37 protein-coding genes, 1 tRNA gene and 5 pseudogenes (2 of these 43 running past the window's edge) are annotated in these 57,671 nt (G+C 66.4%); 27 read left to right on the forward strand and 16 right to left on the reverse strand.

Features of this window, described 5'->3' with window-relative positions; genetic code table 11:
• Together F1D05_RS02715 and F1D05_RS02720 are read left to right on the forward strand one after the other, a co-directional pair.
• Nucleotides 1–374, forward strand: partial view of an MFS transporter gene (locus F1D05_RS02715; protein ID WP_185445853.1) — the final stretch only. 874 nt of this gene lie to the left of the window's left edge; the window shows 374 of its 1,248 coding nt (coding positions 875–1,248); its start codon lies beyond the left edge, outside the window; the stop codon is at nucleotides 372–374.
• Nucleotides 367–570 carry an MbtH family protein gene (locus F1D05_RS02720; protein WP_185445854.1) on the forward strand — a complete coding sequence of 68 codons (204 nt, stop codon included), beginning with the start codon at nucleotides 367–369 and terminating at the stop codon, nucleotides 568–570. The genes F1D05_RS02715 and F1D05_RS02720 overlap by 8 nt, the downstream gene beginning before the upstream one ends.
• 590 nt (nucleotides 571–1,160) lie before the next feature.
• Here F1D05_RS02720 and F1D05_RS42760 read toward each other — a convergent pair.
• Entirely contained in the window at nucleotides 1,161–1,427 is a 267-nt protein-coding gene (locus F1D05_RS42760) for a hypothetical protein (protein WP_185445855.1), read from the reverse strand.
• A 223-nt stretch (nucleotides 1,428–1,650) separates the two neighbouring features.
• Here F1D05_RS42760 and F1D05_RS02730 point away from each other — a divergent pair, with 223 nt between their 5' ends.
• Nucleotides 1,651–2,841, forward strand: a complete 1,191-nt coding sequence (locus tag F1D05_RS02730; RefSeq protein ID WP_185445856.1) for a hypothetical protein — start codon at nucleotides 1,651–1,653, stop codon at nucleotides 2,839–2,841.
• A 119-nt stretch (nucleotides 2,842–2,960) separates the two neighbouring features.
• Nucleotides 2,961–4,074: pseudogene (locus F1D05_RS02735) on the forward strand (IS1380 family transposase); the annotation flags it as partial.
• A gap of 81 nt (nucleotides 4,075–4,155) precedes the next feature.
• Here the strand turns inward: F1D05_RS02735 and istB are convergent.
• Together istB and istA are read right to left on the reverse strand one after the other, a co-directional pair.
• Nucleotides 4,156–4,983, reverse strand: a complete 828-nt coding sequence (gene istB, locus F1D05_RS02740) for an IS21-like element helper ATPase IstB (RefSeq protein ID WP_185442126.1) — start codon at nucleotides 4,981–4,983, stop codon at nucleotides 4,156–4,158.
• Nucleotides 4,980–6,537: pseudogene (gene istA, locus F1D05_RS02745) on the reverse strand (IS21 family transposase). Before istA ends, istB begins: the two are co-directional and overlap by 4 nt.
• Before the next feature lie 127 nt (nucleotides 6,538–6,664).
• Here istA and F1D05_RS02750 point away from each other — a divergent pair.
• Both F1D05_RS02750 and F1D05_RS02755 read left to right on the forward strand, forming a co-directional pair.
• Nucleotides 6,665–6,928, forward strand: a pseudogene (locus tag F1D05_RS02750) (transposase); the annotation flags it as partial.
• Nucleotides 6,929–7,525: 597 nt separating this feature from the next.
• On the forward strand, nucleotides 7,526–8,380 hold the full coding sequence (locus F1D05_RS02755) for a helix-turn-helix transcriptional regulator (RefSeq protein WP_185445857.1): 855 nt from the start codon (nucleotides 7,526–7,528) through the stop codon (nucleotides 8,378–8,380).
• A 591-nt stretch (nucleotides 8,381–8,971) separates the two neighbouring features.
• On the opposite strand, the gene F1D05_RS42765 is transcribed toward F1D05_RS02755, so the two are convergent.
• The 4 genes from F1D05_RS42765 to F1D05_RS02775 form a co-directional block, all read right to left on the reverse strand.
• Nucleotides 8,972–9,331 (reverse strand): Imm1 family immunity protein, encoded by a 360-nt coding sequence (locus F1D05_RS42765; RefSeq protein ID WP_428994992.1) that lies wholly within the window; start codon nucleotides 9,329–9,331, stop codon nucleotides 8,972–8,974.
• Nucleotides 9,332–10,485: 1,154 nt separating this feature from the next.
• A complete protein-coding gene (locus F1D05_RS02765) occupies nucleotides 10,486–10,917 on the reverse strand; it encodes a VOC family protein (RefSeq protein WP_185445859.1) in 432 nt (143 codons plus the stop codon).
• A gap of 56 nt (nucleotides 10,918–10,973) precedes the next feature.
• Nucleotides 10,974–12,041 (reverse strand): ornithine cyclodeaminase family protein, encoded by a 1,068-nt coding sequence (locus F1D05_RS02770; protein ID WP_185445860.1) that lies wholly within the window; start codon nucleotides 12,039–12,041, stop codon nucleotides 10,974–10,976.
• A 35-nt stretch (nucleotides 12,042–12,076) separates the two neighbouring features.
• Nucleotides 12,077–13,657, reverse strand: coding sequence for a (2,3-dihydroxybenzoyl)adenylate synthase (locus F1D05_RS02775; RefSeq protein WP_185445861.1), 1,581 nt, complete (start codon nucleotides 13,655–13,657; stop codon nucleotides 12,077–12,079).
• 241 nt (nucleotides 13,658–13,898) lie between these two features.
• On the opposite strand from F1D05_RS02775, the gene F1D05_RS02780 reads away from it, so the two are divergent.
• From F1D05_RS02780 to F1D05_RS02805, 5 genes are all read left to right on the forward strand, one after another.
• On the forward strand, nucleotides 13,899–15,650 hold the full coding sequence (locus F1D05_RS02780; protein ID WP_185445862.1) for a non-ribosomal peptide synthetase: 1,752 nt from the start codon (nucleotides 13,899–13,901) through the stop codon (nucleotides 15,648–15,650).
• 1,476 nt (nucleotides 15,651–17,126) lie between these two features.
• Nucleotides 17,127–17,840: a thioesterase II family protein gene (locus F1D05_RS02790; RefSeq protein ID WP_185445863.1), complete on the forward strand. Its 714-nt coding sequence runs from the start codon at nucleotides 17,127–17,129 to the stop codon at nucleotides 17,838–17,840.
• A complete protein-coding gene (locus tag F1D05_RS02795) occupies nucleotides 17,837–18,583 on the forward strand; it encodes an SDR family NAD(P)-dependent oxidoreductase (protein ID WP_185445864.1) in 747 nt (248 codons plus the stop codon). The genes F1D05_RS02790 and F1D05_RS02795 overlap by 4 nt, the downstream gene beginning before the upstream one ends.
• A gap of 73 nt (nucleotides 18,584–18,656) precedes the next feature.
• Entirely contained in the window at nucleotides 18,657–19,886 is a 1,230-nt protein-coding gene (locus F1D05_RS02800) for a pyridoxal phosphate-dependent aminotransferase (RefSeq protein WP_185445865.1), read from the forward strand.
• Nucleotides 19,887–19,890: 4 nt separating this feature from the next.
• Nucleotides 19,891–20,610, forward strand: coding sequence for a tryptophan 2,3-dioxygenase family protein (locus F1D05_RS02805; RefSeq protein ID WP_185445866.1), 720 nt, complete (start codon nucleotides 19,891–19,893; stop codon nucleotides 20,608–20,610).
• 119 nt (nucleotides 20,611–20,729) lie between these two features.
• On the opposite strand, the gene F1D05_RS02810 is transcribed toward F1D05_RS02805, so the two are convergent.
• Nucleotides 20,730–21,179 (reverse strand): helix-turn-helix domain-containing protein, encoded by a 450-nt coding sequence (locus tag F1D05_RS02810; protein ID WP_206686058.1) that lies wholly within the window; start codon nucleotides 21,177–21,179, stop codon nucleotides 20,730–20,732.
• A 402-nt stretch (nucleotides 21,180–21,581) separates the two neighbouring features.
• Nucleotides 21,582–22,852, reverse strand: a protein-coding gene (locus tag F1D05_RS02815; RefSeq protein ID WP_185448958.1) for an IS3 family transposase whose coding sequence is annotated in 2 segments (ribosomal slippage) — nucleotides 21,582–22,507 and nucleotides 22,507–22,852 — 1,272 coding nt in all. Because the reading frame shifts where the segments join, the coding sequence is not laid out codon by codon here.
• Nucleotides 22,853–23,210: 358 nt separating this feature from the next.
• Here F1D05_RS02815 and F1D05_RS41765 point away from each other — a divergent pair.
• The 9 genes and pseudogenes from F1D05_RS41765 to F1D05_RS02850 all read left to right on the forward strand — a co-directional run bounded on the left by F1D05_RS41765 (nucleotide 23,211) and on the right by F1D05_RS02850 (nucleotide 47,014).
• Complete coding sequence (locus tag F1D05_RS41765; RefSeq protein WP_185445867.1) at nucleotides 23,211–34,145, forward strand: non-ribosomal peptide synthetase; 10,935 nt, start codon at nucleotides 23,211–23,213, stop codon at nucleotides 34,143–34,145.
• A complete protein-coding gene (locus F1D05_RS02825) occupies nucleotides 34,146–43,466 on the forward strand; it encodes a non-ribosomal peptide synthetase (protein ID WP_185445868.1) in 9,321 nt (3,106 codons plus the stop codon).
• On the forward strand, nucleotides 43,463–43,684 hold the full coding sequence (locus F1D05_RS02830; RefSeq protein ID WP_185445869.1) for an MbtH family protein: 222 nt from the start codon (nucleotides 43,463–43,465) through the stop codon (nucleotides 43,682–43,684). The genes F1D05_RS02825 and F1D05_RS02830 overlap by 4 nt, the downstream gene beginning before the upstream one ends.
• 126 nt (nucleotides 43,685–43,810) lie before the next feature.
• Nucleotides 43,811–44,167, forward strand: coding sequence for a putative immunity protein (locus F1D05_RS02835; protein ID WP_206686059.1), 357 nt, complete (start codon nucleotides 43,811–43,813; stop codon nucleotides 44,165–44,167).
• Nucleotides 44,082–44,258, forward strand: a complete 177-nt coding sequence (locus F1D05_RS42770) for a hypothetical protein (protein ID WP_428994993.1) — start codon at nucleotides 44,082–44,084, stop codon at nucleotides 44,256–44,258. Before F1D05_RS02835 ends, F1D05_RS42770 begins: the two co-directional genes overlap by 86 nt.
• Nucleotides 44,251–44,382: pseudogene (locus F1D05_RS42775) on the forward strand (putative immunity protein); the annotation flags it as partial. The gene F1D05_RS42770 and the pseudogene F1D05_RS42775, both read left to right, overlap by 8 nt.
• A 33-nt stretch (nucleotides 44,383–44,415) precedes the next feature.
• Complete coding sequence (locus tag F1D05_RS02840) at nucleotides 44,416–45,384, forward strand: ABC transporter ATP-binding protein (protein ID WP_185445870.1); 969 nt, start codon at nucleotides 44,416–44,418, stop codon at nucleotides 45,382–45,384.
• Nucleotides 45,381–46,232, forward strand: coding sequence for an ABC transporter permease (locus F1D05_RS02845; RefSeq protein WP_185445871.1), 852 nt, complete (start codon nucleotides 45,381–45,383; stop codon nucleotides 46,230–46,232). The genes F1D05_RS02840 and F1D05_RS02845 overlap by 4 nt, the downstream gene beginning before the upstream one ends.
• A gap of 95 nt (nucleotides 46,233–46,327) precedes the next feature.
• A complete protein-coding gene (locus F1D05_RS02850) occupies nucleotides 46,328–47,014 on the forward strand; it encodes a GmrSD restriction endonuclease domain-containing protein (protein ID WP_185445872.1) in 687 nt (228 codons plus the stop codon).
• 158 nt (nucleotides 47,015–47,172) lie between these two features.
• Here F1D05_RS02850 and F1D05_RS02855 read toward each other — a convergent pair.
• Nucleotides 47,173–47,258: transfer RNA gene (locus tag F1D05_RS02855), tRNA-Leu, on the reverse strand.
• A gap of 126 nt (nucleotides 47,259–47,384) precedes the next feature.
• Between F1D05_RS02855 and F1D05_RS02860 the strand changes: the two genes are divergently transcribed.
• A complete protein-coding gene (locus tag F1D05_RS02860) occupies nucleotides 47,385–47,873 on the forward strand; it encodes a VOC family protein (protein ID WP_185445873.1) in 489 nt (162 codons plus the stop codon).
• A 26-nt stretch (nucleotides 47,874–47,899) separates the two neighbouring features.
• The gene (locus F1D05_RS02865) at nucleotides 47,900–49,228 is read left to right on the forward strand and encodes a M20/M25/M40 family metallo-hydrolase (protein WP_185445874.1); all 1,329 of its coding nucleotides are present in this window, start codon (nucleotides 47,900–47,902) and stop codon (nucleotides 49,226–49,228) included.
• A gap of 101 nt (nucleotides 49,229–49,329) precedes the next feature.
• Here the strand turns inward: F1D05_RS02865 and F1D05_RS02870 are convergent, their stop codons facing one another.
• Together F1D05_RS02870 and F1D05_RS02875 are read right to left on the reverse strand one after the other, a co-directional pair.
• Nucleotides 49,330–50,097, reverse strand: coding sequence for an SDR family NAD(P)-dependent oxidoreductase (locus F1D05_RS02870; protein WP_246486382.1), 768 nt, complete (start codon nucleotides 50,095–50,097; stop codon nucleotides 49,330–49,332).
• 87 nt (nucleotides 50,098–50,184) lie between these two features.
• The gene (locus tag F1D05_RS02875; protein WP_185445875.1) at nucleotides 50,185–51,072 is read right to left on the reverse strand and encodes a LysR family transcriptional regulator; all 888 of its coding nucleotides are present in this window, start codon (nucleotides 51,070–51,072) and stop codon (nucleotides 50,185–50,187) included.
• Nucleotides 51,073–51,144: 72 nt separating this feature from the next.
• On the opposite strand from F1D05_RS02875, the pseudogene F1D05_RS42465 reads away from it, so the two are divergent.
• A pseudogene (locus F1D05_RS42465) lies at nucleotides 51,145–51,957 on the forward strand (MFS transporter); the annotation flags it as partial.
• Here F1D05_RS42465 and F1D05_RS02880 read toward each other — a convergent pair.
• Nucleotides 51,876–52,310, reverse strand: coding sequence for a hypothetical protein (locus tag F1D05_RS02880; protein ID WP_185445876.1), 435 nt, complete (start codon nucleotides 52,308–52,310; stop codon nucleotides 51,876–51,878). The pseudogene F1D05_RS42465 and the gene F1D05_RS02880 overlap by 82 nt on opposite strands.
• 200 nt (nucleotides 52,311–52,510) lie before the next feature.
• Between F1D05_RS02880 and F1D05_RS02885 the strand changes: the two genes are divergently transcribed.
• The gene (locus F1D05_RS02885) at nucleotides 52,511–53,251 is read left to right on the forward strand and encodes an N-acetyltransferase (RefSeq protein WP_185445877.1); all 741 of its coding nucleotides are present in this window, start codon (nucleotides 52,511–52,513) and stop codon (nucleotides 53,249–53,251) included.
• A 553-nt stretch (nucleotides 53,252–53,804) separates the two neighbouring features.
• Entirely contained in the window at nucleotides 53,805–53,906 is a 102-nt protein-coding gene (locus F1D05_RS42780; RefSeq protein ID WP_428995050.1) for a hypothetical protein, read from the forward strand.
• On the opposite strand, the gene F1D05_RS02895 is transcribed toward F1D05_RS42780, so the two are convergent.
• Nucleotides 53,903–54,088 carry a DUF5703 family protein gene (locus F1D05_RS02895; RefSeq protein WP_185445878.1) on the reverse strand — a complete coding sequence of 62 codons (186 nt, stop codon included), beginning with the start codon at nucleotides 54,086–54,088 and terminating at the stop codon, nucleotides 53,903–53,905. The genes F1D05_RS42780 and F1D05_RS02895 overlap by 4 nt on opposite strands.
• Before the next feature lie 28 nt (nucleotides 54,089–54,116).
• Entirely contained in the window at nucleotides 54,117–55,058 is a 942-nt protein-coding gene (locus F1D05_RS02900; RefSeq protein WP_185445879.1) for an aldo/keto reductase, read from the reverse strand.
• Nucleotides 55,059–55,109: 51 nt separating this feature from the next.
• Between F1D05_RS02900 and F1D05_RS02905 the strand changes: the two genes are divergently transcribed.
• Entirely contained in the window at nucleotides 55,110–56,168 is a 1,059-nt protein-coding gene (locus F1D05_RS02905; protein ID WP_185445880.1) for an LLM class F420-dependent oxidoreductase, read from the forward strand.
• 6 nt (nucleotides 56,169–56,174) lie between these two features.
• Nucleotides 56,175–57,002, forward strand: coding sequence for an undecaprenyl-diphosphate phosphatase (locus tag F1D05_RS02910; RefSeq protein WP_185445881.1), 828 nt, complete (start codon nucleotides 56,175–56,177; stop codon nucleotides 57,000–57,002).
• An 83-nt stretch (nucleotides 57,003–57,085) separates the two neighbouring features.
• Here F1D05_RS02910 and corA read toward each other — a convergent pair whose 3' ends face one another.
• On the reverse strand, nucleotides 57,086–57,671 hold the 3' portion of the coding sequence (corA, locus tag F1D05_RS02915; protein ID WP_185445882.1) for a magnesium/cobalt transporter CorA. The gene runs 389 nt beyond the window's last position; only the last 586 of its 975 coding nucleotides appear in the window; its start codon lies off the right edge, out of view; the stop codon is at nucleotides 57,086–57,088.

A 57,671-nucleotide genomic window follows, 5' to 3' on the forward strand; every position in this document is an offset into this window, starting at 1 on the left:
CTGTGCTCGCCCCGCTCGCGGTCGTGATCGACAGCGGCTACCTCATGGGCGCCCTGTTCGCCGCCATGGCGTTTCTGCCACCCAGTGCGAACACTGCGATCGCCACCCAGCAGTTGCTGCTGACCCCCGAACGTATGCGCGGGAGGCTGAGCGGGGTGATGGCCGTCGCCACCGGGACGGCGAGCGCCGTCGGACCACCACTCGGCGGGCTGCTTGCCGAGCTCTTGCCCGGGAGCCGAGCCGTGCTGCTCTGCACGGCGGGCATGGCGGCCGTCGCGCTGCTGGCCACCATCGCCCCGCCGTTGCGTACCTTCCCACGACTCACTGATGCGGTAGCAGATTCACCCCGACAGAAAGGAACGCCCGATGGATGACGAAGACACCCGGTACCAGGTTCTGGTCAACGACGAGGAACAGTACTCGCTCTGGCCGGTGACCCTCGATGTGCCGCCCGGCTGGCGCCCGGTCGGCAAGGAAGGCGATCGGCAGGAATGCATGTCCTACGTGGACGAGGTCTGGACAGATATGCGACCGCGGAGCCTCCGCGAGCAGATGGACGCCCCGAACTGATCGCGATGCGGATGACGGGGACGATTGCCCGTCATCCGCATCTCCTGCACAACCATAAGAACGTCGGCACCGAGACACCGCGGTCGCCACGGTGCGGCAGCCGGGACCGGGTAGCGCGCGGCGCTCGCAGACGCGAATCCTCAGTACCATGACCGGCCAGTTGCAGACAGCCTGTCTGACTGGTTGGCCTCCTTGAGCAGGGCTTGGCGTCGCCCAGGTTCGCTCTGCCGCGACGGCTTCGCGTGCTACGGATCTTACCCGTCGCGGACCGCGGTTGACCGAGGAACGCACTCGCACGATCCAGCGCCTGGTAAAGAGTGAAGACGTCCACGGCGCTCTCATCTGCTCCGTATCTGCTCCGTTGGCCACTGACCAGCAGCGAGTGTCACCCGCAATCGCGCCGCGACGAGCCGGCGCCTCCTACCAGCGCGGGCTACATCGCGGTGGCCGATCCGGAGGGAAACGAGTTCTGCTTGGACTGAACACCACGAGGACCGAACCGATCGCCTTCGTCCGGGCAGCCACCGACGGGGAACTTCACCCCGGTGAGGTCTTCGGAGACGGCCCACAGCCGCTGCTGGACGGCGCTACTACGACTGGGCGTTGGTCGCCATCACCGCAGGTGATCCGACGGCCATCAGCACCTGGTGATCCGCGCTGGGACTCCTGGCACCGCTGGGCCGCCCCTGGCCCTGCTCGCCCACGCCTTCCTCGCCATCACCGCCGCCCGCGAACGCTGCGACCAGGCCCCGACCGACGACGGGACCAGCCCCGAGGGCCCGATCCCGCTCACCTGCAATGAGATCCAGCGCCTGTTCACTGCGCCGACCGTCCGGTCGGCCCGCGACACTGCCCACCGACTGCGCTGGTCCACCTGGCGGCGACGCCACCAAGCCCGCGCCCGCCGCAGTCACGACCGCCGTCAGGCAGCCCTTCCACTTATGAAGATCACGATCCCAGGCGGGAGTGCCCGTTCGTTTCTCCCCCACGCGAGGGAGGCGGATGGTCCGCGCGGTGGATGCGACCGGTGCGGCGGCAGGGGGAACCTTGAGTGTCAATAATGCGGAACCGGAGGTCACGGTGGCTGTTCCTACGAAATTGCAGACACATACCGGCTCCAGCCCGCCGTTGCGGGACGCGGGGTGGGCGGCGTGGTCGCGGCGCTGGCCCACGTGGGCGCCGCACGCCGCCGCGGTGTGGGGCGTGTTGTTCGCCGCAGTCCAGGTCACGTGGGCTGCATCAGGCGCCACCGTGCCCTGGTCGCCGGATGTCGCGTATGCGCCGACGATCCAGCTCCTGCTGGCGGCCATCGCAGTCCTGGCTGCCGGAGCCTGCCTGGCCACTACCCGGACGCTTGCCAGGCGTGGCCGAGTGATGGTGGCAGCGGCGCTGATCCTGGCGGTCCCGGTTTTTGTGATGGGGATGGCCAGTCTGCCGGCGCACTTCGTGGTGCTGGCGTCGTTCTCCGGGGTGGACAGCATCACCGGCCTGGCGCATGACCTGTTGAGCGCGGTGGGCTCCGCTCTTCTCATCCTCGTCGGAATGTCGTACCGCCGACGGATGCAAGGCAGGTGCCCTCGGTGCGGACAGGACCACGTGGGTGGTTTTGACGGTCCGCTTGCCCACCCTGGACCCTCCGTCGCGTCGAAGCGAACCCGAGTCGCGGTGTACCTGCTCATGTGCGGGCTTCTGCCGTGGGCTGGGGTCAAGACCATCTGGACGCTGGGTGGCGATGCGATCGGCGTCACGGCGCAAGGGTGGCGGGAGACGAATGCAAGCGAGTCGGGGCTGGCAAAGGCCCTCGCATCGGTGGGAATCGATGTCACCGTGCTGGCCGCGATGGCTGCGATTTTCCTGTTGCTGGGACTGCTGTACCCGTGGGGGCAAGTGTTCCCCCGATGGACCCTGATCCTCTCCGGGCGGCGAGTCCCACGTCTACTGCCCTTGCTGCCAGCGTGGTTGAGCTCCGTCGGCCTGTCGGTATACGGAGTCGTCCTGCTGATCTACGCCCCGCTCAGCGCCACCGGAGTACTGCCGAAGCTGAAACCGTCGGGGGGAGCGTTCACCACCAGTTCCGGGATCACCTGGATGGTCGCCTTCGGCGGTCTAGCCTTCGCCGGCCTGGGCTTCGGCCTCATCGCGGCCGCCCGTTCCTACTCCGCCCGGACCCGCCCCATCTGTGCCAGTACCGCCACCCGCGTACCGGCGCCGTCCGCGCAGGATCAAGCTCCGCCCCCCGCCAGCGATCACGATCTACGGCTGGAGTACTAACCTTCACGTTTCACGGAAATTGGGGCGACGCGTGAGATAAAAAGGCGAGAGTGCCTTGCCTGTAAGAGAAAATTGGGTTTGCGAAGACTCAATGATCTCGAACAGGAAGACACTCTCGAGTGAAGCGTAGCAACGGCAAGGCGCGGTTCAAGGTGTCGGCGGATGGTAAGGGGATCGTGTCGCACGCCGGGACCGCGTTACTGCGGGAACTGGCCACCTCGACTGGGCTGGCGCAGGGGTGGACCGAGGCGTTGATCGACACCTACCGGTTGCCGCCGCTGCACGCACCAGGACAGGTGCTGGTCGACGTCGCCGTGTCGATCGCCGATGGCGGCGACGCGCTGCGGCATCTGCGGACGCTGCGGGACCAGCCGCGCCTGTTCGGGCTGGTCGCCTCCGACCCGACCGCGTGGCGGGTCATCAACAAGGTCGACACCGCCCGGCTGGACACATTGCGGGCCGCCCGGGCCAAGGCACGCGAGCGGGCCTGGGCGGCCGGCGCGGGCCCGGACCTGACCAAAGACCTGTGGCTGCACTTCGACGCGACCCTGCTCACCGCGCACTCGGACAAGGAAAACGCCGCACCCACCTGGAAGAAGGGCTTCGGGTTCCACCCGTTGCTGTGCTATCTCGACCGCCCAGACATCTCCGGCGGCGAAGCACTGGCCGGGCTGCTGCGGCCAGGCAACGCCGGCTCCAACACCGCCGCCGACCACGTCGCAGTGCTGGACCTGGCGATCACCGCACTGCCAGCCCACGCCCAGCCCGGCGCAGCCGACGGACCCAAGGTGATGGCCAGCGCCGATTCCGCCGGCGCAACCCACGTGTTCGCTGCCGCGCTCCGGGCTCGTGGGATCGGGTTCTCGCTGGGCTTTGCCATCGACCACAACCTGCAGCAAGCGATCCTGGCCACCCCGAAACACGCCTGGACCGAGGCCTACAACGCCGACGGACAACCCCGCCCCGGCGCCTGGGTCGCCGAACTGACAGAGCTGCTCAACCTCACCAACTGGCCAAAAGGGTCCCGGGTCATCGTCCGCAAAGAACGACCCCACCCCGGCGCCCAACTGACCTTCTCCGACATTGACGGTCACCGGTTCACCGCGTTCCTCACCGACACCCCCACCGGCCAGCAACTCCCCGACCTCGAAGTGGAGCATCGCGGCCACGCCCGCGTCGAAGACCGCATCCGCACCGGCAAAGACACCGGTATGCGCAACCTGCCCTTCCACGTGAGTATGACAACCCCATCTGGCCCCGCTGTGATGCTTTGATTTGGCCCCACCCTGCTTGTTTTGGTGGTGTTGTCTTGGGTTAGTTGGTGGCGGTTCGGCTGCGGGTTTGCCGGGTGGTGTTGAGTCTGTAGGACTTGGTGCCGGTCTGGATGATGTGTGCGTTGAAGGTGAGTCTGTCCACGACTGCGGCGGCGAGGCGGGGGTCGGTGAAGGTGGCGCCCCATTCGGAGAATGGGGCGTTGGATGCGCAGGCGATGGATGCTCGTTCTTCGCGGGCGGTGATGATCTGGAAGAGCAGTTCCGCGCCGCGTGGGTCGAGGCGGACGTAGCCGATCTCGTCGAGGCAGAGCAGGTCGAGTCGGGCGTAGCGGCCCACGACGCGGGACAGCTGTTTGTCGTCTGAGGCTTCGACGAGCTCGTTGACCAAGGCGGCGGTGGTCACGTAGCGGACCCGGCGTCCTTGCTCGGCTGCTGCGGTGCCGAGTGCGATGAGCAGGTGTGTTTTCCCGGTGCCGGAGTCGCCGAGCAGGACCAGTGGTTGTCCGGCGTCGATCCAGCCGCCGCCGGCCAGGTGTGCCAGCGTCGGTGCCGGTAGGTCGGGCAGCACGGTGTGGTCGAACTCGGTGAGGCGTTTGGTGCGGGGGAACTTGGCCTCGTTGACTCGCCGGATCCGGCGGCGGGCGTCGCGTTCGTCGCATTCCGCGGTGAGGATTTCGGCCAGGAATGCCTTGTGGGTAAGGCGTTGCTTGGCTGAGGCCTCGGCCATCGCGATGGCTTCGGCGCGGATGGTGGGCAGTGCGAGTAGTCGGCAAGCGGCGTGGATCGCGGCCTCGGCGGCGGGGTCAGACAGGGCGGTCACCGTGGTCGTCGGGGTGGCGGCTGGCGCGGTTTTCGTGGCGGGGCTCATGCGGTTTCTTTCTGGAGTAGTTGGTCGTAGTCGGCCAGTGATGGCGTCGGCCGTTGGGTCGTCGCAGCGTGGGACGCGGTGGGTGGAACCGGGACCGGCGGGGAGGTCGCGCCGGCTGAGGTCATCGCGCTGCGTGCGGTGACCGCGACCAGGTCGGGATCGAAGTTTCCGAGCACCAGCGCGCCTTCGATGCCCGCACTCACCACGGTCGCGGTCATGGTGCGGTGGAGCAACAGCACCCCGATCAGGGCGCGGGTGCCGGGCCCGTCGCCGTGTTGCTTGCGGGCGGCGTCCCAGAACCGTTGATGAACCGCCGTGAACGCCCCGGATGCTCGCGCGGTGACCAAGGCGGTGGACCCGGACATGGCGCCGGGTTTGCGGGTGAGGACTTCCAGATAGTGGTCCAGAACGAGATCCTCGCTGCCCTTGTGCAGCGACCGGGTATGTTCAGCGATCACCTTGCCTGCGTCGAGCACGATCACCGCGGTGGCGCCGAGACGAACCTCGAGCCGGCGACCAGCGAACCGGGGCCGGGACCGAGTAGTACGACTGGCGGACACAGACCCGTGCTTTGGCGTCGACCCGGCATGACAGCGGGGCCGAGACATCGAAGGTTTCACTCGGCAGCGGGTTCAGCAAGACCAGTTCACGGGCCGCGGCCGCTCCCACGGTCTCGGCGCGGGCACCGATGCGGCGCGCGTCGTCGCGGGCATCGGCGGCGGCCAGGGCCTGGTTCAGCGCGGCCAACGATGCCACGTGCGGGACAGGAGTGAGGTGCCGTCGGCGGAACCGGCCGATCTCGCCCTCGACACCGCCCTTCTCATGAGCACCCTCTAAGCCTGGCGCGCAGAAGAACGAGTCATAGCCGTAGTGGGAGCGCATCGCGATGAACCGTGGATGCTCGAACCGTTCCCGGCCCAGCGCGACCCGGATCACCGCGGGCCTGAGGTTGTCGTAACGGATCATCCCGGTCGGTACCCCACCCAGCGCCTCGAACGCACGCACATGCCCATCCAGGAACGATTCCTGGGTCTGATTGGCATAGGCAACATGGACCGCTTTGCCCGAATGCGACAGCCGCAGGCAAAACATGAACACCTTCATCACCACCCCAGCGATCACCGCAGTGAACTCCCCGAAGTCGACCTCGGCCTCCTCGGCCGGTCCATGAGTCTGGGGCACCATCACCTGCGCCCGGTCCCCACCGATCTCGGTCTTCAGCTGGGCGACCAACCCCCGCACGCTGGACTCGGCCACCACGACACCCTCTTCCTCCATCAGCCGCTGCCAGACCCGGCGAGCGGTATGCCGCTGCTTCTTCGGGGCGTCCAGGTCCGCGGTCAGCCAGCCACCGATCGTGGCCAGATGCGGGCCCAGCACCGGCGCCACACGCTCTGGAGATTTCCGCGTCGGAGGCACCGCATCACCCAACGCCAGACGCACCGTGCGCCGATGGACCTGGTGGCGCTGCGCCAGTGCCCGGATCGACAAACCTTCATCTCGACGCTCGCGTCGGATACGTTCGAACTGCTCCACTCTCGATCTCTCCTTCAACCCCTCCACCTCTCGTGATCGCCTTGGCAGACGACACGAACGTAGAGGACTGGATGGTCGAGGGTGGAGCCAAATCAAGCCATCACTACCGCCCCAAGTGGGGCCAAATCAGACTGGCACACTCATCCACGCCTACACAGCCAACGCCTGCTGGCTCGAACTCGCACTCACCGCCGCAGACCTCCTCACCTGGACCCAAGCACTCTGCTTCACCGCCAACCTGGCCCGCACCGAACCAGCCACCTACCGCTACCAGATCCTCCACACCGCAGGAATCCTGGTCCGCACCGCCCGCGGCCGGCACCTACGACTCGACACCGACTGGCCCTTCGCAACCCACCTCACCACCGCATTCCAGCGCCTCCGCAACGCCCCCTGGCCAGCCACCTAGCCACAACCCCCGACCCAACAACCAAGGACCCGGAATCCCGCCCACCCGACGCGACAGCCGGGCCACACCCACGCCACCAACCCTCAAACCGCCTAAAACAAGGCACCAGAAGACACGCCGAAACCCCATGAAACATCTGGGCTAGACAGACCACATCGTCGCTGGTCAGGAGCACCTTTCAGTTCACCAACACAGCCCTCATCCCCGAGAGCCGTGAAAGCGCCGGGCTAACTAGACCAGACCGGGGAACACTCCAATCGTGCACAGCCTGTGTCGTTCGTTGACTGATCAGGGGATGATGCAGCGATGGGTTAGCTGTCCTGCGATAGTAGGCGAGATGTGTCAGCTGAAAGGTACCCGCCGAGCGGAGCCTCGGCAGGTCAGATACTAAGAGCCAGTCGGCCAGCGACGAGTGGAGATGAAGCCGGATGAAATGGTGGAGGTGCTCCGCGCCGTCGATGCCTGCGGGAGGGAATCATGCCGGGTTTTCAGGGGTTTTCACCTCAGGTAGCTGAGATAATCCGGAATGCTGATCGGACGATACGATATGTAGTCCCTGGAGAGCGGCGCCGTCTCTACAATCAATGGCGCGTCACGATGGGAACGATCGCCCCGGTGGATAGTTTTTATGTTGCCTTCTTTCGAGATGATCGGTATCTCGTAGTCCCGTATATATTTGATGAGCCGCAAGAGTATGAACCGCCCAGCTTCCAGATGTACGGATCGGAAGGAATGGCGGCGTGGATAAGGCGCTACGCGAAGCCATATGTATACGGCATGGATAATGGAAGTCTGCTGAACAAGGGGCATTCATTTGGTGACGAGGAGCGTCTTTCTGGTGACGCAATCGTGATTCCTCTCCTAAGAACATCATCCGACGGACAAGTGGTCATCGGGATCGCTTCGATGCAGACCTATCGATCAAATGTATACACCGAAGATACTGCCCATGCCTTCCAGATCCTGGCGCGAAGCGTTTTAGTAGCGTTAGCGCGCGAACTTGAAGATGAGGGCCATCAAAGGATGTTGCTAACTGCTGGCGAAATGGCGTCCGATTCCTCGGTCTCGGTGGCAGATATCATCGAGGACTTCGGGCATAAGCTGGAAAGCTTGCGCCTTAAGATCGACATGCTGATCAAGAGTGAACTGTTGAACCCCGAGCGCTTGCGGCAAGATCTCACCGATCTGCGTGAGCTATGCGAGCGAAACCAGTCCGAGGTTGCTGAATTACTCATGGTGCCGTCGCTGGATGCTCGGGCGCTATTGGGAAAGCTGACGCCGCGCGAGACGGAGATTGCGGAGCTCATTTGCATTGATCTTACCAATGAGGAGATTGCCAGCAGATTGAGTATCTCGGAGCCGACGGTTAAGACTCACGTCACTCGCATCCTGAAGAAATTTGGCGTGCGCCAACGTTCTGCGGTCGCAGCCAAACTTCGTCCGTTCGGATAGTAGGGTATTGCCGTCTGTCGGCCTCACCATGCGAAGGCAAGCGTCGGCCGGTACCGCTCGCATATACGACTTTGTCTTACCTCCATAGTCAAGCATGTTCCGACTTCGTCTACTGGTCGGCCGGGCGACTGCTTGCCCATAATGGCAAATACGGCCAGATAGCGGGACCAATAAGTCCATGCGCGGCCGGCATGTTCGAGCATCGGAGGGTATTATGAGAAGGTTGAAAGTCGTACTCGGAAGCATGCTTTTGGCATTGGTGCCAGTCACCGTTCTCGCTACTCCAGCACACGCGGCGGTGCGCCTCGGAGGGGTGTCGGTTGCTGGCGCTTGCGCCAACCAATGGCCCGGGAGCCAAGTCGTCCTACTTAGCCAAAACGTCTTCGGCTGGAAGTGCAGGTTCTGGAGCTCGCTCGGACCTGTCTACTACGGCGTCAACCTCAATCAACAGTGCGCTGCGCAGTACGGTGGAGGCGCTTACGCCTCATACAGCGATTACAACAATCCCTACTCGTGGAGCTGCTACAGGTAGGTGTCGCGCGCGTGCCCCGCCTTTGCTACTCGAAGGCGGGGCCCATTGCCTCCGTGTTGCTAATCAGCGGCCGCTGGCCAAGCCTTCCACTCCAGCACGGTCGGACGATCGCCTCCACCGCTCAGGAAGTCCGTGACCGCACTACCTGCCTGCACTATCGACACCTCAGAGTCCTGTGGCCATCCTTCGTCGTGACCCCTGTAGCTGGTCCGCGGATCCGGGACATGGACGCGGAACTGCCGGTCAGAGACTCGGCCGGACCAGGAGCGGCCCGGTCCAATCCGAGCTCCGGTTCTTTGTAAGCCGTTCAGTAAGTCACTTAATTGCTTCAACTGCCTGCCTGGCGCGGTGTCTTTGGCGAGAACCGGCCTATCGGGCCGGACCCCACGCCCGCCAGCTGGACACGCCACCTTCACCACAACATTGCCTCAGGCCACGGCACTCACCCCTACGCCAAACCCTGGTGAGAAAACCTCACTGGTAGCATTGCTTGCTGACCTCGCTAATCTGGGGTCGATTAACGGCCGCCCACTTGACGCCTCGAGATGCGAGCGGTGTCGAAGCGGTCGCAAACTCTTTCCTGACAGCGCTGCAGATTGCCAGTAGGCGGATAGGCCGAGAGCATACTCGACCTGAAAGGTGCCCGGTTTCGTAGGGAAGATCTGCTGGCCGGATCGTCGGACGGCTGACGGTCGCCTCAGGCCGAGGCTGCGGGGTTGACGCCCGAGCTGACGGCGCTGGTCGTGCTGTGGCTCGGCGGCACCCGCGCGGGGCAAGCCGGGTCGCGTACGCCGACGAGCTGCTGTTGCCACCAGCTCGGACCTACGAGTTAGGCCGCGCCTGGCTGCGAAAGTGAGCCAGGTTGCCCTGGGTCGTAACGGTATCGGAGTGGTCGGCCCCGAGGAATCGCAACTGGTCGGCGAATAGTTCTTCGGTAGCGGTGACCGCACCGACGATGTCGCCAGCCTTGCTGCGCCAATTGGGCCAAATTGTTGCAGGTGATCCGAACATTTGGGTGGTCCGGGCCGAAGACCTGAAGGGAGTCGACGGGCAATTCCTCTAGGCAGTTGCGGCTCCCACTGCATCTCCGGCTTCGCCTCGCCAGCGCGCCAGGTTGCTACGAGCATTGAGGGTATGCGGATGGACGAGACCCTGCATGCGTATTCACTCGGTGAGCAGTTCTTTAAAGGCAGTGGGGCCCCTTACCATCCGCCGACACCTTGAACCGACCTGCCGCCTTGCTACTCTTCACCTGAAAAAGCCTTCTTGTACGGGGACAACTGGACTCTCCACAAGCCCGATTTCCCTTACAGACAAGGCGCTTTCGCCTTTTTACCTCACGTGTCGCACCAATTTCCGTGAAACGCCGAGGCTAGGACGCCGGTAACCTGCGGTTGGGTGGCGGCGAACCTTACGCAGGTTTCGAAGACGGGGCACTCGGTGCGGCATTGTCGGACCCAGGTGGCCGATCTCCTCGAGCGGGGTGTCTTGGTCCGCGTCCCAATCGGCCGGTGTCGTCGGCACGGCGTGAGCGTGACCATTGCTTCGTACAGGTCATCTGCGGTGCGGTTGATCAGGTGCTGGTCGCGCCCCATTCATGGGCGGGGACGTCGTGGAGGTGTTCGGTGAATTCCCAGAGGTGGTTCTCGTGGTCGAGGGACAGGTACTGGCGCAGGCCCCAGGGTTTGTTGCACGGCTCGTGGAGGATTTGAGCGCCTTCGGCGAGCGAGTGTGCGTGGTGCTTGTCGACGTCCTCGACCCAGACGATCAATTGGGCGGAAGCAGGTGTGCCGGTAGTCGGGACGGTGAGGCGTTCACCTGCCTTGGCGAGCATGACCACGCCGCCGCCAGTGTCCAGGTCGGCGTGATGGACGATGCCGTCGACGGTTTGGCGGAGTAGCTCTTGGAAACCGAACACCCTGGTGAGCCAGTCGATCGCGGTCGGTACGTCGGTGTAGGCCAATTCGACGACGACCCGAGGGAATCCAGCGGCGGGGTTGTACACCAGCACCTCCCGTTGTTGGCGATGGCCGGCCTTGAGGAAGACCGGCCATCGTGGTCTCAGAAAGTGAGCTGGGGAGCGGCGGGGACGTGGCCACGCAGCGAGTACGGATCCAGTACGTCGTCCGGCCGGCATTCGATCGACATCTTGGTGCCGAGCCCGAGCTCTTCCGCGGCCGCCATGATGACGTCGAGGGCGAGGTGGTCCTCGAAAGCGACGCCGGTGGAGTCGAAGACCGTCAGGGTCTGGCGATGGTGAGCCCACTCTTCGGGATGCGCGCACAGATAGGCCAGTGACGGCCCGATCTCGTCCTCGGCGAGCTGCTGGCATTCGCCTTCGTTGCGGGCCTGTTCGCGGTGGTCGACGCAGACGAGTGCTCGCCGCAGCAGGCTGACCGGGAGTTCGGTTTTGCCGATCTCGTCGGCGCCGAGTGAGTTGATGTGCAGGTGCGGACGGTGCTCGCCGTCCGGAAAGACGGGCCCTGCGCCCACAGGGACCGACGTGGCTGTGCAGAGTACGTCGGATTCCGCCAGGACGCGCTCCGGGGAGGCGAATTCCAGGTCGAGTCCGAGGAAGGCGGCGCGGCTGAGAAAGCTCTTTGCGTGCTGCTCTTCGATGTCGAACACCAACACCTGCTTGATGTCCATCACCTGGCTCAGTCCGTGGAGTTGGGTGACGGCTTGAGCGCCGGCGCCGATGAGTCCGACGACCTGTGAGTCCGGATGGGCAAGGCGTCTCGTTGCGACAGCGCTGGCTGCACCGGTGCGAAGCGCGGTGAGCAGGACGCCGTCGGCGAGGGCGACCAGTCGGCCGGTGTTGTCGTCGATCCGGGAGACCGTACCGAGGATGGTCGGCAGGTGGTGGTCGGCGACATTGCGCGGGCTGTAGGAGACCGTCTTGACAGTCACTCCGAGTCCGGGGTCGCGGTGTGGCATGGTCTCGATGACGCCTGGGATGTCACCGGTTCTGGTGAAGCCTGTGCGCATGGGCGACTCGGCCCGGCGGCCGTGGCCGAGCTCGGTGAAGCCGGCCTCGAGGGTCGAGATCATGCGCTGCATCAGCGCGTCCCGTCCGACGACGTTGAGCAGCCGCACCATGTCGTCCTGGCAGAGCAGCCAGGTGTCCATCAAGATCACTCCTCTGGTTGGTGTCGAAGGTCTGGTCAGGGCGTCCGGTTGGCGGCCAGGGCGCGCAACGCGACCTTGTCCGCCTTGCCCACCGGCGTACGTGGCAGCTCGGCGACCGATTCGATCTTGTCCGGGATCTTGTAGGTGGCCAGACCTCGTTGCCGCAGGAACGCCTTCAGGGCCGGGGTTTTGAGGTCCGCGTCCCGCAGTACGACAAAGGCGTAGGTGCGCTCCCCGAGGACCGCGTCCTCGACGCCGATGACAGCCGCGTCCCGTACGCCGGGATGCGCGACGAGCTGCTCCTCGACATCCTCGGCAGGGACCTTGTCGCCGGCCCGGTTGATGACGTCCTTCAGCCGGCCGACAACCACGATGTTGCCGTCCGGCCCGCGTCGCACCAGGTCTCCGGTCCGGAAGAATCCGTCCGGGGTGAAGGAACCGCTGTTCTGCTCCGCGGCCCGGTAGTAGCCGCGAATCGTGTACGGACCGCGGGCCAGAAGCTCACCGTCGACGTTGTCCGCCACCTCCAGCCCCGCCTCGTCGACAACCCGGATCTCGTCGTCGGCGGCGAGCGGGCGTCCTTCGGTGTTGAGGATCACGTCATCCGGATCATCCAGCCGGGTGTAGGTGAGCAGACCTTCCCCGACCCCGAACCACTGACTGAGTCCGCAGCCCAGGTACTTGCGCGCTTCCTCGGCCTGACCAGGAGTGAGCTTGGAGCTGCCGATCTGAAGATGAACACCCGACAGGTCTACCGGCGTACGAAGTGCGTGATCGATCCACATCCGCACGGTGGCAGGGACCAGCGTCGTGAAGGTCACCCGTTCTTCGCGGATGAGCTCAAACAGCTCCGCAGGCCGGGGAGTGGAAGCGAGCACCACCTTGCCGCCGACGAGCAGCGTTCCGAACAGCCCTGGGCAGCCGAGGGCGGAGTTGTGAGCGACCGGATTCACCGCCAAATAGGTCGAAGAAGCATCGACCTCGAGAGCCTTGGTCGTCGCCAGCATGTTGTATGCGTAGTCGTCGTGAGTCCGGGGGATCAGCTTCGGCAGGCCTGTTGTCCCGCCGGACAGGAGGAACAACGCCGGCTCGGAAGGATCCAACACCGGGTATGCCGTCTCGCCGGCGTCCAGGCTCAGCTCATCGGCGATCAGCAACTGCTTGACGGCGGGGACCTCCTGCTGGACCTCCTGCGCGAGCTGCTTGTAGTCGAAGCCCTTGAACTCGCTCATGACGACTAAGGCGATCGCACCGGAGTGCGAGCACAGATGCACGAGCTCGTGCTTGCGGTGTCCGGGCAACGCCATGACGGGGATCGCGCCCAGCCGGAACAGCGCGAACACCACGGTCGCGAACTCCGGCACGTTCGGCAGTTGGACGACGACGCGGTCGAGTGGACCGATCCCGAGGCCCGCGAAGTGCCGCGCCAGCCTGTCTGATCGGTCGGCCACCTCGGCGTACGTCAGGCGTTGCTCGCCGCAGACGATCGCCACCCGGTCGGCATGCTCGGCGCATGTCTCGAGCAGGAGATCTCCGAGAGGCCGCCCCTGCCAATAGGCCTGGCGGCGGTACCTCTGTGCGAGTTCGTCGGGCCAAGGGACGCAGCCTTCGAGCATGTCGAGCTCCCGGTCAAGCTAGGCATCATTGATGACGGACGACGCTGGGTCTTCACGGTCGGACATGTGGCGCCAGACGCCAACCCTGCTGACAGAGACGCGACAGGAGTCCCTTGTGTGGTTGGGGAATCGCCGTTGCCCTGTCCGGTTTCTGTCAGTGTGGTGGTTCCGACTGAGGTTCTTTCCCTAGGATCCGCAACGGGTCACGCATCTATACGCCGCTGAGCTAAGGAGTTGGGCTTTGTCCACGGTTCCGGAGTTGTTCGAGTCGACGGTTGCCCGATTCCCCGATGCGCCGGCGGTGATCTTCGATGACACCGCTTCGACGTACGCCGAGCTGAACGTGCGCGCGAACCAACTGGCCAGACGCTTCATCGCGCTGGGCGTCGGCCCTGACTCGTTGGTGGCGGTAGCGGTACCGCGGTCGGCCGATCTGATCACGGTCCTACTGGCCGTGCTCAAGGCAGGCGGCGCATACCTGCCGCTCGACCCGACGTACCCCGCCGACCGGCTCGCCTACATGCTCACTGACGCGGAGCCCGCGCTCCTCGTACGGTCGGACGAGGTGGCCAACCCGAGTGCGGAGCTCGCAGAGTACGTGGTCGATGATCCCGACTTGCGTGCGCAATGCGAGCGAGAGGCAGCCAGCGACCTCGCGGACGGCGATCGACTGTCGCCGTTGTACGCATCCCATCTGATGTACGTGATCTACACCTCTGGCTCAACCGGTACGCCGAAGGGCGTCGCGGTGACCCACGTGGGCACAGCCGACATGATCGCGACGCATGCTGAGCGGATCGGCGTCGGTCCGGGCGATCGGGTCCTGCAGTGGGCATCGATCAGTTTCGACGCCGCGTTCTGGGACATCACTTTGGCGCTGCTGTCCGGCGCAGCCCTCGTGATGGCCTCGTCCGATGACGTTCTGCCGGGCGATCCGCTGCGTGAAACCCTGCTCAGATACGAGATCACGCATGCGACCCTGCCGCCGGTGGCGCTCAGCGTCACTGATGCGGAGAGTTTGCTGCCGGGCGGAACGGTGATGTCGACGGGGGATGCTTGTACACCGACGTTGGTGCGCAAGTGGGCACCCGGTCGCCGGATGTTCAATGGCTACGGTCCTACCGAGGTGACGGTCGGCTCGACACTGAGCGGACCGATCGACGACGGCGACGAGATCACGATCGGCACGGCTTGGACTGGGGACAGCGTCTACGTCCTCGACGACCAGGTGCAAATGGTCGCCGACGGCCAAGAAGGCGAGCTCTACCTCGCTGGTCCTGGACTCGCCCGTGGCTATCTCAACCGACCCGGAATCACCGCGACGCGTTTCGTGCCCGACCCGAACGGCGAGCCCGGCAGCCGGATGTACAGGTCGGGGGACCGGGGCTCTTGCCGAGCGGACGGCGAACTGCTGTTCGCGGGCCGCGCCGACGCCCAGGTCAAGGTGCGCGGCTTCCGGGTCGAGCTCGGTGAGGTCGAGGCCGCATTGGCCGGCCACCCAGCTGTTGACCTCGCGGTCGCCGCGGTTGAAGGCGATCTGGCCGACGCCCGCGTGGTCGCCTACGTGACGACGTCCGCGGGGATGGAGGTGACAGCAGGCGAACTGCGCTTGCACGTCGGCCAGTCGCTGCCGGAGCACATGGTCCCGTCGACCGTCACTGTGCTTGATCAGCTCCCGACCACGTCGAACGGGAAGATCGATCGCGCCGCCCTGCGGACCGAGTCGGCTCGCAGCGAGCCGGTGAAGCAGGAAGCCGGTTGGCAGGACGGCATGGCGTACGACGAGATCCTCTGTGCGATCGTCGCCGAGATCCTGGATCTGCCGGTGGTGACACCGGACCAGAACTTCTTCGACATCGGCGGGCACTCTGTCCTGGCCACGAAGCTGGCCGCGCGGATCAGGCAGGACCTCGGCATCAAGGTGCCGATGCGGTCGTTGTTCGAGGCAACCACCATCTCCGAGCTGGCCCGCGCAGTGGAGAAGGCGGCCTGAGTCAGCTGAAGGTGGTCGGTAGGCTGCTGTGACCGTAGAGGAAGTTGGAGTAGATCCGTGCGGGCGGTCCGTCGAGTTCGATCGACCGCACGGAGGACGCCAGGGCGGACAGCAAAGCCCGCAACTCGGCCCGGCCAAGGAAGGCTCCGACACAGAAGTGCGGCCCGTGGCCCAACGTGACGTGCTTGTTGGGCTTCCGCGCGAGATCGAAGCTGCGAGGATCGGTGAAGACGGCCTCGTCGTCGTTGGCCGAGGTGTTCCACAACGTGACGATGTCGCCGGCCCCGGACCGCCTGATCGCCGATCTCCAGATCGGTGAGCGCCGTACGGGCGAAGTGCATGGCAGGCGTGACCCAGCGCAGTACCTCTTCGACGGCGTCCTCTAGGGCGACGTTCCCGGCCCGTAGGTTCGCCCACTGCTGAGGGTTCTCGGCCAGTGCCTTGACTGCGCCGACCGCCGAGACGCGGGAGGACTCGTCACCGCCCAGGATGAGGCTGTAGCAGTTCAGGGCGACCTCCTCGTAGGTGAGCAGGCGCCCGTCGACCTCGGAGGTGGCGATCATGGTCACGACGTCGTCGCCGGGCGTCTCGCGGCGATGTTTGGCCAGATCCGTGAAATACAGCACGATGTTGTTGCGGGCGACCAGGGCGTCCAACTCGTCGACCTCGGCGCTGTCGGAGGACAGAGCCAGCTTGTTCCACTTGAGCAGCTCCGCGCGGTCGCCGTCCGGGATGGACAGCAGGTCGCAGATCGTGCTCATCGGGATGTGCTCGGCGACCTCGGTCGCGAAGTCGAACGATCCCAGCTCGGCCACCCTGCGGATCAGCCGGCTCGTCCGTTGCTCGACCCGTTCGGCCACCGCTCCGAGGACCCGGGGCGAGAACGCTCGGAGCATCAGATTGCGCAGCTGCTGGTGCCGGGGGCGGTCGGTGACGGCGAGCATTTTCCCGCTGGCGGAGTCGTCGCCTCGCAGTAGGACGTCCAGCACTGTTCCGCGGGCCGAGCTCAGCTGTTTCGCGTTGGCGTACGACGACTGGACGTCCGCGTGTCGGGAGACGACCCAGAAGCCGGGCAGTTCGCCGGGGGACTCATGCCAGTAGACGGGGCGCTCGGCCCGGACCTCCTGCCAGTAGTCACGTGGCTCATGGTCGACGAAGGTCGCGTGATCCGTCAGTTCGAGTAGATCGACGGGGCTCATCTCTGCCTCCTGGAAACAGACCGGACACGGGTTCGGGCAGGTGCCGGTACAGACGGCACGGGACAGCGTTACAAGGTGCTGCGGCCGGTTCGAGGTGTCTTGCGTACTTCTTTCACGATGTGACTGAGAGCGGAAAGATTCTGGCCCCGGCCCTGGGTGGCAATGCGACGCTCGAAGTCCGATTTGAGCTTGTCGGCTTGAGCGTGAGGTGGAGGTCATGGCCCGTAGTACTGGTCGAGCTTGGCTCCGGCGGTCGCCCGCAATCCCCAGTCCTGCAATGCGACTCGTCTGTTTGCCGCATGCCGGTGGGTCGGCGGCGAGCTATGCCGGCTTGTCTGCCGAGCTGCCGCAGCAGGTCGAGCTGGTCGTTGCTCAGTACCCCGGTCGCGGTGACCGGTACGCCGAGCCGGCGGTGGAGGACATCAGCCGGATGGCGGCCCAGATCAGCGCGGAGCTGCTGGCACTGGAACCGGCCCCGGTGGTCCTGTTCGGGCACAGTCTCGGCGCACTGGTCGGCTACGAGACCGCGTTGGCGTTGCATCGCAGCGGAGTACCGCCTCTACAACTCGTGATCTCCGCATCGCCGCCCCCGCGGCTGGCCGGTGGAGGCGACACTCATCTTCGCGACGACGATGAGCTGTGGTCGATCGTGTGTGGGTTCGGGGGAGTCGAGCCCGAAATCGCTGCGGACACCGACCTGCGCAGCGTGCTGCTGCCGACACTGCGCTCGGACGTCAGGACCAACGAGCTGTACCAACCACCGGTCGCGCCGCCGTCACTCGACTGCCCGGTCCTTTGCTACCACGGCATCGGGGATCCGCTGGTGGACGAGCAGCAGCTCGCCGAGTGGGGTGATGTCACCACCGGCCCATTTTCCGTACGCCGTCGCGCGGGTGGCCACTTCCACGTCTTCCAGGACGTTGGCGGCCTGATCGACGAGGTGCTCGCCGAGATCAGCGTTGACGCCCACCGACGGAGGTCGTTGCCGTGAGCATCGCGGAACGTTCGATCATCGTGACCGGTGCCGGATCTGGTATCGGCCGGGCGATCGCCCGGCACCTGGCCCGCAACGGCGCCTTGGTCACTATTGCCGGCCGCCGCGAGGCTGCGCTGAAGGAGACCGCCGACGGGATCGACGAACCGGTCCAGATCATCTCGGCCGATGTCGGCGCGCCGGGTGGGGCCGAGGAGATCATTGCTTGTGCAGTCGATCGGTTCGGCCGGCTCGACGGGGTGGTCAACAACGCCGGATTGGCCCGCTTCGGGGCGATCGACGAGATCGATCCGGACGAACTGGACGCGATGTGGGCGGTGAACGTGCGCGGTCCGGCCGCGATGATCCGCTGCGCGTTGCCGCAGCTACGCGAGAACGCCGGTTCGGTCGTCAACGTGTCGTCCGTAGCGGGTGTGCTCTCGATGCCGGGACGCTCGTTCTACGGGGCCAGTAAGGCGGCGCTGAACAGCCTCACCCGGTCACTGGCGCGCGAACTGGCACCCGGGGTGCGCATCAACGCCGTCCTGCCGGGCCCGGTGGACACGCCAATGTGGGAGGAGCTCGGCCTGACTGAGGAGCAGACCGGCACGCTCCGCGAAAACCTGCTGGCCGGTACGCCGATGGCCAGGTTCGGTGAAGGCGATGAGGTCGCCCGCTGGGTGTCGAACCTGCTCGATCCCGACTTCTCCGGCTGGATCACTGGAGCGCTGATTCCAGTGGACGGGGGCCGCACCAGCTAGCCGCAGACAACCGCCGCACTGACCTGATACGAGAGGCGACCGCGCCTATGACTACGAGTTGGGGACCGAAGCGATGAGCCATCCACCTGTTGCGACCGCGATTCCGTCGTCGTCGCTCCACGAGATCTTCCGCGCTGCCGACGCCAGGGAACTGGCCACCGGTTCACCGGTGATCAGACTCCATGTCGGTGAGCCCTATTTCACCCCACCGGCGGAGGTCGCCGAGGCGATTGCCGACGCGCAGCGGGCCGGCCGGACGTCGTACACCGACGTCGAGGGGCTGGCGGAGTTGCGGCGCGGACTGGCTACGAAGCTGGACCTGGAGAACGGCCTCGACACACCCATCTCGAGGATCTTCGTCACCCCGGGTTCCTGTCAGGGATTGTCAGCGCTGCTGCTGTCCATGGCCGAACCGGGTACCGAGATTCTGCTGCCTGAGCTGCACTGGCCGATTCATGTGCAGCAGGCCCTGCTCGCCGGTCTGCGTCCTATCTTCTACGCCTTGGACGAATCGCACTTCCCGGACCCCGACTCCATCGCTGCCGTATCGGGGCCGAACACGCGCATCCTGCTGGTGAACTCACCGTCCAATCCGACCGGTGCTGTGATGGATGCGGACCGGCTGCGAGCTCTACTCGCGCTCGGCCGTGAACGCGGCTGGCAGCTGATCAGTGACGAGGCGTACGAGCACTTTGTGTACGAGGGCAACCATGTGTCGATGGCCAGCATGGAGCGCGACCTTCCCGACGACCAGCGCATAGTGCACAGCGTCTTCACCTTCTCCAAGAGCCTGGCGATGACGGGGTACCGGCTCGGCTACGTGGTGACGGCGACCGATGCGGCCGCCGCCGCCCTGCGGGTGGTCCAGGAGGCGGGCATCATCGCCCCGCCGACCCCGGTTCAGTACGGCGGAATCGCGGCGCTCCAGATGCCCGCGGCGGCGGAGGTCAACCGGAAGCTGGTGCAGCAGAACCGGGACGAGGTGCTGCCCGCGCTCCGCGACGCCGGACTGTTGCGTGAGCTACCGGCCGGTGGGTGGTACGCGATGCTCGACATCAGCTGCACGGGTCTGTCGGCGGAAGACTTCACCGCCCAGCTGCTCGAGGAGCGCGGTGTTGCTGTGGTACCGGGATCGGGCTTCGGGCTGCGCCCGCAGCTTGACGACCGGGGAGCACTCGTGGCGATGGAGACCGACGCGAAGGCCGGCGACCTGGTCCGGATCGCCTTCTGCGTCGATCCCGAGGTACTGAAGTCCGGCGTGGCCGAACTACTGGCCTTCGTCCAGGACCGGAACGTCCGGTAGCGCCATGGCCAGCCTCACCTACGCCGACTATCTGCAGCTCGACAAGCTGCTGTCCATGCAGGAGCCCCGAACCTCCAACACGGCGGATCGCGAGGTCGTGCTCGCCGAGCACTTCTTTATCGTCGCCCACCAGGCATCCGAGATCTGGCTGAAGCAGATCATCGTCGACCTGCTCGCGGCGACCGACGCGCTGCGTCCGGACTACGGAAACCCCGACGCCAACCTGAGCGTGGAGTACCTGGACCGGGTCAGCAGTCTGATGGGTCTGCTCCACGATCAGCTGGTGGCGCTGGAAAAGATGCCCCTGCGGCACTTCGCGGAGTTCCGGCCACATTTGGGCACCGCGAGTGGCGCTCAGTCGCAGCAGTTCCATCAACTGGATGATCTGCTCGGCAACGACGAGCGGCCGGATGGCTTGTTCGCCGCGTTCGAAGGCTACGTCGCGGCCCAGGGAATGTCCGTCGGCACCGTCTGCCGGCTCGGCGCGAGCACTGGCGTACTGCACCGGGTCGCGGAGGCGTTGATCGACATCGGGAACGGCTTCTGGCGGTGGAAGATCGCCCACCTCGGGATGATCTCGGCGATGCTCGGCGAACAGCCCGGCACCGCGGGCAGTTCCGGAGCGGGCTACATCGCCAGCCGGATCCACCTTCCGTTCCCTGAACTTCGCCGGCTCCGCGGGGAAGTTCACCAAGCCCTCGTCCCCAGCGGCACGCCAACTTGAGTTGGGCACCTCACCGCGGTGGCCGGGAGATGAACGAGGGACCATGGCTGGCAGGTAGCCATGGTCCCCGGTGAACATCCGGTGTGCGCCGCAGGATGCCGGAGCACACCTGGCGGTGCCTATGCCTCAGGTGCTTCGAGGACGTAGCCCTGCCCCCAGGCCGTCCTGATCGCGAGGTTCACGTCGCCGAGCCGGCGCCGCAGCCTCATGATGTGCAGGTCGAGCGAGTTGCGGGTCGGGGCCGAGGTGCAGTCGTTGAGACGCTGCGACAGTTCGTTTCTCGACACGACTTCGCCGAACCGCTCGACGAACAGTTCCATCAGTTTGATCTGCGCTGACGAGATGGTGACCAGCTGGTCGTCGAAGTACAAGGTGCCCACGGAGTCCAGCCGGGGGACACGCGAGCCGTACACCCTGGTGAACAGGGCCTCGACGCGGGCGTCGAGATCCGACCGGGAGATGGGCGGGCGTACCCAGTCCTCCCGGGGGTCACTGCAGACGGGCGGTTCAACCCCTGCTTCGACGACCAGCAGGCACGGAATTCCCTCGTTCTTGCAATGGGAACGCACCTCCTCTTCGATCGGCCATCTAACAAATTTCACCGCGGTTCTCGAGTGGTTGGGCAAAAGATCCCCCAAGGTTCAAATATACGGAGATGGTTCGGGCGGTCCGTACTTGAAGTAGTTGCAAAAAAGATCACTTCAAATGATCTACTCAGAGAGATGTGCAAGTGTTTGAATCAGGGATGCCGAGTGTTGCCTCGCAATGCAGTGGCATCATTGTGCCCTGGCGCATTTGGGCCCCACGCCCTTGGTTGCGTATACAAAGAACGACCTGCTGTAGCAGCCTGGTCAACCTGATCAGATCGTTGAAAGCTTCGCAGACCTCCTTCCCCAGTGAATTTCGGATGGTGCCGTCCACCATACGGCGCCAGCGGGCCTTACCCCCGGTTCGTGGACACGGGTGGTGGATTATGCCGCTGATGGGAGCGTAGCGGGGTAGAGGGTTTCGTAGGTGTTCGGGGAGTGGTAGCGGCACCAGGAGTGTCGCCTGCGGGTGTTGTAGCGGGTGACCCATCGGAACACTTCGCGGCGGCAGGTGGCCTCGTCGGGCCAGGAGTTGTGGTCTTGGAGGACCTCTCTTTTGAGGGTCGCGTTGAACGACTCGGCGAGTGCGTTGTCGGCGCTCGTGCCGACCGCACCCATGGACTGGGTCACGCCGAGGGCGTTGCAGAGGTTGGCGTAGTCCTTCGACGTGTAGACCGATCCGTGGTCGCTGTGGAACACGGATCCGGCCAGGCTGCCTCGGGTGAGTTCGGCGGCTTTGAGGGCGTCTTCGACCAGTTCAGTGCGCATGTGGTCGGCGACAGCCCAGCCGGCCAGCCGGCGGGAGTAGCAGTCGATGACCGTTGCCAGGTACAGGTTGTTGCCGTCGGCAAGTGGTAGGTAGGTGATGTCGCCGACGTAGCGCTGGTTCGGGGCGTCGGCGGTGAAGTCCCGCTTCAGCAGGTCGGGCACCTTCTGATCGGCTGGCTCGGGGATTGTGGTGCGGACCTTGCGGCGGCGCCGGTAGCCGGCGATGCCGTGCTCGCGCATCACCCGGGCGACCCGCTTGTGGTTCACCCGCTCACCGGCGTCTGCGCCGTCGTTGAGTTCGGCGGTGATCCGCGGAGCACCCTGGGTCTTGTCGTCGTCGTGGACGGCCCGGATCCGTACCGCCAACGCTGCGTCGGCCTCGGCCCGCTCGGCGCGGGCAGGGGCGGCCTTCAGCCACGCGTAGTACGACGAACGCTCGATGTCGACGAGCATGCACAGCCGCTTCACGCCCCAGCCGAGGCAGGAGGTGGTGGAGTGGTCGGCGACGAACTGGAAGCGGTTCACCAGTTCGTCTCCCCGGCGAAATACTTGGCCGCCTGGCGCAGGATCTCCCGTTCGGTGGTGAGCTTGGCCTGCTCCGCCCGCAACTGCGCGTTCTCGGCCTCGAGCCGGGCGATCCTCGCCTCCGGCGACTCCGGTCCAGCACCGGTCGGCGTCTCACGCCGACGGGGCCTGGACGAACTGCTGATGGTGCTGCCGTCGGCGGTCGTCTTCTTGTCCGTCCCGTACAGGTCGACCCAGCGTGCCAGGGTCGCCCGCTCGACCCCGAGATCGGCTGCGATCCCGCGCAGCGTCGCTCCCGGAGTGGACTCGTACAAGTCAACGGCCTGCCGACGGAACTCCTCGGAGTAGTTCTTGCGGGCCATGGTCCTGATCATCTCGCTTCCCCAGCACATGGCTGGATTCAGCGTGTCCAAGAACCAGGGTCAGGGCCCAGCCATTCCGGGCCATCGTCCCGACGGCCCGTTGTCGATCATGCCGTATTGCACCAAATCGAGTCCTGTCGACGCGCGTGGCGATCGATAGCTGCATATCCCGGCATGTTTATTCCAGTGCGAAGAAAATGCCGCGCCGGCACTTTATATTTGATCAGATAAGGCCACTCGGGCTAGTGGTTCGTGATTCTGGCGCAGGTCTGTCAGGCCGGTTGACCCATCTCGGTGCCGTTACGAGACTCGGGAACGCCACATGCTCTTTCAGGCGACCTGAGTAGGAGTTGTCCGTATGCGTTCTTGGGGTGTGACGCCAGCGCAGGAAGCGATGTACCTGGCGCAGGAACTGGCCCCCGACCAGCCGAACAACGTGGCCATCATCTGGGATGTGGCGGGCGATCTCGATCCGGATCTTCTGGCAGTGGCGCTGCGGCGTGCGGTGGCCGAGGTGGGCCCGCTGACAGTGAGCTTCGTGCGCGACGACACGCAGGTCCGGCAGGTGGCCAGGGACCCGGGCGAGTGGTCGCCCTTCTTCCTCGATGTCAGTGACGTCAGCGATCCGTCGGCCGACGCCCACGACTTCGTCCGTGCTCAGGTCAGCCGGAAGTTCGATCTGGCCCGGGATCTTCTGCTGCGGCTGGGCGCGGTCCGTCTCAGCTCGACGCGGTCCCTGGTGGTGCTGGTCTTCCACCACATCGTCACCGACGCGTTCGGCGTCATCAACCTCCTGTCGCAACGGGTCGCGGAGCTCTACACGGCGCTGAACACCGGCCAACCGGCTCCAGCCCTGCCAGTTGCCGAGGTCGCCGTCGCGGTCGACAAGGACAGTGACTACCGGGCGTCCTCCCGGTTCACCAAGGACGAGGAGTTCTGGGTCGCTTACCTGGCGGCCGAATCGGCGCCGGCCCGGTTGCCCGCCGGCGTACTGCCACCGAAAGTTACCGACAGCATCCAGATCGCGGACGAGGTGCGTGGCTGGGACGACCTGTCCGAGCCGCTCGGCATGATCAGCGCGACGCGTGCCGTCCCGGCCGCGGTCGCCGAGCAGTGGGCCGCGGCAGCCGACTCGTCGGGAAGTTCGGTGGCGAACCTGCTCGTTGCCGCCTCGGTGGCCTTCTTCGGCAGTCTGTCCGACAGTTCGCGGCCGTTGTTCTCGTTCACCGTCAACAACCGACTGGCCGCGACGCGGCGAGCCCCCGGGTTGCTGTCGAACATCCTTCCGCTGCGGGTCGAGATCCCGCGCCGGGGGACGCTGGCCCAACTGGCCGAAGCGATCGTCGGGGAACGTCGGTCACTGCTTCGGCACGCAACCCACCAGCTGTCGCTCATTCAGCGAGCGACCGGTCAGGCGGGTGCCGCCAGGAGTCCGTTCGGGCCGATTGTGAACGTGATCCCTCAGATCGAAGGGCTCCAGCTCGGCGACTGCCGGGCGCGCTTCGTGGGCGGTGCGTTCGGCGCCCTGGACGAGGTGATGGTCTCCACCTACGACGACGGACAGCCCGGTAGCGACCTTTACGTCCGCTTCGACGCACCTGCCGCGTTCTACTCCGGCGGAGATGTGGCTGCCCTGGCCGACAGGTTCGCCGCCTTCCTCGAAATCGCGATGGCAGATCCGCGGGCCGAGGTCGCGGATCTCACCGATGTCGATGCCACCGAGCGCGCGGAGGTTCTCGCCACCTCGCGCGGGCAACAGGTCAGCAGGTCCGGCAGCACGCTGACGGAGCTGCTCGACCAGCAGGCGGCGGCCACGCCGGACGCTGTGGCCGTTCGGTTCGAGGACACGTCGTTGACCTATCGCGAACTGGCCGAGCGAGGTGGCCGGCTCGCGCGGTTGCTCGCCGCTGAGGGCGCCGGTCCGGAGGAGTTCGTTGCGGTCGCGATCCCGCGTTCGCTCGAACTGGTCGTCGCGCTGGTCGCGATCCTGAAGGCTGGTGGCGCCTACCTGCCGGTCGATCCGGACTACCCCGATACCCGCATCGAGATGATGCTGAATGACGCGGACCCGGCTCTGCTGCTCACGACTCAGGCACTGGCCGACAGGCTTCCGCAAACGGACACCACCCCGTTGGTGATCGATGGCGTTGACCTCGACGACGGGCCGGTGTTGGACGTACCGGTAGCGGGTTCGAACCCCGCATACGTGATCTACACGTCCGGCTCGACGGGACGCCCGAAAGGCGTCGTGGTGTCGCACGCCGCGATCGTGAACCGCCTGCTGTGGATGCAGGACCAGTACGGGCTCGACGCCGCCGACCGGGTGCTGCAGAAGACGTCGTCGTCGTTCGACGTCTCGGTCTGGGAATTCTTCTGGCCCTTGATCACCGGAGCGACCCTGGTCGTCGCCCGGCCGGACGGGCAGCGCGACCCGTTCTATCTGGCCGAACTGATCGACCGGGAGCAGGTGACCACCCTGCACTTCGTACCCTCGATGCTGGCCGAGTTCCTGCGGGTGGAGCACACAGCGTCCGTCAGCAGCCTGCGCCGGGTGGTCTGCAGTGGTGAAGCACTACCGCCGGACTTGGCCGAGCGGTTCCATCAGGTCGTAGGCGGGGTCCCGCTGTACAACCTTTACGGGCCGACCGAAGCCGCCGTGGACGTGACGTCCTGGGAGTGCGTGCCCGGGGCAACAGTCGTGCCGATCGGCCAACCGATCTGGAACACCGAGCTCTATGTACTCGACAGCTCGCTGCGGCTGGTGCCGCCCGGCGTGACCGGTGACCTCTACATCGCCGGCGAGGGGCTTGCCCGTGGCTACAACGGCCGGGCGGTGTTGACAGCGGAGCGTTTCGTCCCCTGCCCGTTCGGGGCGGCGGGCACGCGGATGTACCGCACCGGCGACCTTGCTCGCTGGAACGCGGACGGCGAGCTGGAGTTCGGTGGCCGGGCGGATCAGCAAGTGAAAGTCCGTGGCTTCCGGGTAGAGCCGGTCGAGATCGAGGCTTCGCTGACCCAGCATGGCGGGGTGGCCCAGGCGACCGTCATCGCACGCGAGACCCGTGACGTTGCCGATGGCGCTCAGTTGGTCGCTTACGTGATCCCGGTCGCTGCCGGCGGGATCGGCAACGCAGACGGGGACCTCGACTTCCGGGCCGGGCTGACCGCGGGCGAGCTGCGAACCTTCCTCGCTGCCCGCCTTCCCGGCCATCTCGTCCCCGCGGCGTTCGTGTTCCTCGACCGGCTCCCGTTGACCGGCAGCGGCAAGCTCGACCGGTCGGCGTTACCGGCACCGGAGTTCGCGGGGGAGCCGTTCCGGGCACCCCGTACGTCGGACGAGCGGGCGCTGGCGGAGGTCTTCGCCGAGGTGCTCGGGCTGGCCAGAGTCGGTCTTGACAGCGACTTCTTCACCATCGGTGGCGACAGCATCAGGGCCATCCAGGTGGTCTCTGGGGCTCGTGCCTGTGGCTTGGTGGTGAGTCCGCGCGACGTCTTCGAGCGCCGTACGGTGGCCGCGCTCGCCGAAGGCGTCGGTCAGCAAGCCGAGCACCAGGTGCTCGATGAGCTCGATGGTGGCGGGGTCGGCTGGATGCCGCTGCCTCCGATGGCCAGGTTGGTGGCCGAGCGTGGCCCGGGTCTCGACGGATTGACTCAGTGGCTCTTGCTGCAGGTGCCAACCGAGGTGACCGGCGAAGAACTCGTCGTTGCTTTGGGCTCTCTTCTCGACTGCCACGACATCCTGCGCGCGTGGCCGGCCGACGGCGGTCTCGTCGTTCGCCCGGCTGGAACCATCGATGCGGAAAAGTTGCTGACCCGGGTGCGGTGGGACGGTGACTGGGATTCGGGCTCATGGACTGCGCGGCTGGAAGCCGAAGCCGCGGCCGCAGTGCGGCGGATCGATGCGGCCGCCGGGATCATGCTGCAGGCCGTCTGGTTCGAGGCCGCCGATGGAGGGCCGGCCAGACTTCTGCTGGCCGCCCATCACTTGATCGTCGACGGTGTCTCTTGGCGAGTGCTGCTGCCAGATCTGGCAGCAGCTTGGCGAGCGGCCCGCGCGGGGACCGAGCTGGCCCTTCCGGCCGTGACCACGTCGGTGCGGCGTTGGCTGCATGCCCTCGACGAGGAAGCGATGCGTCCCGCGAGGACTGCCGAACTCGCGCTGTGGAAGGACGTACTCGAGGGGCCGACGATGCCTGTCGGCAGCCGTCCACTGGATCCGGACGTCGACCTCACCGAGACGGCGAAGACAATCCGGGTTCAGGTCCCCGTCGAACTCACCTCGACCTTGCTCAACTCGGTCACAACGGCCTTCCGCTGTGGCGTCGACGACGTCCTGCTCGCCGGGCTGGTCCTCGCGCTGCGCAAGCGCCAGGGCGCAGGCCGCGGTGCCGACGCCGCGGTGATCCGGTTGGAGGGTCACGGTCGCGAAGAGGAGGTTGCGCCCGGAGCCGATCTGTCCCGGACGGTCGGCTGGTTCACGACGCTGCATCCCGTGCGACTGGATGTCTCGAAGATCGACATCGCCGACGCGGTGAGCGGCGGTAAGGCCGCGGCCACCGCGCTGATGGCAGTCAAGGAACAGCTCCGCGCTGTACCGGACAAGGGCATCGGCTACAGCCTGCTGCGGTTCGCCAATCCCGAAACGGCCGCGGTTCTCAGGCAATATCCGGCGGACGAGATCGGCTTCAACTATCTGGGACGGTTCGCCTTCGCCGACTCGCTCGATGGTGGCTGGCCGCTGGCTCCCGAACGCCCGGAGTTGGTCGCCACCCCATCACCGGACATGCCACTGCTGTCGGCGCTGGAGCTGAACGCGGTCGTCACCACCGGCGCGGAAGGGGAACAGCTCACCGCGCTCTTCACCTTCGCCGCCGGTGTCATCGCCGAGGACGAGGTCGACCAGTTGGCCGAGCTGTGGGTCGCAGCCTTGCAAGGGCTGGCCAAAAACGTGCAGAACGGCGGCAGGGGGATCACCCCGTCCGACGTGTCCCTCGTGGCCGTCACCCAACGGGAGCTGAACACCTGGCAGGACCGGTACGGCGACATCGCCGATGTCTGGCCTTTGACTCCGCTGCAGTCGGGCTTGTTGTTCCACTCGATGCTCGCCGGTACGGCGTTCGACGCGTACCAGACCCAGTTCGTGTTCCGCCTGGCCGGCCGGGTTGAACCAGCTGCTCTGCAGGCAGCGGCACAGGCCATGCTCGACAGGCACCCGAACCTCCGCACGGCCTTCGTGCCGATCTTCACCGGCGACAAGGTGCAGGTGCCGGTCGACGGTCTGCAGGTGCCGTGGCGATCCGTTGACCTCCGCGGAGCGACCGACCGTGACGACCAGTTCGAGCGGATCCTCGCCGAGGAGCGAGACACCCACTTCGATCCGGCCGTGCCGCCGTTGCTGCGGTTCACCCTGGTCATACTGGAGCCGGACCGAGCCGAGTTGGTGCTGACCGCACATCACGTCCTCTTCGACGGCTGGTCGCTACCGCTCATCATGCAGGAACTCATCCGCCTGTACGGCGTCGACGCCGCAGCGGTGCCAGCCGGGCGAAGCTACCGGGACTTCCTCCACTGGCTGTCCCGCTATGACCGCGAAGCCGGGGCGCGTGCCTGGGCCAAGGAGCTTGAAGGGCTGCAGGAGCCGACTCTGCTGTCGGCGGCGATCACCGCGCCGGAGCTGGTTGCTCCGATCGGCGGGGTCGGCCAGCTCGATGTCTCGCTGTCTGCCGAGAACGCCGTTCTGCTCTCGCAGCGCGCGGCCGAGGTCGGCGTCACCCTGAACACGGTGGTTCAAGTCGGCTGGGCACTGGTGATGGCCGAACTCACCGGCCGAGATGACGTCCTGTTCGGTACGACGGTCGCCGGCCGACCCGCCGACCTCGACGGTGTCGACGCGATGATTGGCCTCTTCATCAACACCGTGCCCGTGCGGGTCCGGTGCACTCCGGGTGATTCCCTGGCGGAGTTGCTCAACCGGGTGCAAAACGCGCAGGCGGCGCTGCTGGACCACAACCAGTACGGGCTGGGGGACATCCAGCGGTCGACCGGGTTGAGCACTCTCTTCGACACGTTGGTCGTCTTCGAATCCTTCCCCGTCGACCGCGCCGGCCTCACCGAGGCGACCGCGTCCTCGGGGATCGTGGTGACGGGCATCCGCCCGCACGCGTCGACGCACTACGCCCTCACCTTGCTGGCCGCTGCCGACCCGCAGTTGCGGCTGACTTTCCAGTACCAACGCGATGTACTGGACGAGGTCGGCGCAGGCCGGATCGCGGCACGACTGAGCCGCGTTCTGCAGCAGTTGGCCGCCGATCCCCGGACGGCTGTGCGTGAGATCGACGTGCTGGCCGAGGACGAGCGCGACCATCTGATCCGGGTGGTCAACGACACTGCCGTCGATCTGCCGGATGTGACCGTTCCAGACCTCCTGGTGCAGCAGGCATTGAGGACTCCAGACGCGATTGCCGTCGAAGCGGTCGGTCGGTCGCTTACCTATCGGGAGCTGCACCGGCAGGCGAACCTGCTCGCGCACGAGTTGATCAATCGAGGCGTCGGGCCTGACTCGGTCGTCGCCGTGGCACTCCCGCGCACGGTCGAGCTTCTGGTGGGACTGCTCGGCGTCGTCAAGGCGGGTGCCGCGTACCTTCCGGTCGACCCGAACTACCCCAGCCAGCGAGTCGCCACCGCGCTCGCCTCGACCCGGCCGATGCTCCTCGTCACGGACGCCGAGACCGACGCGCTCATCCCGGACACCGACGTACCGTGGCTGTATCTGGAAGATGTGCTCAGCGCTGCCGGGGGACGCGACAGCGACCCCACCGATCTCGATCGCATCCGGCCGTTGCGTTCGGACAACCTCGCGTACGTGCTGACCACCTCCGGCACGACCGGCACGCCCAAGAGCGTCGCCCAAACCCAGCGAGTGCTCGTCAACTCCGTACTCCGGATGTGCGACTACCTGGCCGAACCACTCGGGTCCAAGTTGTTGTCGGGCACCTCAGTCGGGTTCGACATCTCGGTCTGGGAGCTGTTCGCCACGCTTTGCTCGGGTGGTTGTGTCGAGCTGGTCCGAGACGTGCTGGTGGTCGGTGAACGTGACCGCTGGAGGGGCGGCGTGATCAGCACCGTCCCCTCCGCCTTTGCCGAACTCGTCGATCAGGTCGGGGCACGGCTCGAGGTCGGCACCGTTGTCCTCGGAGGTGAGGTGCTGACGACCGCGTTGATCGAGCGGGCGCGGGCAGTTCTGCCAGACCTCCGGATCATCAACACCTACGGCCCGAGCGAGACGTTCTACACGACGGCCTTCACGCTGGAGCCGGGCCAGGAATGGACCCAGGGCGCCAGTCTGCCGATCGGCGGACCGCTCGGCAACATGCAGCTCTACCTACTCGGACCTGGCCTCAAGCCAGTGCCGCCCGGGACCCTTGGCGAGCTGTACTCCGCGGGTTCCGGCGTGGCTCGCGGGTACTACGGGCTGCCCGGGCTGACCGCAGAACGGTTCGTACCGAATCCGTTCGGCGAGCCCGGGGCGCGGATGTACCGCACCGGCGACAAGGCACGGTGGACCCCCGAGGGTGAGCTGGAGTTCGTCGGACGGGTCGACCACCAGATCAAGATCCGTGGCTTCCGGATCGAGCCGGCCGAGATCGAGTACGCGCTCGCCGCCCACGCCGCGGTGCGTCAAGCCGTGGTGATCGCACGAGAGGATCAGCCGGGCGATGTGCGCTTGGTCGCCTATGTGACTCCGGAGTCCAAGGACGCCGCCCCGGTGGTCGAGGAGTTGCGGGCGTTGGTCGGGTCGCGGCTACCGGCGTACATGGTGCCGGCGGCGGTTGTCGTGCTGGCGGCGTTGCCGCTGACACCGAACGGGAAGCTGGATCGCTCGGCGCTGCCGGAGCCGGAGTTCGAGGGCGGGGTCTATCGGGCTCCGAGCACGCCGCAGGAGGAAGTGTTGTGTGGGTTGTTCGCCGATGTGCTCGGAGTCGAGCGAGTCGGAGTGGACGATGACTTCTTCGCGCTGGGTGGGCATTCCTTGTTGGCGACGCGATTGGTCGCGCGAGCCCGGACCGTGTTGGGGGTGGAGATCCCGATCAGGGCGGTGTTCGCCCAACCGATGGTCGCTGGTCTGGCCGCGGAACTGAGCAGCTCAACTGGTGCCCGGCTGGATCTCCGGCCGGCGGTTCGGCCGGATCCGCTGCCGCTGTCCTTTGCGCAGCAGCGGCTCTGGTTCATCGACCGGTTCGAGGGGCCGTCGTCGACCTACAACATTCCGCAGTTGCTGCGGTTCAGCGGGGAGCTCGACACGGCCGCGCTGCGTGCGGCGCTGGGTGACGTGGTGACCCGGCACGAGGCTCTTCGAACCGTCTTCGGTGAGATCGACGGTCTTCCCTATCAGTTGGTGATCGACCCACAGGATGTTCAGCTGTCCTGGGAGGACCGAGGGCGGATCGAGCCCGATGCCGAAGCGGCTGCCGTTTCGTCGGCGGCGAGCTACCGGTTTGACCTGTCGTTGGACCTCCCGCTGCGGGCGTGCGTGTTCCAGAGTGGTGTGGATCAGCACGTCCTGGTGCTGGTGATCCACCACGTCGCAGCTGATGGTGGATCGATGGCGCCGCTGGCCCGGGATCTGTCGGTGGCGTATCGCGCTCGTGTCGGTGGCGTCGTACCGGCGTGGGCGGACTTGCGAGTGCAGTACGCCGACTACGCCTTGTGGCAAAGAGAATTGTTGGGGGAGGAGTCTGACCCAGGCAGCCTGTTGTCGATGCAGGCCGGCTATTGGCGCGGTGAGCTGGAGGGTATCCCTCAGCCGTTGCCGTTGCCCACCGACAGGTCGCGGCCGGCGGTCACGAATTATCGGGGCGGGATCGTCGACTTCACGCTGTCCGGCGAGGTCCTGGCCGGTGTGGAGGAGTTGGCCCGCGCCCGCGGGGTGACGGTCTCGATGGTCTTCCAGGCGGCGCTGGCAGTTCTGCTGCATCGCCTTGGTAGTGGCGATGACGTGACGATCGGCTCTCCGATCGCCGGGCGGACCGACGACGGGCTGAGCGACCTGATCGGGTTCTTCGTGAACACCTGGGTACTGCGGGTCCAACTTGTCCCGGAGCGTGGATTCGAGGCGGTGCTCGACGGCGTACGGGAGAAGGCGCTGGCGGCGTACGACAACCAGGATCTGCCGTTCGAGCGACTGGTTGAGCTACTCCGGCCAGAGCGGTCGACGGCGCACCATCCCTTGTTCCAGGTGATGTTCGCGTGGCAGAACAATGTTCGGCCTGAGCTGGACCTGCCGGGTGCCGACGTCTCGGTGGAGCCGGTGACGACCGGGACCTCGAAGTTCGATCTGTTCTTCAACCTGTCACCGGACGACTCCGGCCGGGCGGTGGTCGGTGGCATCGAGTACGCGGCCGACCTGTTCGACCGCGCGAGTGTGGAGCAGATCGCGGAGCGGTTCGTCCGGGTCGTCGAACAGGTTGTGACAGATCCCGCGATCCGGGTCGGGACGGTCGACGTCCTGAGCTCGGGGGAGCGCGACCGGCTGATCAGGGGGTGGAACGACACGGCGGTGGACGTCGGGCCGGCGACGGTGCCGGCGCTGTTCGCACGGCAGGCGCAGAACGCGCCCGAGGCGATCGCGCTGAGCTACGGCGAGGAGTCCGCGTCTTACGGGGAACTGAACCGGCGAGCCAATCGGTTGACGCATTGGCTCATCGAGCAGGGTGTGAAGCCCGAAGCGCGAGTCGCTGTGCTGCTGCCGCGATCGATCGACCTGGTTGTCGCGCTGCTCGCCGTCTTGAAGGCCGGCGGTTCCTATGTACCGGTCGACCCGGACTATCCTGCGGCGCGAGTGGAGTTCGTGGTGTCGGACTGCGAACCCGTCCTCGTTCTCGACGCGCAACGGCTGGCCGAGGCAGAGCTGGCGGGTTGCAGCGACGAGGATCCGCAGGTCGCGGTCTCCCTGTCGAACACGGCCTATGCGATCTACACCTCCGGCTCGACCGGTACGCCGAAGGGCGTGGTGATCGAGCACGGCGCGCTGGTGAACTTCTTGGTGTCCATGCAGGACCGGTTCCAGCTCACCTCGAATGACCGGCTCCTCGCGGTCACGACAGTCGCGTTCGACATCGCCGGGCTGGAACTGTTCCTGCCACTGCTCGCGGGAGCCGGGGTCGTTCTGGCCGACAAGGAACAGGTCGCGCAGCCGTCGGTCGTCTTCGATCTGATCGAGAGGTCCGGCGTGACGATCATGCAGGCGACCCCGTCACTGTGGCAGATGCTCGTCACCCACGACCCGGCTCGTCTCGCCGGCCTGCGGGTACTCACCGGCGGCGAGGCGTTACCGGCGCCGCTCGCCGAGGCGGTGGGCAAACACGCGGCCCAGGTGACGAACCTCTATGGGCCGACGGAGACGACGATCTGGTCGACCGTCGCGGACGTGGTGCCCGGCGTGTCTCCGACGATCGGCCATCCGATCGGGAACACCCAGGTCTTCGTTCTGGACGACTCTCTGCAGCCCGTGCCCGCCGGCGTCCCGGGCGATCTGTGGATTGCCGGTGACGGAGTGGCTCGTGGGTACTACGGCCGACCGGGGCTGACGGCTGAGCGGTTTGTGGCGAACCCGTTCGGCGTACCCGGGGCGCGGATGTACCGCACCGGCGACAAGGTCCGGTGGAGCACCGCCGGGGAGCTGGAGTTCGTAGGCCGGGCCGATCACCAGATCAAGATCCGCGGCTTCCGCGTCGAACCGGCAGAGATCGAGCACGCACTGGCCGGCCACCCTGCGGTCGGTCAGGCCGTGGTGATCGCTCGTGAGGACCAGCCGGGCGATGTGCGGTTGGTGGCCTACGTGACGCCAGCCGATGAAGGCTCAGCGCCAGTGGTCGAGGAGTTGCGGGCGGTCGTAGGCGGCCGGTTGCCGGCATACATGGTTCCTTCGGCGATCGTCGTCCTGGCGGCGCTGCCGTTGACGCCTAACGGCAAGCTGGATCGCGTGGCGTTGCCGCGACCGGAATTCGGCGGCGGTGCCTATCGGGCTCCGTGCTCGCCGCAGGAAGAGCTGTTGTGCGGGTTGTTCGCCGAGGTACTGGGAGTCGAGCGCGTAGGCGTGGACGACGACTTCTTCGCCCTCGGTGGGCATTCGCTGCTGGCCACCCGATTCGTCGCCCGGGCACGCATCGTGCTGGGTGTCGAGATCCCGATCAGAACAGTGTTCGCCGCGCCCACGGTCGCCGGGCTGGCGCTGCGCTGCAAGGACCTGTCGGCCTCCGTCCGGAAGCCACTGCGCCGGATGACTGAAAGGTAGATGACGACCATGATTCCCTTGTCCTACGCGCAGCAGCGGCTGTGGTTCATCGACCGTCTCGAAGGCGCGTCCGCGACGTACAACCTGCCCGCCGCTTTGCGGATCAGAGGCCGGCTGGACATCGACGCGATGGTGGCCGCCGTGCACGACGTGATCGGTCGGCACGAGAGTCTGCGCACCCTGATCGTCGAGGATGCCGACGGCAACGCCTACCAGCAGATCCTGGCAGTCGACGCGGTCCGGCTGGATGTCCCGGTGATCGACGTCGATCCGGACGGCGTAGCCGGACTGGTGGCTTCAGTGGCGGGCTACCGATTCGATCTGTCCGCTGATGTCCCGATCAGGGCGTGCGTCTTCCGTTGTGGGTCCGAGGAATTCGTTCTGGCGCTGGTGATTCACCATGTTGCTGGTGACGGTGGGTCGATGGCTCCGCTGGCCCGGGATCTGTCAGCTGCCTACCGAGCCCGCGCGGCAGGCGTAGTACCGGAGTGGGAGGAGTTGCCCGTCCAGTATTCCGACTACGCGCTCTGGCAAAGGGACCTGCTGGGTGACGAGACCGACCCGGCGAGCTTGTTATCGGTCCAGGCTGAGTACTGGCGTGGCGAGTTGGAGGGCGTTCCGCAGCCGCTCGCGTTGCCGTCGGATCGGATTCGGCCGGTGGTGGCGAGCTACCGGGGTGGCACCGTGAAGTTCGGCCTGCCTGGTGAGATTCTGGGTGCGGTCGAGGAGTTGGCGCGGGCTCGCGGAGTGACTGTGTCGATGGTGTTCCAGGCTGCCCTGTCGGTCTTGCTGCACCGGATGGGTGGTGGCGACGACCTGACGATCGGTTCGCCGATCGCGGGACGGACCGATGAGGGGCTCAACGACCTGGTCGGGTTCTTCGTGAACACCTGGGCGCTGCGGGTGCGGCTGGCGCCGGACCGAGAGTTCGGCGCGGTGCTGGACGGCGTACGGGAGAAGGCGCTGGCGGCGTACGACAACCAGGATGTGCCGTTCGAGCGGTTGGTGGAGCTGTTGCGGCCGGAGCGGTCGACGGCTCATCACCCGTTGTTCCAGGTCATGTTCGCCTGGCAGAACAACGTCCGGCCGGAGCTGGACCTGCCGGGGCTCGAGGTCTCGGTGGAGCCGGTGTCGACGGGCACGGCGAAGTTCGACTTGTTCTTCAACCTGTCGCCGGACGAGTCCGGTCGTGCGGTGGTCGGGGGGATCGAGTACGCGACCGACCTGTTCGACCGATCGACCGTGGAGGAAATCGCTGCGCGTTTCGTCCGAGTGGTCGAGCAGGTGGTGGCGGACCCGTCGGTGCGGATCGGAGCGGTCGACGTACTGAGCCCGGGGGAGCGGGATCGGCTGGTCAGCGGCTGGAACGGCACCTCGTTGACAGTGGAGCCCGCGACGGTGCCGGTGTTGTTCGAGCGCCGCGTGCAGTCTGCGCCTGACGCGGTAGCGCTGGTGTACGGCGAAGAATCGATCTCATACGGCGATCTGAACCGCCGTGCGAACCAATTGGCGCACTGGCTGATCAAGCAAGGCGTCCAGCCTGAGTCGCGGGTCGCGGTCGTCTTGCCGCGGTCGGTGGAACTGGTAGTGGCGTTACTGGCGGTTCTGAAAGCCGGCGGTTCGTACGTCCCGATCGACCCCGACTACCCCGAGGCCCGAGTCCGGCATGTGGTAACGGACTCCGAGCCCGTCCTGGTCCTCGATGAGCAGCGGCGGGCCGAGCTGGATCTGACCGGCTGTCCTGACGACGATCCGCGGATCCCAGTGACGCTGGCGAACACGGCGTACGCGATTTACACCTCCGGCTCCACCGGTACGCCGAAGGGCGTGGTGATCGAGCACGGCGCCCTGGTGAACTTCCTGGCCTCGATGCAGGAACGGTTCGAGTTGTCACCGGAAGATCGGCAGCTCGCCGTCACGACCATCTCGTTCGACATCGCCGGGCTGGAAGTGTTCCTGCCGCTGCTTGCGGGCGCCGCTGTCGTGTTGGCCGACAAGGAGCAGATCTCACAGCCGTCGGTGGTGTTCGAGCTGATCGAGCAGTCCGGCGTGACGGTCATGCAGGCTACTCCCGCGCTGTGGCAGATGCTCGTCAGTCATGACCCGATGCGGCTGGCCGGTCTGCGGGTACTCACCGGCGGCGAGGCGTTGCCCTCGGCGCTGGCGGAGGTGCTCTGCAAGCACGCGGCGGAGGTGACGAACCTCTACGGGCCGACGGAAACGACGATCTGGTCGACGGTTGCCGACGTGATCGCAGGCGTCGCACCGACGATCGGCCGGCCGATCGGGAACACGCAGGTGTTCGTGCTGGACGAGTCGCTGCAACCGGTGCCGATCGGCGTGGCCGGCGACCTGTGGATCGCCGGTGCCGGAGTTGCTCGTGGCTATCACCGGCAGCCGGGACTGACCGCAGAAAGGTTCGCGGCGAACCCGTTCGGCGTACCGGGTGCGCGGATGTATCGCACCGGCGACAAGGCTCGGTGGAAGGTCGGCGGTGAACTGGAGTTCGTCGGCCGTGCCGACCAGCAGATCAAGATCCGTGGATTCCGGGTGGAGCCGGCGGAGATCGAGCACGCGCTGGCGGGCCATGCCGGAGTACGCCAAGCCGTGGTGATCGCTCGCGAGGACCAGCCCGGGGATGTACGTCTCGTCGCCTACATCACTCCGGAGGCCCGGGACAGCCGAACCGAAGAAGGCGCGGCCCAGCAGGTCGAGGAATGGCAGGTCGTCTACGACCAGGCCTACGTCGACTCTGCCGACGAGGAGTGGGGCGAGGACTTCGACCTGTGGAAGTCGACCTATACCGGTGAGGCCATTCCGCTGGCGGAGATGCGCGCCTGGCGCGATGCGGCCGTGCGGCAAGTGACTTCCTGGTCGCCTCGGCGGGTGCTCGAGCTCGGTGTCGGCTCCGGACTCCTGCTCGCCAACATCGCGAGCGGCGTCGACGAGTACTGGGGCACGGACTTCTCGCCGGCCGTCATCGACCGGCTGCAGCAGCAGGTCACGCAGGCCGGTCTCGCGGACCAGGTCGAACTGCGGTGCCAGCCGGCTGATGATGTCAGCGGGCTACCAGAGGGCACGTTCGACACGGTGATCGTGAACTCCGTCGCGCAGTACTTTCCCAACGAGGCCTACCTGGAGTCGGTGCTGGCCTCGGCGTGGGAGTTGCTCGCGGTGGACGGCCGGATTGTGCTCGGCGATATCCGGCGCAGGGCGTCGCTGGCGTTGCTGCAGACCGGCGTACATCGGATTCAGCACCCAGGTGCCGGGGCCGGGCTTGCCCGTGCGGCCGTCGAGCAGGCAGTCCTGCTCGAGAAGGAGCTGGTGGTCGACCCGGAGTGGTTCGTCCGCTGGGCCGAGCGGGCAGGAGCGGGACTTGACATCCGGTTGAAGGATGGCGACGCCCACAATGAACTGACCCGGCACCGGTACGAGGTCGTGCTGCACAAGGTGTCTGTGGATGAATTGAAGGACGGTGGCAGTTGGCCGGCCGTCTCTTGGCCGGGAGATCTCGAACGGCTCAAGCAGATGGTGTCTGGCAATGACCCCGTGCGGGTCACCGGTATCCCCAATGCCCGGCTCGCGGACGAGGCGGCTGCCGCGCGTGAATTGGGGCTGGAGGCAACAGATTCTTCCGGTGTGCCGGGTCTGGACCCTGCTGTCCTCCAGAAATGGGCGACCGAGCTGGGATGGGACGTTCTGCTGACGTGGTCGCCGCAAGCTGTCGACCAGTTCGACGCTGTGCTGACGCCCTCGGGCCAATTCGCCGGTCGCGCGCTGACCGGTACGTATGTCTGCGCCGCCGGACAGCGACCGGCGATCAACGACCCGGCTGCCGCACGCGGCATCGGCACCTTACTGACCACGCTGCGCGGTTATCTCCAGGAGAAGCTGCCGGAGTACCTGGTGCCTTCGGCCGTCGTGGCAATCGGCTCGGTACCGCTCACTCCGAACGGCAAGCTGGACAGGCGTGCGCTACCGGCGCCGGACTACATCGCTGCGATCGGTGGCCGTGCGCCGGCCACCCCGGAGGAAGAGGCGCTCTGCACGCTGTTCGCCGAGGTGCTCGGTCTCAGCCGGGTAGGGGCCGACGACGACTTCTTCGCCATCGGCGGTCACTCGCTGCTGGCGACTCGCTTGGTCAGTCGGGTGCGGTCCGTGCACGGAGTGGAGATTCCGATTCGGGCCGTCTTCCAGGCACCGACGGCCGCGCGATTGGCGCCGTACCTGTCGGAGGACGCAGAGGTCCGGCTGCGGTTGGAGAAGCGCGATCGCCCGGATCGGGTGCCGGTGTCCTTCGCCCAGCAGCGGTTGTGGTTCATCCATCGGTTCGAGGGGCCGTCAGCGACGTACATCATGCCGCTGGCGCTGCGGATGAGCGGCGGCGTCGACGCCCACGCTCTCCGCCAGGCGCTCCAGGACGTGGTGACCCGTCACGAGTCGTTGCGGACGATCTTCGGTGAGGCTGATGGCGATCCGTTCCAGCAGGTCCTGGCCGCGACCGAAGCGTCGGTGCCGTGGCAGGAGCGCGATATCACGGAGGACCAGCTGGCCCAGGCGCTGCGCGACGCGGCATCGGAACCACTCGATCTGTCCTCGGAGATCCCGCTGCGGGCGTGGCTGTTCCGGCTGGGGGCGGACGAGTCGGTGTTCATGATTCCTGTTCACCACATTGCGGCGGACGGCTGGTCGCTCGGCCCGCTGGCCACCGATCTGGTGACCGCCTACGAGGCACGCAGCGAGGGACGCGAGCCGGAGTGGGAGCCAATGCCGGTCCAGTACGCGGACTACACGCTGTGGCAGCGCGAGCTGCTCGGTGACCGCAACGACGCCGAGAGCCTGTACCAGCGGCAACTCGACTACTGGACGAACCAGCTGGCCGAGCTGCCGATCGCGGTCGGGTTGCCGACCGACCGGGCCCGTCCGGCCGTCGCCTCACATGCCGGCGACCTGTCGTGGTTCCAGTTCGGCGAGCCGTTGACGGCCGGCATCCGGCAGTTGGCCCGCGACTCCCGCGCGACCGTCTCGATGGTTCTGCAGGCGAGTCTCGCCGCGTTGCTGACGAGGCTCGGCGCCGGCACCGACGTACCGATCGGCTCACCTATCGCGGGTCGTACGGACGAGGCACTGAACGATCTGGTGGGCTTCTTCGTCAACACCTGGGTACTCCGCGCCGACACTTCGGGCGACCCCAGCTTCGAGGAGCTGATCGGCCGAGTTCGCGAAGCGAGCCTGGCTGCCTACGACCACCAGGACATTCCTTTCGAGCACCTGGTCGAGGTGCTCAACCCGGTCCGGTCGACCGCGCATCACCCGCTGTTCCAGGTCTCGCTGGCGCTGCAGAACAACGAGGCCCCCGCGTTCGCGTTGCCGGGGCTCGCGGTCTCCCACGAGCCGGTCCTGCTGGGAACCTCACGATTCGATCTGTTCCTGAGCCTGACCGAGCGGAACGAGGAAGACGGGTCGGCACGACTGACCGGCGTCGCGGAGTACGCGACCGATCTGTTCGACGCCACGACGATCGAACTGCTGCTGGACCGATGGCGGCATCTGTTGGAGCAGTTGGTCGCGAGGCCGGCTGCGCCGCTCGCGGCGGCGGACATTCTCAGCGACAGCGAGCGGACCCTGCTGGCACGCTGGTCAGGCCAAGAGCGCGCCAGTGCCGCGGTGGACGGCACGGTCCACTCGCTCTTCGCAGAGCAGGCACGTCTGCAGCCGGATTCGATCGCTCTGGTCTCCGGCGACACGGCCTGGACGTATGACGAGCTGGATCGCTGGGCGAATCGAATCGCGCACTACCTCTCGGATCACCGCGCCGGCCCGGAGAGCCGGGTGGCCCTCGCACTCGAGAGGTCGCCCCTGCTCATCGCGAGCATTCTCGGAGTACTGAAGGCCGGAGCGACCTATGTGCCGGTGAATCCCGCTGACCCGGCCGAACGCGTCGAGTTCGTGCTCGCCGATGTCACACCGACTGTGACGCTGTCCGAAAACTTGGCTGATGAGATCCTGGACTGCTACCCGGACACGGCGCCCGCTGGCTACCGCGGCGCCGGCGCGAGTGCGGCGTACGTGATGTTCACGTCCGGCTCGACCGGCCATCCCAAGGGCGTCGAGACGACTCATCGCAACGTGATCGACCTCGCCCTCGACAAATGCTGGAGTGGTGACGCGCACCGCCGCGTACTGGTCCACTCACCGCACACATTCGATGCCGCGACCTACGAGTTGTGGGCTCCGCTCCTGCATGGAGGTACTGCAGTTCTCGCACCGGCGGGTCGACTGGCGACGGCTGACCTGGCCAACCTGATCACCGATCATGGGATCACCGGTCTCTGGCTGACCGCCGGACTGTTCGCAGTGGTGGCCGACCAGAAACCCGAATGCTTCGCGCAGGTCTCCGAGGTGTGGGCCGGTGGCGATGTGCTCTCGCCGACCGCCGTACGGCGGGTGTTGGAGAGCTGCCCGGGTGTCGTGGTTGTCAACGGCTACGGTCCGACGGAGATCACCACGTTCGCCACTCGCTATCGAGTGAGCGACCTGGAATCCTGCACTGACCCGCTACCCATCGGCGAACCCATGCAGGGAAGCCGATTGTTCGTACTGGACGAGCGGCTCAAGTTGGTACCGTCGGGCGTCGTGGGTGAGCTCTACGTGGCCGGCGACGGAGTGGCCCGCGGCTATCTCGGTCGGCCCGGACTCACCAGCGAGCGGTTCGTGCCCGATCCGTTCGGGCCACCCGGCGCGCGGATGTACCGCACGGGCGACCTGGCGCGCTGGAACTCGAGCGGGATGGTGGAGTACGCCGGTCGTGCTGACGACCAGGTCAAGCTGCGCGGCTTCCGGGTCGAACCAGGCGAGGTCGAGACGGTTCTTCGGCAGCAGGACGGCGTCGCGCAGGCGGTCGCCGTCGTGCGCAAGGACAGTCTCGGCGAGCGGAGCCTGGTCGCTTACGTCGTACCGGATGGGACCGCCGCCTCGGATGGGGACGCCGTCAGTCAGGTCGACGAGTGGCGTGAGATCTACGACGTCATGTACGGCGAGACCGAGGTCGACCAGAACGCCGTCGGCGATGACTTCACCGGGTGGAACCGGTCGTACACGAACGACGCGATCCCGCTGGAGGAGATGGTCTTGTGGCGTGAGGCGATCGTGCAGCGGGTCGTTGAGCTGGAGCCGCGCCGGGTGCTGGAGATCGGTGTCGGTTCGGGTCTGCTGCTCGGCCCGCTCGCGTCGCTGGTGGACGAGTACTGGGGCACGGACTTCTCTGCCCCGGTGGTCGAGCGGCTCCGCGTGCAGGTCGGCGCGGACCCTGCGCTGGCCGACAAGGTGACCTTGCGAGCGCAGTCGGCCGATGACGCAAGTGGGCTGCCGACGGAGTACTTCGACACGATCATCCTGAACTCGGTCGTCCAGTACTTTCCAGACGCGGGTTACATGACTCGGGCGCTCGATCTCGCGGTGGGCCTGCTCGCTCCGGGTGGCCGGATCGTGGTCGGCGACGTTCGCAACCACGCCACATTGCGAGCCTTTCGTACGGCGGTGCATCGCGCGCAGCATCCGGGAGACGCCGGTGCCGTCCTGCAAGCAGCGGTCGAGCGTGCGCTGCTCGGTGAGAAGGAGTTGACGCTGGACCCAGGGTTCTTCACCGCCTGGGCATCGACGCAGGACGGCGTCGCGGTCGACATCCGGCTCAAGCAGGGGAGCTATCACAACGAGCTGACCCGGCACCGGTACGAAGTAGTGCTTCACAAGCAGCCGGCCTCGCCATTGCGTCTGGATGCGTTGCCAACCGCCGCATGGGGAACCGATGCGCGGTCGCTGCCGGATGTCGAGCAGGAACTGGCCCGCCATGGTGGCAGGCTCCGAGTGACCGGGATCCCGAACCTACGCCTGGTTAGTGAGGCTGCGGGGGAGGGGCAGCCCTTCGACAGCCGCGGTGGTCTGGACCCGGCGCAGGTGGAGGAATGGGGATCTGACCGCGACCTGCTCGTCTACTGCACCTGGTCGGCTGAAGGCTCGAGCCGTTTCGAAGCGATCTTGCTGGCCGATCGCGGGGCGCCTCAGTACGACGGTGTCTATCGGGCAGGGCCTCCACAGGGCGAGCTGGCGAACGCGCCGGTCGTCTCGCGGATGGCGTCGAAACTTCCGTCGCAGCTTCGGCGGGAGCTGTCCGCACGGCTGCCGGAGTACATGATCCCGACAGAGATCGTCGTAATGGATCGATTGCCGCTGACCGCGAACGGCAAGGTCGACCGGGCCGCACTGCCCGAGCCTGACCTGGCCACCGGTGAGTATCGTGCGGCGAGCACTCCGCTGGAGGAGAAGGTCGCCGGTCTCTTCGCCGAGATCCTGGGTGTCGACCGAGTCGGCCTGGACGACGACTTCTTCCTGCGGGGCGGTCACTCGCTCCGGGTGATCCGGCTGATCTGGCGGATTCGTGAGGAGCTCGGCGTCGAGGTGCCGATCCGGACGGTGTTCCAGTACCCGACGGTGGCGGAGCTCGCCCCGCAGCTCATCGATGGTGGTGAAGGCGGTTTCGAGGACCCGTTCGCCGTCGTGCTGCCGATTCGGACCGACGGTGACCGGCCGCCGCTGTGGTGGCTCCATCCGGGAGGCGGGTTGTGCTGGCCGTACATGGGTTTCGCGCCGCACCTGGACAAGAGCCATCCGATGTACGGCGTACAGGCTCGGGGGTTCGACGGAAAGTCCGCCCGGCCGTCCTCGATCGAGGAGATGGTCGACGACTATCTGGAGCAGGTGTTCAGCATTCAGCCCACCGGGCCGTACTACCTGCTCGGCTGGTCGTTCGGCGGCACTGTGGCCCACGCCATGGGCGCGGAGCTGCAGCGACGCGGTCACGAGGTGGCCCTCCTGGCGTTGCTCGACTGTGTTCCAGCGAGCCACTTCGCCAAGTTCGACGCACCGGACGAGGCGATGGTGCGGGAGTTCCTGGCGAACTACATGGGACACCTGTCGGGGATGGAGGAGTATCCGTTCCTCGTACAGACCGCCTCGTCGATCCTGGTCGAGCACACCGTCTTGATGCAGAACTACGAATCTCCGCTCTTCCGCGGCGAGGTGGCGTTCTTCAACGCGCTACTCGATCCGTCGAACCGCGAGAAGCGGGAGCTGGAGATCGAGTTCGACGTGCTCTGGCAAAAGCACGTCGAGGGTGAGGTGCGGCGCATCGATCTGGACTGCACCCACCAGGAGATGTATTGGCCCGCCAACGCGGCCGGGATCAGCAACACGATCAACGGATTCCTGACCGACGGACGGCGTCGCAACGAACAGACCCCAACGAATGGAGACGACCGATGAGCGTGAACCCCTTCGACGACGAGAACGGCGAGTTCCACGTCCTGGTCAACGACGAGAACCAGCACTCGCTGTGGCCGGTGTTCGCGGAGATCCCGGCCGGCTGGCGGGCGGTCTTCGGCCCGGGGGGACGGGCCGAGAGCCTGGCCTATATCGAGGAGAACTGGACCGACATGCGACCCCGGAGCCTGCGCGAGGCGATGGCCGCCGACGCGGGCTGAACGGCGCGAAGGTCGCAGGCCCTCTCCTCGTTGCGATACCCCCAGTCAGAAGTTGGATACTAAGTGTCAGAACCGATAGAAGTGTTTGCTGCCGCCCCGCCGGGGACGGACGAGGAGGGGGACACGATGGCGCTCGATCCACAGCTTCATCAAGCACTTGCGATCTGGGCCACAGCCTGCGCGGAACACGTGCTGGGGAACTTCGAGCGAGTCGTACCGGACGACGCTCGACCGCGCGAGGCGATCGAGGCGGGCCGGGCGTGGGTGCGTGGCGAGCTGAAGATGACTGATGCCCGCAAGGCCGCGTTCGCCGCGCACGCGGCCGCGAGGGAAGCGCCGGATGCCGCCGCGACGGCGGCGGGCCCGTGCGGCCGGTCACGCGGCCGCCACCGCCCACGTGTATACCCACGCTCCGCACGCGGGCACCTACGCCGCGACCTCTGCGGGGAAGGCAGCCGAGCTGGCGGGAACCTCAACAGGTAAGACCGCGGTCACTCAAGAGCGCAGTTGGCAGCTCGAAAGAGCCCCCGAGCAAATCCAGCAGATCGCGCTTCCGCTCAGTCGCGGTGCGTGATGCCTCAGCGAAGGCTGCGGCGCGGGCGGCCGGCCATGCCGCGGCGACGGAACACGTTCACGCCCATGCACGACATGCTGCGAACTACGCGGCCGTTTCGATAGGTGAGGCAGTACCTAGTACAGCGTGTGACAGACCAACTGCAGAAGGAGATGTCATGGTGGTGTCGGCCACGCATGAAGCCGCCCCGCGAGACGCCGGGCGACTGGACACCGAGTTCGTCATCGAGACGGTGGATCTACGGATGCGGTACGGCGCGAAGGATGTACTTTGCGGCGTTGACCTCCGGGTGAAGCGCGGAGAGGTGCTGGCCCTGCTCGGACCGAACGGCGCGGGGAAGACATCGACCATCGAGATTCTCGAAGGATTTCGACTGCGTTCGGCCGGGGAGGTCAAGGTGCTCGGCATCGACCCGGCGAACGGCGACGAGCAATGGCGGTCGCGGATCGGCATCGTCCTGCAATCCTGGCGCGATCATGGGACCTGGCAGGTACGCGAGCTACTGAACCACCTGGGCCGCTACTACGCGCCGTACTCCACCACCGACCGAGTCCGGCCGTACCGGGCGGATGAACTGATGGAACTGGTCGGTCTCACGAAGCAAGCTACGGCGCGGATCGGCCGTCTTTCGGGCGGTCAGCGACGCAGGCTCGACGTCGCCGTCGGGATCGTAGGAAAGCCCGAACTGCTGTTCCTGGACGAACCGACGGTCGGGTTCGATCCGCAGGCCCGGCAGGAGTTTCACGAGTTGGTGCATCAACTCTCCGGGCTGGGAGAGACGTCGATCCTCCTGACCACTCACGATCTTGCCGAGGCAGAGAAACTCTCGGACCGGATCGTCATCCTCGCCGGCGGCAGGATTATGGCTGATGGTACGGCGGCTGAGCTGGGCCGCCAGGTGGCCGGTCAAGCCGAGATCAAGTACAGCCGCAACGGCCAGTCTCACGTCGACACTGCTGACGACGCCACCGCCTTCGTGCGCCAACTGTTCGCCGAGCACGGCGACGAGATCGGTGATCTCGAGGTGCACAAGCCGAGCCTGGAGGACATCTACATGACAATGGTCCGCGAGTTCGAGGCAGGTCAATGGACCGACACGTCGACGCTGCCGGAGGTGACCCAGTGAGCCCCCGGATCGTCGCGGTTCAAGCAGGTTTGGACCGGGGCTGGATCGAGTTGCGGAAGAAGCTCGCCAGCCCGTGGGAACTGTCGGGAGAGGTCTGGCCGTGGATCATCGCGGTGGGCGTCATGTATGCGCTAAGGGACAAGAACGTGCCCGGCACCGACTTCTCCATCGGGCTGCAGTCCGTGCCCGGGATCGTCGGGATGAGCATCATCTACACCGGTCTGATGGGTCTGGCGCTGGGGCTGACCACGGACCGGGACGACGGAACTCTGTTGCGGATGAAGGCCGTTCCGAACGGAACGATCGGCTACTTCATCGGCAAGATGGTGAGCCGGGCGGGAATCACGACGGCTTCGCTGCTGATCATCTTGATCCCTTCAGTCCTTCTGTTCGGTGACCTTCAGGTGGACAGCTTCTCGGCCTGGGCGACGCTGATCGGCATCATCGCGCTCGGTCTGATCGCGACCCTGCCGATCGGTGCCGTCATCGGAGCCGTGTTCGGCAGTGTGCAGAGCCTCGGGTTGGTGATGCTGCCGGTGATGGGCCTGATCGGTATCTCCGGGATCTTCTACCCCATCACGGCTTTTCCTGAATGGGTGCAGTGGATCGGGCAGGTGTTCCCGGTGTACTGGCTCGGGCTGGGCATGAGGTCTGCCCTACTTCCCGATGCGATGGCGGTCGCCGAGATCGGCGGCTCGTGGCGTCATCTGGAGACCATCGGTGTGCTTGGCGTATGGGCCGTGATCGGCTTTGCGTATGCACCGGTTGTCCTGCGCCGGATGGCTCGACGCGGTTCCGGCTCGTCCGTCAAGGAGACGCAGCCGGCTGTCGCCACCACTGCCGCATAAGCGCGAGATCGTCGTACTGACAGATCTTTGATGGAGTTCCAGTGAGGCCTGGCTCACGGCGATAACGTGCGGGAAGTCGAAGACCCGGAGGAAACATGGCTTCCCGCACCGCCCTTGCCTCAGCCCGCCGCCGCTTCGCGGCCCTCACATCGCTCTTCCTGCTCATTTTTCTGGTCCAGGCAACTCAGCCCGCACCGGCTGCCGCGGCAACGATCACAGCGAACGATCTGTTGGCCGGCTTGACGGTTCAGGCAGAGGTCAGCGTCGGCTATGACCGGTCGCTCTTTCCTCACTGGATCGATGCCGATGGGGATTCCTGTGATTCTCGCGAGGAGATCCTGATCTCCGAGTCCACGTCGGCGCCCGTGCTGGGCACCGCCTGCAAGGTGATCTCCGGCAACTGGAACTCGTGGTATGACGGTGCCAGCTGGACCAACCCGAGCGACGTCGACATCGACCATGTCGTCGCGCTGAAGGAGGCCTGGGATTCCGGCGCCAGCGCCTGGACCACCGCGAAACGCACCCGCTATGCGAACGATCTCGACTATGCCTGGTCCCTGGACGCGGTCACCGATAACGTCAACGCCTCGAAGAGCGACCGGGACCCAGCCGAATGGCTGCCGCCCCTCACCACAGTCCGTTGCGACTACGCGATCCATTGGACAGCCGTCAAGTACCGCTGGAGCCTCAGCATCAACACGGCCGAGAAGACAGCCCTCACCAATCTCTTCGCCGGAACCTGCGGAGAGCGGTCAATTTCAGTACCCCCCGCCGGTTCATGAGCCAGCCAAGCACCTTCGGCCGCGAGCTAGGCGATCTAATCCGTGATCAGATCGTTGTCGTCAGCAACATGCTGACCCGCCACAAACCGATACCAACAACACAGACACTAAAGGCGGCACGATCTCTCGTGTCGCCTCTTCTGCAACATCCGTTTCAGTGTCCGAGGGGGGACTTGAACCCCCACGCCCCGTAAAGGGCACTAGCACCTCAAGCTAGCGCGTCTGCCTATTCCGCCACCCGGACGAGTGGTCTGACCGCCGGAGCGGTGCTGACCGGAGAACAGTAGCAAAGAACATGGGGGGAATTCACATCGGGTGGGAGGGGGTGTTCGATGGGGTTGTTCGATCTTCAAGGGGATGGGTGGGGACGATGGTGGATGTTGATTTGGCAGGGATCGAGGGGGAGCGGGAGCGGATCAGGGCGGAGTACCTGAAGGCGGGGCAGGGGTCGTCGGCGCGCGGGCTGCATCACACTGCGTTGCTGTGTGCTGACGTGGAGCGGACGGTCAAGTTCTACCAAGGAGTGCTGGAGTTTCCGCTGACGGAGATCGTCGGGAACCGGGACTACGAGGGGTCGAACCACTTCTTCTTCGATATCGGGAACGGGAACCTGCTTGCGTTCTTCGACTTCCCGGGACTGGACCTCGGCCCGTACGCCGAAGTGCTCGGTGGGCTGCATCACCTGGCGATCTCGGTCGAGCCGGCCAACTGGGAGCGGTTGCGGGGCAATCTGGACGCGGCGGGAGTGGAGTACGAGGAGGAGAGCGGTACTTCGATCTACTTCCGCGACCCGGACGGCGCCCGGATCGAGCTGATCTCCGACCCACTGGGGGAGATGTACGGGCTCAGCGTGCTCTGATCATCGGGGTACGCGAGGATGGGCCCATGACAACGCCGACTTCCAGCGACCGTCCGTACAAGCCCGACGCGGAGGTGGTGGACCTCTGCGCCGACCTGATCCGGTTCGACACGACGAACTACGGGAACGGCAAGAGCAACGGGGAGCGCGACGCCGCGGAGTACGTGGCGGCGAAGCTGGACGAGGTCGGGATCGAGTCGACGATCTACGAGTCCGAGCCGGGGCGGTCGACGCTGGTCGCGCACTGGGAGGGCGAGGACCAATCGGCGGATCCGCTGCTCGTGCACGGGCACCTTGACGTCGTACCGGCCGATCCGAAGGACTGGAAGGTCGACCCGTTCGCGGGGGAGATCTTCGACGGGTGTGTGTGGGGCCGCGGCGCGGTCGACATGAAGGACTTCGACGCGATGGTGTTGTCGGTGGTCCGGGCACGGCAGCGGGCCGGGGTGAAGCCGCGACGGCCGGTGCGGCTGGTGTTCACAGCCGACGAGGAGGCCGGCGGCCTGTACGGCGCTCAGTGGCTGATCAACAACCATCCCGAGACGGTTGCGGACTGCACCGAGGGGATCGGTGAGGTCGGCGGGTTCTCGCTGACGGTGAAGGACGACCTGCGGCTGTACCTGATCGAGACGGCCGAGAAGGGCATGAACTGGATGCGCCTGAAGGCTCGCGGTACGGCGGGCCACGGGTCGATGATCAACGACGACAACGCGGTCACGAACCTGGTCGAGGCCGTCACCCGGATCGGCAATCACCAATGGCCGTTGCGGCTCACGCCGACGGTGAAGGAGTTCCTGAAGTCGCTGGAGGACGTGCTTGGGACCGAGCTCGACCCAGAGGACATGACGACGACGCTGGCCAAGCTGGGCAGCTTCAGCCGGATGTTCGGGGCGACGATCCGGAACACGGCCAACCCGACGATGCTGAACGCCGGCTACAAGGTGAACGTGATCCCCGGCGACGCGGAGGCTCATATCGACGGGCGCTTCCTGCCGGGGTACGAGGACGAGTTCTTCGCGACGATCGACGAGTTGCTGGGTGACAAGGTGCAGCGCGAGACGGTGATCGAGGACATCGCGCTGGAGACCGAGTTCAGCGGCGGGCTGGTCGACGCGATGAAAGCCTGCCTGGCGGCCGAGGATCCGCAGAGCCGGACCGCGCCGCTGCTGATGTCAGGTGGCACGGACGCCAAGTCGTGGAGCCGGCTGGGCGTGCGCTGCTTCGGGTTCGTGCCGCTGCAACTGCCGCCGGATCTGGATTTCATGGGCATGTTCCACGGCATCGACGAGCGGGTCCCGACCGCGTCGCTCGAGTTCGGCTCGCGGGTGCTGGATCGCTTCTTCGACGAGGCCTGACGCCCGTACTGCGAGCCCGCCGCCGCTCGGGTTGACGGGGGCAGCGGGCTGCGAGCTCGTACTGCGGTCCGCCGCCGACTCTGATTGCAGTGCGCGGTGGGTCAGAGGTTGAAGCCGCCGGAGACGTCCAGGTTCTGGGCGGTGACCCAGGCGGAGTCGTCGGAGAGCAGGGTGGCGATGACCTTGCCGACGTCGGCGGGTTCGCCCAGCCGGCCGAGGGCGGTGCGAGCTACCAGACCGGGGATGACTTCGGGGTACTTCTCGAAGCCGTCGTCGCCGAGGCGGGTGCGGGTCGGGCCCGGGGTGATGGAGTTGACACGGATACCGCGCGGGCTGAGTTCCTTGGCCAGGTAGCGGGTCAGTACGAGGAGTGCGCCCTTCACGGTGGCGTAGACCGAGTAGCCGGGCTCGACGCTGTTCTCCAGGGCCGATCCGCTGGAGATCTGGAGGATGGCGCCACCGTCGGCCAGGAGCGGCAGCAGCGTCTGGGTCAGGAAGAAGGGGCCCTTGAGCAGGACCCGCAGCAGCCGGCCGAAGAAGTCCTCGGTCGTGTCCTCGAACATCGCGCTGGCGCCGATGCCGGCGTTGTTGACCACGTGTTCGAATGTCCAAGTGTCCCAAGTGGTCATAAGTGCATCGGCGACCGCGTCCCGGAAAGCCGCGAAGGTGCTGCTGTCCCCGAGGTCCAGGGGAAGGGCGACGGCGGTGCCGCCGAGCTTCTCGATCTCTGCGACCGTGTCCAGGCCGCGTTGCTTGTTCCTGCCGTAGGTGAGGATCACGCCATCGCCGCGACGCGCGATCTCTAGGGCAGCGCTGCTACCGATCCCCGAGCTTGCGCCGGTGACTATTGCGACTCGCATGAGCTTCATTCCCTCGGTTTCGTTGGTTGATTCAGTCAACCAACGGACCTTTGGGAGGTGTTAGGGCAATAGTCCGTACTCCTTGCACGATCCTGCCTACTTGGCAGGAGCGGTACGGCGAGCCGGTGTCAGGTGAAGGGCTTCCCGCAGCTTCGGGAGCAATGCGGTGAGGCGGGGCAGTGGGGTCGTGCCGGTGACGAGGCTGAGGGTGAGGCGGTGGCGGAAGGGGGCCGGGATCAGTTGTTCGCCGGGGCGGAGTTCGTGGGAAAGTGCGCTGCGGGGGACCAGGGCGAGCTGGGAGCGGCGGCGGGCCATGGCGACGGTGGTGCCAAGGGTGACTCCGCGGCGGGCTTTGGCGCCGAGGGCGATCAGGCGGGAGCAGATCTCGTCACTGCTGCGGTCGTACGTCGAGAACGCGAGAGAGCGGTCTCTGAGGGGTTGCTTGCCGGTGCGCGGGAGGTCGACGCCGCTCGGGACGAAGAGGACCAGTTCGTCGCGGCCGACCGGGCGGGCGACGGTTCCGCGCGGCAGCACCATCTGGTCGGCGATCGCGATGAAGGCGGCGTCCATGGTGCCCTCGGCAACTAGTTGGACCAGGTGCCGGCCGTGGTCGACGTGTTGATCGATGTCGTCGTCCGGGAGTTCGGCGTCGAGGACCGGGAAGAGGATCGGGGCGAGGCTGGCGAAGGTGCCGATGGCGAGGCGCGGACCGGCCGCGGCGGAGCGGGCGGCGTCGTACAGCTCCGCGAGGTGGCCGAGGATGTGCTCGGCGCGGCGGGCGAGTTCGGCTCCGGCTGGGGTCGGCCTGGCACCACGGGTGTCGCGGACGAACAGCTGGGTCTCGCAGGTGCGTTCGAGCCGGGCCAGGCGCTGGGAGGCGGACGGCTGGGAGATGCGGAGTTCGCGGGCCGCGGTACCGACCGAGCCGGTGCGGCTGATGGTGAGGACGAGCTCGAGGTCTTCGACCGACGGTGATGGTGCCATAGGGACAGACTATGGGCAATAGGTAGTTGCCGCTGGCTACCGGTAAGGCGTGGATGGGCCGAGGATCGAAGGGTGAGAGCTCGTCGAGATGCGCTGTTTCTGTTGATAGGAAGCGGTTCCGCGGATCTGGCCTTTCGGATCGCGCAGGTCGCGTTGCCGCTGGTGGTGTTGAGGGAGACCGGTTCGGTCGCTGCCACGGGGCTGGCGGGTGGGGCGGCTGGGATTCCCGTGTTGCTGTCGCCGTGGTGGGCTCGTCGGGCGAGGCAGTGGATCGATTCTGGGCGCCGGCTCGCGATCGTCGCCGCAGTACAGACGTCGGCATTGGCGATGGTTCCTGGTGCTGCGGCTCTTGGGTTGTTGCATGTGGGCGTACTGATTGTCAGTGGGTTGATGCTGGGTTCTGGGGACGCGTTGGCGACGCCGGGGCGGAGTGCGTTGCTGGCCGATACCGGAGATCGCTGGGGGCCGGACAAGGCCGTGGTGTTGCTGACGTGGCAGGACGGCAACAGGCGCATCGGCATGGTGGTCGGGCCGTCGATCGGGGCGGCGGCCGTGGCGGTGGGGTTGATGAACGAGTTGTTGTGGATCGAGGCGGTGGCGGTTCTGGTGGCCGGGCTGCTGGCGGTGAGAGTTGTGGGGGAGCGCTCTCCGGAGGCGGAAACGGTGCCGTCGATCCGGGGGAGTCTGAGCGGGCGGCCGGAGGTGTTGTACGGCTGGATCGCCCGGGGGACGGGAGCGCTGACGTGGTTCGCGTTTACGTTGGGGTTGTCGGTGATCGGGGCCGAGCGGGGCCGGCCGGGGGTCTATCTGGCGGCTGGGATGTCTGGGTACGGCGTTGGTGCGGTGGTCGGTACAGCGGTGTCGCTGGCGGTTGTTCGACGGATGCCGCCGATACCTATGGCTTCGATCGCGTGGGCTTGTATGGGGCTGGGGTGGGTCGGGATGGGGGTGTGGACCACGCCGGTCGCGGTCGCGGCGTTCGGGGCGTTGTCGGGTGTGACCGTCGTGCTTGGGATCGCGGCGATCTCGATCCTGATCACGAGATCGTCGGTGGGTGCGGAGCGGCGGGCTTTGTTGTCAGGGCAGTCGGTGGTGGTCAACGCGGGCAGCTCGGCCGGGTTGCTGATCGGTGGACCGCTGATCGCGATGGCGGGCGCCGAGCACACCCTGATCGGGTCGGGGCTGCTCACGAGCGCGGTCGCGGTCGGCGTACTGGTGGTGAGCAGGAGCCGAGCCACCCGGCAGAGCGACGGGGCAAGGCGGGAGGGAGATGAGGCTGGGCGGGAGGGAGATGAGGCTGGGCGGGAGAGCGGCTGGGGCCGGCGGGAGGGAGACGAGGCTGGGCGGAAGAGCGGCCGGGCCTGGCGGGAGGGAGATGAGGCTGGGCGGGAGAAACATGGGGCTGCGGGGGAGAGCGCGCACTGCCAGACTGCGAAGCATGTCCGAGATCACGATCACGACCCTTGCCGAGCGGCCGGAGCTGCTGGACGAGGCGTACGAGTTCGACGGCGGGTGGCCGGAGTTCATGATGCACGACCTGATCGCAGGCTCGCTGTTCGGCCGGGTGCTCGAGTTCTTTCCCGAGCACTGCCTGGTGGCGACAGAGGACGGTGAGCTGATCGCCCACGGGCGGAGCATCCCGTTCGTGTTCCCGGACGAGGACCGCACCGAGTTGCCCCCGGCCGGCTGGGACAGGGTGCTGCAGTGGGGCATCACGGACCACCGTCGAGGCCGTACGCCGACTGTCTCCAGCGCGCTCGAGATCAACATCAGGCCGAGTCACCTGGGCCGAGGGCTGTCGCACGAGATGCTCGCGGCGATGCGCCGTACGGTGCAGGCGAAGGGCCACAAGACGCTCTACGCGCCCGTTCGGCCGAACGGTAAGCAGGACCCCACCCAGCCGATGACGGACTACATCCAGCAGTTCCGCGAGGACGGGCTGCCGGTGGATCCGTGGTTGCGCGTGCATGTGAAGGCGGGCGGGAAGATCCTCAAGGTCGCGCCGACGTCGATGGTGATGGCTGGCTCGCTCGCGGAGTGGCGCGAGTGGACCGGGCTGCCGTTCGATCGGACCGGCGAGGTGATCGTGCCGAAGGCGCTCGTGCCGGTTCACTGCAGCGTCGAGCACGACCATGCCGTGTACGTCGAACCGAACGTCTGGGTCCAGCACGACCTCTGACACCCCGAATACCCCAACTAATCGGGGGTATGCAGCTGTATAAGTACGCCGGACCATCGGCGACATGACACAGACAAAGCAGGACCAGGTAGGGCACGACCCAGGCAGGGTCTGCGCCGCAGCCTGCTGATCAGCCAGGAGAGGCCTGTCAGCCCGGTCGGACCTGGCGTGATCGTCCTGGACGCCGATCTGACCATCGTCTCGATCAGCCCGGAGGCCGAACAGTGGCTGGCCGGGCTGGACGACCATGAGCATGAGTTGCCTGTCGCCGTCAGGGCTGCGGCCCTGCAACTTCAGCGGCTGAACGAGTTGCCGACCGGGGTCTCCGCGGAGGTGCTGAGACTAAGGACCCGGTCTGGTCGCTGGCTCGCGGTGCACGCGTCCACTCTGCGAGGCGCTGTGGAGCAGACGGCTGTGGTGATCGAGCCGGCGACGTCGGCTCAGCTCGGCTCACTGCTGCTCGACGTCCACGCGCTCACGCCTGCACAGCAGCGCGTGACAGACCTCGTACTCCGGGGCCGCTCCACCCCGGCAGATCGTCGACGAGCTGCATCTGTCGCCGCACACGGTCCAGGAGCACGTGCACGCGGCGTACGACAAGGTCGGCGTCGGCAGTCGACGCGAACTCATCGCAGCACTCCTGGGTGAGCGCTAGAGCGTCCGCATCACCTTGATGATGCGGCGGCGGAGCCAGACTCGCCTGGTGCCGTCGGGGTAGCGCCGTAGCCGCGCCAGCTCCCAGCCGCCGTACTCGGCGTGCTCGGTCAGCAGGCGGCGTACCGCGCCGCGGGTCTCAGTCCGGGACACCTCGAACTGTTGCAGCTCGTATTCGGCCATCCACACCTCCACAACTTCAGGCACAGCCTCACGAAACGTCCTCCAGCGCCGCCGCGATGGCCGGCGGCAAGGTGAGCTCCTCCACCCCCAGCACCGACTTGAGCTGCATCGCCGTCCGGGCCCCGACGATCGCTGCCGTCACGCCCGGCCGGTCCCGTACCCAGGTGAGCGCCACCTCGAGCGGAGTCCAGCCGAGCCCGTCGGCTGCCCGGGCCACCGCTTCAACGATGCCCGAACCTCGGCCGTCGAGGTAGGGGTCGACGAATCTGGACAGATGCTGAGACGCCGCCCGCGAGTCCGCCGGGATGCCGGTCCGGTACTTCCCGGTCAACACACCACGGCCCAGCGGCGACCAGGCCAGTACTCCGATGCCGAGGCCGCCGGCGGCGCGAATGGCGTCCGCCTCCGCGTCCCGGGCGAGCAGCGAGTACTCCACCTGGTTCGACACCGGTACTGCGCGGCCGGGCCACGCCTGCTGCCAGGTGACCGCCCGAGCTGACTTCCAGCCCGCGTAGTTCGACACACCGACGTACCGGACCTTGCCGGAGCTCACCGCGTAGTCCAGCGCCGACAGCGTCTCCTCGAGGGGCACGTCGTCCGACCAGGTGTGCAGCTGCCAGAGATCGATGTGGTCGACGTTCAGCCGGCGCAGGGACCCCTCCAGGTCGCGGAGCAGGGCGCCGCGGGACGTGTCGGTGATCCGCTCGCCCCGCCGTACGCTGAAACCGGCCTTGGTCGCGATCACCAGGTCGTCCCGCTCGACCACGTCGCCCAGCAGGGTCCCGATCAGCCGCTCGCTGTCACCGTCGCCGTACGCCGCGGCCGTATCGATCAGAGTGCCGCCAGCAGCGACGAACGCGGCCAACTGCTCACGAGCTTCGTGCTCGTCGGTGTCACGGCCCCAGGACATGGTGCCCAGGCCCAGCCTGCTCACGGCGAGGCCGCTGTGACCTAGATAGCGCTGCTGCATGTACCGAGCCTATTGCGGGTCACCGACAAGGGCTCGTTAGGCTCGCCTGTCATGCGACTCGGACTCAACATCGGCTTCGTCCTCGGTGGCGACGATCATCTGGATCATCTCAAGCTGGTGAAGGAGGCCGAGGCACTCGGATTCTCGGTCACCTGGGCCGCTGAGGCCTACGGCTCGGACGCGGCCACGCTGCTGACCTGGATCGCGGCGCAGACCTCGACCATCGAGGTCGGTGCCGCCGTCTTCCAGATCCCGGCCCGGACCCCGGCGATGACCGCGATGACCGCGGCGACCCTCGACCGGTTGTCCGGTGGCCGGTTCCGCCTCGGCCTCGGGGTCTCGGGCCCTCAGGTGTCCGAGGGCTGGCACGGGGTGCGCTTCACTCAGCCGCTACTCAGGACGCGTGAGTACGTTGCCATTGTGAACTCCGCCCTTCGTCGCGAGACCGTCGCGTACGACGGGAAGTACTTCACCCTCCCGCTGCCAGACGGACCGGGCAAGGCGCTCAAACTGACCATCCGGCCCGTTCGCGACCATGTCCCGATCTACCTGGCCGCGGTCGGCCCGAAGAACCTCGAACTGGCCGGCGAGATCGCCGACGGCTGGCTCGGCATCCTCAACGACCCCGCTTACCTTGGAGAGCAGTTGAATCACATCAAGGCGGGTCGCCAGACCCGCCAGCCAGGGCTTGGCCTGGACGACTTCGACGTGGTGGCGTCGGTCCCGGTCATGGCCGGCGACGATCTCGCGGCGGCCGCCGACCCGATCCGGGGCTACACCGCCCTGTACATCGGCGGCATGGGCAGCCGGGAGAAGAACTTCTACAACGCGCTGGCGGTCCGGATGGGCTACGCCGACGAGGCCAAGGAGATCCAGGACCTGTTCCTGGCCAAGAAGCATCGTGAGGCGATGGCCGCCGTACCGCAGCAGTTCATCGACGGCATCTCGCTGCTCGGTGGCAAGGAGCGGATGGCCGACAAGCTCACGGCGTACGCCGAAGCCGGTACGACGACTGTCGCCATCACCCCGTTCGCGTCGTCGGTGGAGGAGCGGATCGCCCACATCCGCACCGTCGCCGAGGCGCTCGACCTCGCCGGGATCGGTGACTGACACCACATGTCCATCTGGGACGCCATCATCCTCGGCATCGTCGAGGGGCTCACCGAATTCCTGCCCGTCTCCAGCACGGGCCACCTCACCATCGCTTCGAAGCTGCTCGGTCAGCAGATCGACGATCCGGCCATCACCGCGTTCACCGCGGTGATCCAGTTCGGCGCGATCGCGGCGGTCGTGCTGTTCATGTGGAAAGACATCCGCCGGTACGCCGTCGCCTGGTTCCGCGGTCTGCGCAACCCCGAGCACCGGGGCGAGTTCGACCACCGGATGGGCTGGTTCGTGATCGTCGGCTCGCTGCCGATCTGCGTCGTCGGGTTCCTGGCGAAGGACATCATCTCGGGGCCGCTGCGCAGTCTGTGGTGGGTCGCGGGCTCGCTGATCGCCTGGTCGTTCGTGATGGTCGCGGCCGAGCGGCTGAGCAGCAAGGCACGGCCGCTGGAGAAGGTCACCCTGGTCGACTCGATCGTGATGGGCGTGATCCAGTGCCTGGCGCTGATTCCGGGCGTCTCGCGTTCGGGCGCCACCATCACGGCCGGCCTGTTCCGCGGCCTCGACCGGGTCGCGGCGACGCGGATGGCCTTCCTGCTGGGCATTCCCGCGCTGGTGGGTGCTGCCGTTTTCGAGTTGAAGGACGCGCTCAGCGGCGACGTCGGCATCGCGCCGGTGCTGGTCGGTACCGTCGTCAGCTTCATCGTCGGCTATGCGTCGGTCGCCTGGCTGATTCGGTTCGTTGCCAAGCACAGCATCGAGGTCTTTGCCGTCTACCGGGTGCTGCTCGGAATCGTCATCCTGATCCTGCTGGCGACCAGCACGATCACCGCCACCTGACACCCCGTACCGGACTTTCCTTACGTCCGAAGAACCGGAGGGACGTGTACTCCAGTTCTTCGGACGTAAGGAAAGGCGGGGGGTCAGAGCCAGCCGGCGCGGCGGAAGGCGGCGTACATGATGGCGCAGGTGACGAGCATCAGCGCCAGTACGCCGTAGTAGCCGTAGTGCCAGGTCAGTTCGGGCATGTGGCGGAAGTTCATCCCGTAGATGCCGGCCAGGGCGGTGGGGGCCGCTGCGATCGCCACCCAGGCGGAGATGCGGCGCATGTCGTCGTTCTGCTGGACCGAGACGCGCGCGAGGTGTGCGTTGAGGGCCGAGCTGAGCAGCGTGTCGAGCGCTTCGGTCTGGTCGGAGACCCGGATGACATGATCGGCGACGTCGCGGAAGAACGGCGCGGCCTCGCGGCTGATCAGCGGGACCGCGCCGTGCGCGAACGACTCGATCGGTTGCTGCAGCGGGACGATCGCGCGGAGCATCTCCAGGACCTCGCGTTTGAGGGTGTAGATGCGTTCCGCGTCGCTGGTGCGTTCGGGGGAGAAGACCGAGGTCTCGATCTCGTCGACGTCCACCTCGACGGCCTCGGCGACCTCTTCGTACCCGTCGACGATGGAGTCGCAGATCGCCCAGAGCACCGCGGCGGGACCGTGGCCGAGGACGGACGCGCGC

Source organism: Kribbella qitaiheensis (assembly GCF_014217565.1).
Lineage (GTDB): Bacteria > Actinomycetota > Actinomycetes > Propionibacteriales > Kribbellaceae > Kribbella > Kribbella qitaiheensis_A.

Coding starts and splice junctions, on each gene's coding strand:
- F1D05_RS02905 (WP_185445880.1), top strand. CDS start 55,110: ATGCGACTCGGACTCAACATCGGCTTCGTCCTCGGTGGCGACGATCAT.
- F1D05_RS02840 (WP_185445870.1), top strand. CDS start 44,416: ATGGTGGTGTCGGCCACGCATGAAGCCGCCCCGCGAGACGCCGGGCGA.
- F1D05_RS41765 (WP_185445867.1), top strand. CDS start 23,211: ATGCGTTCTTGGGGTGTGACGCCAGCGCAGGAAGCGATGTACCTGGCG.
- F1D05_RS02870 (WP_246486382.1), bottom strand. CDS start 50,097: ATGAAGCTCATGCGAGTCGCAATAGTCACCGGCGCAAGCTCGGGGATC.
- F1D05_RS02790 (WP_185445863.1), top strand. CDS start 17,127: ATGCGACTCGTCTGTTTGCCGCATGCCGGTGGGTCGGCGGCGAGCTAT.
- F1D05_RS02805 (WP_185445866.1), top strand. CDS start 19,891: ATGGCCAGCCTCACCTACGCCGACTATCTGCAGCTCGACAAGCTGCTG.
- F1D05_RS02720 (WP_185445854.1), top strand. CDS start 367: ATGGATGACGAAGACACCCGGTACCAGGTTCTGGTCAACGACGAGGAA.
- F1D05_RS02910 (WP_185445881.1), top strand. CDS start 56,175: ATGTCCATCTGGGACGCCATCATCCTCGGCATCGTCGAGGGGCTCACC.
- F1D05_RS02885 (WP_185445877.1), top strand. CDS start 52,511: ATGTCCGAGATCACGATCACGACCCTTGCCGAGCGGCCGGAGCTGCTG.
- F1D05_RS02755 (WP_185445857.1), top strand. CDS start 7,526: ATGGGAACGATCGCCCCGGTGGATAGTTTTTATGTTGCCTTCTTTCGA.
- F1D05_RS02900 (WP_185445879.1), bottom strand. CDS start 55,058: ATGCAGCAGCGCTATCTAGGTCACAGCGGCCTCGCCGTGAGCAGGCTG.
- F1D05_RS02850 (WP_185445872.1), top strand. CDS start 46,328: ATGGCTTCCCGCACCGCCCTTGCCTCAGCCCGCCGCCGCTTCGCGGCC.
- F1D05_RS02895 (WP_185445878.1), bottom strand. CDS start 54,088: ATGGCCGAATACGAGCTGCAACAGTTCGAGGTGTCCCGGACTGAGACC.
- F1D05_RS02770 (WP_185445860.1), bottom strand. CDS start 12,041: ATGGACACCTGGCTGCTCTGCCAGGACGACATGGTGCGGCTGCTCAAC.
- F1D05_RS02875 (WP_185445875.1), bottom strand. CDS start 51,072: ATGGCACCATCACCGTCGGTCGAAGACCTCGAGCTCGTCCTCACCATC.
- F1D05_RS02825 (WP_185445868.1), top strand. CDS start 34,146: ATGACGACCATGATTCCCTTGTCCTACGCGCAGCAGCGGCTGTGGTTC.
- F1D05_RS02835 (WP_206686059.1), top strand. CDS start 43,811: ATGGCGCTCGATCCACAGCTTCATCAAGCACTTGCGATCTGGGCCACA.
- F1D05_RS02775 (WP_185445861.1), bottom strand. CDS start 13,657: ATGCTCGAAGGCTGCGTCCCTTGGCCCGACGAACTCGCACAGAGGTAC.
- istB (WP_185442126.1), bottom strand. CDS start 4,983: ATGAGCCCCGCCACGAAAACCGCGCCAGCCGCCACCCCGACGACCACG.
- F1D05_RS02800 (WP_185445865.1), top strand. CDS start 18,657: ATGAGCCATCCACCTGTTGCGACCGCGATTCCGTCGTCGTCGCTCCAC.
- F1D05_RS02830 (WP_185445869.1), top strand. CDS start 43,463: ATGAGCGTGAACCCCTTCGACGACGAGAACGGCGAGTTCCACGTCCTG.
- F1D05_RS02865 (WP_185445874.1), top strand. CDS start 47,900: ATGACAACGCCGACTTCCAGCGACCGTCCGTACAAGCCCGACGCGGAG.
- F1D05_RS02860 (WP_185445873.1), top strand. CDS start 47,385: ATGGTGGATGTTGATTTGGCAGGGATCGAGGGGGAGCGGGAGCGGATC.